General features: G+C 38.1%; 56 protein-coding genes (2 of these 56 cut by a window edge). 40 read left to right on the top strand and 16 right to left on the bottom strand.

Annotation, left to right across the window (positions count from 1 at the left end):
* Positions 1 to 337: the end of an exodeoxyribonuclease III gene (xthA, locus tag AAX15_RS08560; RefSeq protein WP_046940059.1), read on the top strand. Its footprint begins 467 nt before the window's first position; only the last 337 of its 804 coding nucleotides appear in the window; the start codon falls outside the window, past its left edge; the stop codon is at positions 335 to 337.
* A 9-nt stretch (positions 338 to 346) separates the two neighbouring features.
* Complete coding sequence (locus AAX15_RS08555; RefSeq protein ID WP_046940058.1) at positions 347 to 1,123, top strand: TIGR01619 family protein; 777 nt, start codon at positions 347 to 349, stop codon at positions 1,121 to 1,123.
* Between the two features lie 51 nt (positions 1,124 to 1,174).
* On the opposite strand, the gene mreD is transcribed toward AAX15_RS08555, so the two are convergent.
* The 4 genes from mreD to AAX15_RS08535 all read right to left on the bottom strand — a co-directional run bounded on the left by mreD (position 1,175) and on the right by AAX15_RS08535 (position 5,767).
* Positions 1,175 to 1,663: a rod shape-determining protein MreD gene (gene mreD, locus AAX15_RS08550; protein ID WP_046940057.1), complete on the bottom strand. Its 489-nt coding sequence runs from the start codon at positions 1,661 to 1,663 to the stop codon at positions 1,175 to 1,177.
* Positions 1,663 to 2,718, bottom strand: a complete 1,056-nt coding sequence (mreC, locus tag AAX15_RS08545; protein WP_005629099.1) for a rod shape-determining protein MreC — start codon at positions 2,716 to 2,718, stop codon at positions 1,663 to 1,665. Before mreC ends, mreD begins: the two co-directional genes overlap by 1 nt.
* Positions 2,719 to 2,798: 80 nt before the next feature.
* Entirely contained in the window at positions 2,799 to 3,854 is a 1,056-nt protein-coding gene (locus tag AAX15_RS08540) for a rod shape-determining protein (RefSeq protein ID WP_005635474.1), read from the bottom strand.
* Positions 3,855 to 3,988: 134 nt separating this feature from the next.
* A complete protein-coding gene (locus AAX15_RS08535) occupies positions 3,989 to 5,767 on the bottom strand; it encodes an ABC transporter ATP-binding protein/permease (protein WP_046940056.1) in 1,779 nt (592 codons plus the stop codon).
* A 205-nt stretch (positions 5,768 to 5,972) separates the two neighbouring features.
* Here AAX15_RS08535 and AAX15_RS08530 point away from each other — a divergent pair, with 205 nt between their 5' ends.
* The 11 genes from AAX15_RS08530 to miaB all read left to right on the top strand — a co-directional run bounded on the left by AAX15_RS08530 (position 5,973) and on the right by miaB (position 17,403).
* A complete protein-coding gene (locus AAX15_RS08530) occupies positions 5,973 to 7,628 on the top strand; it encodes a putative transporter (RefSeq protein ID WP_046940055.1) in 1,656 nt (551 codons plus the stop codon).
* Between the two features lie 125 nt (positions 7,629 to 7,753).
* A complete protein-coding gene (rsfS, locus tag AAX15_RS08525) occupies positions 7,754 to 8,062 on the top strand; it encodes a ribosome silencing factor (protein WP_005628770.1) in 309 nt (102 codons plus the stop codon).
* Positions 8,063 to 8,114: 52 nt separating this feature from the next.
* Positions 8,115 to 8,582, top strand: a complete 468-nt coding sequence (gene rlmH, locus AAX15_RS08520; protein WP_005649848.1) for a 23S rRNA (pseudouridine(1915)-N(3))-methyltransferase RlmH — start codon at positions 8,115 to 8,117, stop codon at positions 8,580 to 8,582.
* Positions 8,583 to 8,603: 21 nt separating this feature from the next.
* Positions 8,604 to 10,559 carry a penicillin-binding protein 2 gene (gene mrdA, locus AAX15_RS08515; protein ID WP_046940054.1) on the top strand — a complete coding sequence of 652 codons (1,956 nt, stop codon included), beginning with the start codon at positions 8,604 to 8,606 and terminating at the stop codon, positions 10,557 to 10,559.
* The gene (gene rodA / locus AAX15_RS08510; protein WP_046940053.1) at positions 10,549 to 11,664 is read left to right on the top strand and encodes a rod shape-determining protein RodA; all 1,116 of its coding nucleotides are present in this window, start codon (positions 10,549 to 10,551) and stop codon (positions 11,662 to 11,664) included. Before mrdA ends, rodA begins: the two co-directional genes overlap by 11 nt.
* A 52-nt stretch (positions 11,665 to 11,716) precedes the next feature.
* The gene (locus tag AAX15_RS08505) at positions 11,717 to 12,577 is read left to right on the top strand and encodes a septal ring lytic transglycosylase RlpA family protein (protein WP_046940052.1); all 861 of its coding nucleotides are present in this window, start codon (positions 11,717 to 11,719) and stop codon (positions 12,575 to 12,577) included.
* Positions 12,578 to 12,592: 15 nt separating this feature from the next.
* A complete protein-coding gene (locus AAX15_RS08500) occupies positions 12,593 to 13,774 on the top strand; it encodes a D-alanyl-D-alanine carboxypeptidase family protein (protein ID WP_046940051.1) in 1,182 nt (393 codons plus the stop codon).
* Between the two features lie 103 nt (positions 13,775 to 13,877).
* A complete protein-coding gene (ybeD, locus tag AAX15_RS08495; protein WP_046940050.1) occupies positions 13,878 to 14,156 on the top strand; it encodes a DUF493 family protein YbeD in 279 nt (92 codons plus the stop codon).
* A 1-nt stretch (position 14,157) separates the two neighbouring features.
* Positions 14,158 to 14,796: a lipoyl(octanoyl) transferase LipB gene (gene lipB / locus AAX15_RS08490; RefSeq protein WP_046940049.1), complete on the top strand. Its 639-nt coding sequence runs from the start codon at positions 14,158 to 14,160 to the stop codon at positions 14,794 to 14,796.
* A gap of 51 nt (positions 14,797 to 14,847) precedes the next feature.
* Positions 14,848 to 15,810, top strand: a complete 963-nt coding sequence (lipA, locus tag AAX15_RS08485; protein WP_046940048.1) for a lipoyl synthase — start codon at positions 14,848 to 14,850, stop codon at positions 15,808 to 15,810.
* 168 nt (positions 15,811 to 15,978) lie between these two features.
* Entirely contained in the window at positions 15,979 to 17,403 is a 1,425-nt protein-coding gene (miaB, locus tag AAX15_RS08480; RefSeq protein ID WP_046940047.1) for a tRNA (N6-isopentenyl adenosine(37)-C2)-methylthiotransferase MiaB, read from the top strand.
* 68 nt (positions 17,404 to 17,471) lie between these two features.
* Here the strand turns inward: miaB and ung are convergent, their stop codons facing one another.
* Complete coding sequence (gene ung, locus AAX15_RS08475; RefSeq protein WP_046940046.1) at positions 17,472 to 18,131, bottom strand: uracil-DNA glycosylase; 660 nt, start codon at positions 18,129 to 18,131, stop codon at positions 17,472 to 17,474.
* Between the two features lie 267 nt (positions 18,132 to 18,398).
* On the opposite strand from ung, the gene grcA reads away from it, so the two are divergent.
* The 5 genes from grcA to era all read left to right on the top strand — a co-directional run bounded on the left by grcA (position 18,399) and on the right by era (position 23,395).
* Complete coding sequence (gene grcA / locus AAX15_RS08470) at positions 18,399 to 18,782, top strand: autonomous glycyl radical cofactor GrcA (RefSeq protein ID WP_005628746.1); 384 nt, start codon at positions 18,399 to 18,401, stop codon at positions 18,780 to 18,782.
* A 168-nt stretch (positions 18,783 to 18,950) separates the two neighbouring features.
* The gene (lepA, locus tag AAX15_RS08465) at positions 18,951 to 20,747 is read left to right on the top strand and encodes a translation elongation factor 4 (RefSeq protein WP_046940045.1); all 1,797 of its coding nucleotides are present in this window, start codon (positions 18,951 to 18,953) and stop codon (positions 20,745 to 20,747) included.
* 8 nt (positions 20,748 to 20,755) lie between these two features.
* The gene (gene lepB, locus AAX15_RS08460) at positions 20,756 to 21,805 is read left to right on the top strand and encodes a signal peptidase I (RefSeq protein WP_005639603.1); all 1,050 of its coding nucleotides are present in this window, start codon (positions 20,756 to 20,758) and stop codon (positions 21,803 to 21,805) included.
* Position 21,806: 1 nt separating this feature from the next.
* Entirely contained in the window at positions 21,807 to 22,490 is a 684-nt protein-coding gene (rnc, locus tag AAX15_RS08455; protein ID WP_046940044.1) for a ribonuclease III, read from the top strand.
* Positions 22,487 to 23,395, top strand: coding sequence for a GTPase Era (era, locus tag AAX15_RS08450; RefSeq protein ID WP_046940043.1), 909 nt, complete (start codon positions 22,487 to 22,489; stop codon positions 23,393 to 23,395). The genes rnc and era overlap by 4 nt, the downstream gene beginning before the upstream one ends.
* A gap of 66 nt (positions 23,396 to 23,461) precedes the next feature.
* Here the strand turns inward: era and rsmC are convergent, their stop codons facing one another.
* Positions 23,462 to 24,454, bottom strand: a complete 993-nt coding sequence (rsmC, locus tag AAX15_RS08445; protein WP_046940042.1) for a 16S rRNA (guanine(1207)-N(2))-methyltransferase RsmC — start codon at positions 24,452 to 24,454, stop codon at positions 23,462 to 23,464.
* A gap of 95 nt (positions 24,455 to 24,549) precedes the next feature.
* On the opposite strand from rsmC, the gene AAX15_RS08440 reads away from it, so the two are divergent.
* Genes AAX15_RS08440 through rimI form a run of 3 tightly spaced genes read left to right on the top strand, consistent with a single transcriptional unit; the run spans position 24,550 to position 25,986 of the window.
* Positions 24,550 to 25,137 (top strand): YdgH/BhsA/McbA family protein, encoded by a 588-nt coding sequence (locus AAX15_RS08440; RefSeq protein ID WP_046940041.1) that lies wholly within the window; start codon positions 24,550 to 24,552, stop codon positions 25,135 to 25,137.
* Position 25,138: 1 nt separating this feature from the next.
* Entirely contained in the window at positions 25,139 to 25,543 is a 405-nt protein-coding gene (holD, locus tag AAX15_RS08435) for a DNA polymerase III subunit psi (RefSeq protein ID WP_046940040.1), read from the top strand.
* 2 nt (positions 25,544 to 25,545) lie between these two features.
* Positions 25,546 to 25,986, top strand: a complete 441-nt coding sequence (gene rimI, locus AAX15_RS08430; protein WP_046940039.1) for a ribosomal protein S18-alanine N-acetyltransferase — start codon at positions 25,546 to 25,548, stop codon at positions 25,984 to 25,986.
* Positions 25,987 to 26,031: 45 nt separating this feature from the next.
* Here rimI and fdhE read toward each other — a convergent pair whose 3' ends face one another.
* The 4 genes from fdhE to fdnG form a co-directional block, all read right to left on the bottom strand.
* Positions 26,032 to 26,940 (bottom strand): formate dehydrogenase accessory protein FdhE, encoded by a 909-nt coding sequence (gene fdhE / locus AAX15_RS08425; RefSeq protein ID WP_046940038.1) that lies wholly within the window; start codon positions 26,938 to 26,940, stop codon positions 26,032 to 26,034.
* Positions 26,941 to 27,013: 73 nt separating this feature from the next.
* Positions 27,014 to 27,730, bottom strand: a complete 717-nt coding sequence (locus tag AAX15_RS08420) for a formate dehydrogenase subunit gamma (RefSeq protein WP_046940037.1) — start codon at positions 27,728 to 27,730, stop codon at positions 27,014 to 27,016.
* Positions 27,723 to 28,655 (bottom strand): formate dehydrogenase subunit beta, encoded by a 933-nt coding sequence (gene fdxH, locus AAX15_RS08415; RefSeq protein ID WP_005635030.1) that lies wholly within the window; start codon positions 28,653 to 28,655, stop codon positions 27,723 to 27,725. Before fdxH ends, AAX15_RS08420 begins: the two co-directional genes overlap by 8 nt.
* 1 nt (position 28,656) lies before the next feature.
* The gene (fdnG, locus tag AAX15_RS08410) at positions 28,657 to 31,740 is read right to left on the bottom strand and encodes a formate dehydrogenase-N subunit alpha (RefSeq protein ID WP_153065051.1); all 3,084 of its coding nucleotides are present in this window, start codon (positions 31,738 to 31,740) and stop codon (positions 28,657 to 28,659) included.
* 275 nt (positions 31,741 to 32,015) lie between these two features.
* Between fdnG and fdhD the strand changes: the two genes are divergently transcribed.
* On the top strand, positions 32,016 to 32,828 hold the full coding sequence (gene fdhD, locus AAX15_RS08400; protein ID WP_046940034.1) for a formate dehydrogenase accessory sulfurtransferase FdhD: 813 nt from the start codon (positions 32,016 to 32,018) through the stop codon (positions 32,826 to 32,828).
* 36 nt (positions 32,829 to 32,864) lie between these two features.
* Here the strand turns inward: fdhD and AAX15_RS08395 are convergent, their stop codons facing one another.
* Complete coding sequence (locus AAX15_RS08395; RefSeq protein ID WP_046940033.1) at positions 32,865 to 33,098, bottom strand: zinc ribbon domain-containing protein; 234 nt, start codon at positions 33,096 to 33,098, stop codon at positions 32,865 to 32,867.
* A gap of 198 nt (positions 33,099 to 33,296) precedes the next feature.
* Between AAX15_RS08395 and AAX15_RS08390 the strand changes: the two genes are divergently transcribed.
* The 18 genes from AAX15_RS08390 (at position 33,297) to AAX15_RS08305 (ending at position 54,548) form a co-directional block, all read left to right on the top strand.
* The gene (locus tag AAX15_RS08390; protein WP_005637648.1) at positions 33,297 to 34,883 is read left to right on the top strand and encodes a carbon starvation CstA family protein; all 1,587 of its coding nucleotides are present in this window, start codon (positions 33,297 to 33,299) and stop codon (positions 34,881 to 34,883) included.
* Between the two features lie 205 nt (positions 34,884 to 35,088).
* On the top strand, positions 35,089 to 35,544 hold the full coding sequence (mraZ, locus tag AAX15_RS08385) for a division/cell wall cluster transcriptional repressor MraZ (RefSeq protein ID WP_005628276.1): 456 nt from the start codon (positions 35,089 to 35,091) through the stop codon (positions 35,542 to 35,544).
* Between the two features lie 37 nt (positions 35,545 to 35,581).
* Entirely contained in the window at positions 35,582 to 36,547 is a 966-nt protein-coding gene (gene rsmH / locus AAX15_RS08380) for a 16S rRNA (cytosine(1402)-N(4))-methyltransferase RsmH (RefSeq protein ID WP_005637650.1), read from the top strand.
* A gap of 2 nt (positions 36,548 to 36,549) precedes the next feature.
* Positions 36,550 to 36,873, top strand: a complete 324-nt coding sequence (gene ftsL / locus AAX15_RS08375; RefSeq protein WP_005637653.1) for a cell division protein FtsL — start codon at positions 36,550 to 36,552, stop codon at positions 36,871 to 36,873.
* Between the two features lie 12 nt (positions 36,874 to 36,885).
* Positions 36,886 to 38,718, top strand: coding sequence for a penicillin-binding transpeptidase domain-containing protein (locus AAX15_RS08370; protein ID WP_046940032.1), 1,833 nt, complete (start codon positions 36,886 to 36,888; stop codon positions 38,716 to 38,718).
* A gap of 9 nt (positions 38,719 to 38,727) precedes the next feature.
* Complete coding sequence (gene murE / locus AAX15_RS08365) at positions 38,728 to 40,194, top strand: UDP-N-acetylmuramoyl-L-alanyl-D-glutamate--2,6-diaminopimelate ligase (RefSeq protein WP_005637657.1); 1,467 nt, start codon at positions 38,728 to 38,730, stop codon at positions 40,192 to 40,194.
* An 18-nt stretch (positions 40,195 to 40,212) separates the two neighbouring features.
* The gene (gene murF, locus AAX15_RS08360) at positions 40,213 to 41,586 is read left to right on the top strand and encodes a UDP-N-acetylmuramoyl-tripeptide--D-alanyl-D-alanine ligase (protein WP_046940031.1); all 1,374 of its coding nucleotides are present in this window, start codon (positions 40,213 to 40,215) and stop codon (positions 41,584 to 41,586) included.
* Positions 41,580 to 42,662: a phospho-N-acetylmuramoyl-pentapeptide-transferase gene (gene mraY, locus AAX15_RS08355; protein WP_005630348.1), complete on the top strand. Its 1,083-nt coding sequence runs from the start codon at positions 41,580 to 41,582 to the stop codon at positions 42,660 to 42,662. Before murF ends, mraY begins: the two co-directional genes overlap by 7 nt.
* Positions 42,663 to 42,785: 123 nt before the next feature.
* Entirely contained in the window at positions 42,786 to 44,099 is a 1,314-nt protein-coding gene (murD, locus tag AAX15_RS08350; protein ID WP_046940030.1) for a UDP-N-acetylmuramoyl-L-alanine--D-glutamate ligase, read from the top strand.
* Between the two features lie 22 nt (positions 44,100 to 44,121).
* The gene (ftsW, locus tag AAX15_RS08345) at positions 44,122 to 45,306 is read left to right on the top strand and encodes a putative lipid II flippase FtsW (protein WP_005637663.1); all 1,185 of its coding nucleotides are present in this window, start codon (positions 44,122 to 44,124) and stop codon (positions 45,304 to 45,306) included.
* Positions 45,307 to 45,317: 11 nt separating this feature from the next.
* The gene (gene murG, locus AAX15_RS08340; RefSeq protein ID WP_046940029.1) at positions 45,318 to 46,373 is read left to right on the top strand and encodes an undecaprenyldiphospho-muramoylpentapeptide beta-N-acetylglucosaminyltransferase; all 1,056 of its coding nucleotides are present in this window, start codon (positions 45,318 to 45,320) and stop codon (positions 46,371 to 46,373) included.
* 96 nt (positions 46,374 to 46,469) lie between these two features.
* Entirely contained in the window at positions 46,470 to 47,897 is a 1,428-nt protein-coding gene (gene murC / locus AAX15_RS08335; protein ID WP_046940028.1) for a UDP-N-acetylmuramate--L-alanine ligase, read from the top strand.
* Positions 47,898 to 47,982: 85 nt separating this feature from the next.
* Entirely contained in the window at positions 47,983 to 48,903 is a 921-nt protein-coding gene (locus AAX15_RS08330; protein ID WP_005637670.1) for a D-alanine--D-alanine ligase, read from the top strand.
* On the top strand, positions 48,903 to 49,667 hold the full coding sequence (locus AAX15_RS08325; protein ID WP_005637672.1) for a cell division protein FtsQ/DivIB: 765 nt from the start codon (positions 48,903 to 48,905) through the stop codon (positions 49,665 to 49,667). Before AAX15_RS08330 ends, AAX15_RS08325 begins: the two co-directional genes overlap by 1 nt.
* A 15-nt stretch (positions 49,668 to 49,682) precedes the next feature.
* Positions 49,683 to 50,960, top strand: coding sequence for a cell division protein FtsA (gene ftsA / locus AAX15_RS08320; RefSeq protein ID WP_046940027.1), 1,278 nt, complete (start codon positions 49,683 to 49,685; stop codon positions 50,958 to 50,960).
* Positions 50,961 to 51,041: 81 nt separating this feature from the next.
* Positions 51,042 to 52,304 carry a cell division protein FtsZ gene (gene ftsZ / locus AAX15_RS08315; RefSeq protein WP_005637676.1) on the top strand — a complete coding sequence of 421 codons (1,263 nt, stop codon included), beginning with the start codon at positions 51,042 to 51,044 and terminating at the stop codon, positions 52,302 to 52,304.
* Positions 52,305 to 52,347: 43 nt separating this feature from the next.
* A complete protein-coding gene (gene lpxC, locus AAX15_RS08310) occupies positions 52,348 to 53,265 on the top strand; it encodes a UDP-3-O-acyl-N-acetylglucosamine deacetylase (protein ID WP_005637678.1) in 918 nt (305 codons plus the stop codon).
* A 125-nt stretch (positions 53,266 to 53,390) separates the two neighbouring features.
* Positions 53,391 to 54,548 carry a chorismate mutase gene (locus AAX15_RS08305; protein ID WP_005637680.1) on the top strand — a complete coding sequence of 386 codons (1,158 nt, stop codon included), beginning with the start codon at positions 53,391 to 53,393 and terminating at the stop codon, positions 54,546 to 54,548.
* 39 nt (positions 54,549 to 54,587) lie between these two features.
* On the opposite strand, the gene rapZ is transcribed toward AAX15_RS08305, so the two are convergent.
* The 5 genes in view from rapZ to lptC are tightly spaced (at most 15 nt apart) and all read right to left on the bottom strand, a layout consistent with a single transcriptional unit that may run on beyond the window.
* The gene (rapZ, locus tag AAX15_RS08300; protein ID WP_005637682.1) at positions 54,588 to 55,445 is read right to left on the bottom strand and encodes an RNase adapter RapZ; all 858 of its coding nucleotides are present in this window, start codon (positions 55,443 to 55,445) and stop codon (positions 54,588 to 54,590) included.
* 15 nt (positions 55,446 to 55,460) lie between these two features.
* Positions 55,461 to 55,955, bottom strand: a complete 495-nt coding sequence (ptsN, locus tag AAX15_RS08295; protein WP_046940026.1) for a PTS IIA-like nitrogen regulatory protein PtsN — start codon at positions 55,953 to 55,955, stop codon at positions 55,461 to 55,463.
* 2 nt (positions 55,956 to 55,957) lie between these two features.
* Positions 55,958 to 56,683, bottom strand: coding sequence for an LPS export ABC transporter ATP-binding protein (gene lptB / locus AAX15_RS08290; protein WP_005627189.1), 726 nt, complete (start codon positions 56,681 to 56,683; stop codon positions 55,958 to 55,960).
* A gap of 3 nt (positions 56,684 to 56,686) precedes the next feature.
* The gene (lptA, locus tag AAX15_RS08285; protein WP_046940025.1) at positions 56,687 to 57,205 is read right to left on the bottom strand and encodes a lipopolysaccharide transport periplasmic protein LptA; all 519 of its coding nucleotides are present in this window, start codon (positions 57,203 to 57,205) and stop codon (positions 56,687 to 56,689) included.
* On the bottom strand, positions 57,186 to 57,671 hold the 3' portion of the coding sequence (lptC, locus tag AAX15_RS08280; protein ID WP_046940024.1) for an LPS export ABC transporter periplasmic protein LptC. The gene runs 123 nt beyond the window's last position; 486 of the gene's 609 nt are visible here — the last part of the coding sequence; its start codon lies off the right edge, out of view; its stop codon occupies positions 57,186 to 57,188. The genes lptA and lptC overlap by 20 nt, the downstream gene beginning before the upstream one ends.

Raw genomic sequence — 57,671 nt, 5'->3', positions numbered from 1 at the left:
AAGTGATTTAGATATTGGTATCGGAGATGAAAATCGTAAACGTTGGTTACGCACAGGGAAATGTTCTTTCTTACCTGAAGAACGAGCGTGGTATCAACGTTTGTACGATTACGGATTAGAAGATAGTTTCCGTAAGCTGAACCCAACAGCAAATGATAAATTCTCGTGGTTTGATTACCGTTCTAAAGGTTTTGATGATAATCGAGGTTTACGAATTGATCATATTTTAGTAAGTCAAAAATTGGCTGAACGCTGTGTCGATGTGGGCATTGCACTAGATATTCGAGCAATGGAAAAACCGTCTGATCACGCACCGATTTGGGCTGAATTTAAATAGGAAAGCGAAATGGATATGGCAAATTGGCAGAATTATCGTTCTACCGTGAATGGTATGCCCGCAGTGTTTACCGCAAATATTGAAGATGTTGAAAAATATCACGGTAAAGATCTCGATAAAATAGTGCAATTCACTATCTCTTATAAAGCAGATGATGAAAGCGGTTTGCCTTCAGAAGTTGAATACGATAAGTTAATTAATCGTGTATTTAAAATTCTGGCGCAATTAACCGCACTTCCGAATGTATTTTTTGCCGGACATTTTATTTGTAATTCCCAAGCTAAAATGCATTTTTATTGTGAGCATGAAAATCTTATTGTAGAAACTTTACAACAAATTGATTTTGTTAAAGATATTAATGTACAAAAGGATTTAAGTTGGGATACTTATTTTGACTTTTTGCTTGCTTCTCCATTAGAGATTAAATTAAATGCAACGGAAGAGTTACTTGATTTGCTGAAAAATAAAGGTCGTGATTTAAGTGATACGTATCTGGTGGAGCATAGTTTTCATTTTGATGAAGAAGAGAAAATGTTTCCTTTTATGGATGAGCTTAGTTTAGGGGATTATTCTTTCACGACATTACAATATTCCGCACAAGCTATTCAGTTTAATGAAGATGATGAACCTTATTTTTGGGTTAAATTAGAGCAAGAAATTTCATTAGATAATGGTGAGATTTTTGAACAAGTAGAACGGTTTGAAAAACTGGCTGGACAATTTGCGGGAGAGTATATCGGCTGGGAATGTGATTCTTTGATGGATGCTAATAAACAGTTAAATTAGTTTTTTTAGATGCTCGTAAGTCATAAAAAGAGAGATATGTATCTCTCTTTTTTAATGTAATTGAACTTTTCGGCGCATTTTACGCATTAATAAAAATACCCATGGCCATAATATTCCAGAGGCCAATGCTCCAAAGATTTCTTGCCAGTTAAAAAATGCGGTATGCAGGGAGAATTCGACTAAGAAAATAGCTAATCTGACAATAAACACAAACGCAATCACTAAAAGACTTTGAAACCAAAGTGATAAATTTCTGAGTACGAGATAGTTTTTTGCCACAAAATAAATTGTCACAGAAAGGACTAAAGCATGAATGCCTAATGTGGAACCTAGGATTAAATCCCATACAAGCCCTAACAAAAATGTCCATCCAATACTGACTTTATTTGGAATAGCCAGAACCCAGTAAAGTAAAACGAGAACTAACCAAGCAGGCTTAAATGCCTGAAAACCAAGTGGCCAGGGTGCGAGTTCTAGCACTAATGCCACGACAAAGAAGCTTAAAATTGTGAGCCATTGTAAAATAAAGCGAGTTTGCATTAATCTTCTTCCCTATGTTCTTGTTGTTCTGACGGTACAGCTTCTTCATTTTGCGGTGCATCGGTTGGAATTTCAGGTTCAACAGTTGATTTATCCTTATTTTCTTGAAGATTATCGTCTGTTAATGGGGCTTTTTTTACTTTGTAATCAGCTTCATTCGCTTGGCTTTCTAAACGTTTTTGTACCAAATTACGCACTTCTTCTGGAGACATAGATTTTACTTTAGACATATCTAAATTGCTTGGCCAAAGTAGTAATACATAGCGTAAGCGTTCAAGGGCGGCGAGAGGTTTAGCTTTGACCGTCGCAAAGTAATTTGAACCATCGCGTGAAACGCTTTGTACAACCGCTACTGGATAGCCTTCAAGGAAACGGCCACCAAGACCAGACGTTACAAGTAAGTCGCCTTTTTCAATATCCACAGAACGAGGTACATTATCAAGAGTTAGCTCATCAGTATGCCCTGTTCCACTCGCAATGACGCGAACATCGTTACGTAGAACTTGTACTGGAATAGAATGAGTGACATCAGTTAAGAGTAGTACTCGGCTGGTGTTTTCGCCCACAGAAATAATTTGACCAATAACGCCTTTTTCATCAATTACAGGCTGGCCTACATACGCACCGTCTTTTTCGCCTTGGTTAATAACAATTTGTTGACGATAAATGTCAGTTTCTGCAGTTAAAATTTCCGCAATCTTTTTGTATTCATCGGTGCGTAAAGGGGAGTTTAACAATAAACGTAAACGCTGATTCTCGACTTTGAGTTGATCTAGTAAAAGTAAATCTGCATTTTTTTCACGTAATTGTTCGCGTAATACTTTATTTTCGATTTGTAATTTACTAGTATCCACTAAATTATCTGACACCCCATCTAATACTGTTCGAGGGCTATTGGCAAGATAATAGAGCCCACCTACTGCAGTTTCCATAGCACTGCGAGCTTTAGTCATTGAATTAGTTTGACCATCAGCTAAGATTAAAGAAAGGGAAGCTGCTACAGCTAATAATAATCGAATGCCAAGCGGGGGGGCTTTACCGAAAATAGGCTTCATTAAGCGTCCTACGTTGAGATAAAAAGATTAAAAGGAAAAGTGCGGTCATTTTTAACCGCACTTTTTATTTTTGGTCTAAATTAAATTTCGTCACTAAAAATGTCGCCACCGTGCATATCGATCATTTCTAATGCCTCACCACCACCGCGAGCAACACAGGTTAATGGATCTTCTGCGATAATTACTGGAACGCCAGACTCTTTAGAGAGAAGCGTATCAATATTACGCAATAGTGCACCACCACCGGTTAACACCATACCTCGTTCAAAAATATCAGCTGCGTGCTCTGGTTGACATTCCTCAAGAGCAGTACGAACAGCGGTTACGATACCATTTAATGGCTGTTGAATAGCTTCTAAAACATCACGTGAGGTTAAGGTGAATGAACGAGGTGCGCCTTCAGCAAGGTTATGACCATGCACTTCCATTTCTTTAATTTCATCACCTTCTTGAATATAGGCTGTACCGATTTCTTGTTTGATACGTTCTGCTGTTGGTTCACCGATAACAGAACCAAAAGTGCGGCGAACATAAGAAATAATCGCTTCATCAAAACGGTCACCACCGATACGAACTGAAGAAGAATATACGATACCGTTTAGGGAAATAACAGCGACTTCAGTCGTACCACCACCAATATCAATTACCATGGATCCAACCGCAGTAGAAACGGGTAATTTAGCGCCGATTGCGGCTGCCATTGGCTCTTCAATTAAATATACTTCACGCGCACCAGCACCGATTGCGGATTCTTTAATTGCACGACGTTCTACTTGTGTTGCACCAGCAGGCACACAGACAAGTACACGAGGACTTGGACGCATAAAATTACCGCTGTGAACTTGTTTGATAAAGTATTGCAACATTTTTTCTGTAACAAAGAAGTCTGCGATTACACCATCTTTCATTGGGCGAATGGCAGCGATGCTTTTTGGTGTACGTCCAAGCATTAATTTTGCTTCTTTACCTACAGCCGCGATGCTTTTTAGTGAACCAACGCGATCTTGTCGAATGGCAACAACCGAAGGCTCATCTAAGACAATACCTTGACCTTTCACATAAATTAATGTGTTTGCAGTACCTAAGTCGATAGAAAGATCATTTGAGAAAAGCCCACGAATTTTTTTAAATAACATAATTATCCTATTCTAAAATCAGAGTTAATTTTGCTTGGCTGAAAAAGTGAAATTATCTCATCGCCAAGCACGCAAAAAAATTGTGCTAAATGTACCAAAAAATGTGTTGAAATTACAGCTGTTTTTCGTGTTTTTTACGTTAGTTGCCACTGGCCTTTATCTTGTAGAGTCAGTTGTTGCTGATGTAAAGCTTTCAGCGTTGAACGGTGGCCAACACTGATTAGCGTGGTTTTTGGTAGCTCTTGTTTTAATAGTTGATACATCGTAAATTCTAAACCTTCATCCATACTTGCTGTGGCTTCATCTAAGAAGGCCACGGCAGGTTTGTGTAGAATCAAACGCGCAAACGCCAAACGCTGTTGTTCGCCAAGAGAAAGAATACGCGTCCAGTCTTGTTCTTTTTCTAATTGTTCAGTCAAATGTCCTAGTTGCACTTTATTTAATATTTCTACAGCTTGTGTATGTGAAATATTGTCAGCGTTATTTGGATAAGCTAATGCTGACATCAAATTTCCTTGTGGCACATAGGGTTTTTGCGATAAGAAAAGTTGACTGTTTATTGGGCAAATCACTTCACCTTCTGCGTAGCTCCAGAGTCCAGCGATTGTTCGTAAAAGTGTCGTTTTCCCTGCACCCGATTTTCCTTGAATGAGTAAACTCGTTCCTTGCGGTAGCGTAATGTTGAGATTTTCTACCAGAGTGTAACCTAATGGATTTTTAACACTTAAGTTGTTGAAAATAACATTTGTAGGGTGATTGTGGATTTGTATTTGTGATTCATGATTCACCGTTTCAATGGCATAGCTGAAACCGGTTAAACGATCGAGCGTCGCTTTATATCCTGCAAAACTATCATAAGTATTACGGAAAAATGAAAGATTGCTGTGCAATTTTCCAAATACTTGTAAAGTTTGCATTAAATCACCGAGTTTTATTTGTTTTTCAAAGTAGCGTCCGACTTGAATTAACAATGGAAAAACAACAGAAACTTGGCTTACGACTAAGTTAAATCCTGAAAATTTTAGCGTTCTAAATACTATTACCCACATGTTATGGATGACAGCATTGAATTGTTGATAAAGCTGATTTTTTTCTACTTTTTCACCTGCATAAAAAGCAATACTTTCGGCATATTCTTTTATGCGAATTAAAGAATAACGGTAGTTTGCGTTTAAGCGTTCATTAATAAAATTCAAAGAGATTAATGGACGACCGAGCCAAAATGCAATAAGGGTAGTGAAAATGACATAGCCAAATACTAAGAACACCATCATATGTGGAATTTCCACGCCAAGTACCATCATTGGGCCCGCTAATCCCCATAACAAAATCGTGTAAGAGATCATAGAGGTGACCGCATCAATGACCCCAGTGCTTAAAGAAAGCGTGGTTTTTACATAAGATTGGATATCTTGTTGAATACGTTGATCGGGGTTATCTAGGTTTTCGGATAAATACTGAGTTTTGTAATAGGCGCGATGTGCCATCCATTTATCAACAAGTTGTTCGTTAAGCCACTCAATCCAGTTGATGACGAAACGTTGCTCTAAATAATAGCTTACTAATGCTGCTGAAACAGAACTTGCGGCAATGACGCAGAACAAGCCCATTTGTTGCCAAAATACATGTTCATTAAATTCTTGCAATGATGTGTACATATTTTTGTACCACTCAGAATGTACAAGGCTGATACGTACGCTAAGTAGCGTCATTGCAACAATAAGCAGAAAGAATAAGATAGGTTTTATACTACGTTTAGGTGAAAGATAGCCGCCTGCAAACATCCAAAATTGTCTTCCCCATTGAGTAAAACGGACTAAAAGAAAAATGCCAAAACTAAAGACGACAGAGGTGATGGCTAACGTTTGTAAAATCCAAATAAGAGAAGTAATGGCTTCTTGGCCGTAATCCATAAATATTCCATCCGAGATAAAAGTGCGGTGAAAAATAACCGCACTTTTTGTAAAAGGGTCAAAAATTTTCGGTATTGTAGAGTCTATGCTCAATTTCGCAAGAAAAAATGTGACGAACGTAGCATTTTTTGAGTTTGGTTAAGGTTTTCAAAAAACAACTTGGATATAATCCGAAGGAGTTAGATTTCATTTTTAAGGGGTCAATATGAGTGATATTGCAATCACGATTAGTCTTCTTGCCCTCGTTGCCGTAATCGGTTTATGGATCGGGCATTGGAAGATCCGTGGGGTTGGGCTTGGCATCGGTGGTGTGCTGTTTGGTGGTATCATTGTGGCTCATTTCACCAATCAATATGGTTTGCAATTAGATGCACGTACGTTGCATTTTGTGCAGGAATTTGGCTTGATTCTGTTTGTTTATACGATTGGGATTCAAGTTGGGCCTGGCTTTTTTGCATCTTTAAGAAAATCAGGTTTAAAACTCAATGCTTTTGCCATTTTAATCGTTGTACTAGGTTCTGTTGCAGCGGTGATCGTGCATAAGGTTGCGGATGTCCCGTTAGATATCGCTCTTGGTATTTATGCAGGGGCAGTAACTAACACGCCAGCCCTTGGTGCTGGTCAGCAAATTTTGACTGAACTTGGCGTGCAACAAACTACAGTGACAATGGGGATGTCTTATGCGATGGCTTATCCATTCGGGATTTGTGGTATTTTGCTTGCAATGTGGTTAATCCGCTTATTTTTTAAAGTCAAAGTGGACGATGAAGCCGCTCGTTTTAATGCAGAGAGCGGTCAAGAAAAAGAAAGTTTGCATAGCATTTCAGTGAAAGTGACTAACCAAAATTTAGATGGTTTAACACTGATTGAAGTGCCTGGATTTAGTGATGAGGAAGTGGTTTGCTCTCGCTTAAAACGCGAGGACATGGAAATTGTTCCAAAGGCTAGCACAGAAATTCGTACCAATGATATTTTGCAATTAGTCGGCGATGATGCAGCTCTATCCAAAATGCGCTTGATTATTGGTCATGAGGTAGATGCGCCAACATCCTCTTATAGTGGAGAGATTCGTGCCGAACGAGTAGTGGTTACTAATGAAAAAGTCTTAGGTAAAAAGATCCGCACTTTGGGTATTCATCAAAAATATGGTGTGGTGATCTCTCGCTTGAATCGTGCCGGTATTGAATTAGTGCCAACAGCGAATACAACTTTACAATTTGGTGACGTACTTCATATGGTGGGGCATACTGATGTGCTAAACAAAGCGATTTCCGTAATTGGTAATGCACAACAAAAATTGCTTCAAGTGCAAATGTTACCTGTGTTTATCGGTATTGGTTTAGGGGTACTCGTTGGTTCGATCCCATTCTATATTCCAGGTTTCCCCGTTGCGTTAAAATTAGGGCTTGCTGGTGGACCATTGGTGGTTGCGTTGATCTTAGCGAGAATTGGCACGATTGGTAAACTTTACTGGTTTATGCCACCTAGTGCTAACTTGGCATTGCGCGAAATAGGGATTGTTCTTTTCTTGGCTGTGGTAGGTTTAAAATCAGGCGGAAGTTTCTTTGACACCTTATTGAATGGTTCAGGCCTTGAATGGATGGGATACGGTATTTTTATCACCTTTATTCCATTAATGATTACCGGTATTTTGGCTCGTCTATATGGCAAACTGAATTACCTTACAATCTGTGGTTTACTTGCAGGTTCCATGACAGATCCTCCAGCTTTAGCATTTGCTAATGAAATTAAAGAAGATAACGGTGCAGCAGCTCTTTCTTATGCCACTGTGTATCCATTGGTGATGTTCTTGCGGATAATGTCGCCGCAGTTATTAGCAGTGCTATTGTGGGTAGCATAGTCAAAATAAGTTCAATTTATACAAACAAAAGCGCGGTTAATTTCGCGCTTATTTTTTGCGTGGATTTTGCGCGAGAGGGTATTCAATGATAGAATCTCGCACTTTTATTGCGAAGCGAGAACAAAATGGCGTTAGTTGAATTTTTGATGAAAACCTTAGATGGCTTAAAGGGAACAGATATTGTACATTTTGATGTACGTGGAAAATCCTCGATTACGGATAATATGATTATTTGCACGGGTACATCGAGCCGCCAAGTTTCTGCAATGGCAGATAATTTAATTACAGAATGTAAAAAAGCAGGTTTTGAAACTTTTGGTGAAGAGGGTAAAAATACTGCAGATTGGATTGTGGTGGATCTTGGTCAAGCAATCGTACATATCATGCAACGTGATGCGCGTGAAATGTATCAATTAGAGAAACTTTGGGCGTAAACTTTAGTAAAGTGCGGTGTAAAATAACCGCACTTTTAGATAAGGATGACTTGTGAAAATCACGTTAATTGCTGTTGGAACAAAAATGCCTTCTTGGGTTACAACGGGTTTTGAGGAATATCAACGCCGTTTCCCAAAAGATATGCCTTTTGAACTGATTGAAATCCCCGCGGGCAAGCGTGGAAAGAATGCTGATATTAAACGTATTTTAGAACAAGAAGGTAAAGCGATGTTAGCGGCCTGTGGAAAAGGCAAAGTTGTGACGTTAGATATTCCAGGTAAACCTTGGACCACCCCGCAGTTAGCCGAGCAACTAGAAGCGTGGAAAAATGATGGTCGTGATGTATGTTTGTTGATTGGTGGTCCAGAGGGACTTTCACCTGAATGTAAAGCTGCTGCAGAGCAAAGCTGGTCGCTTTCACCCTTGACATTACCTCACCCACTTGTTCGTGTTGTGGTGGCTGAAAGTTTGTATCGTGCGTGGTCGCTCACGACTAATCATCCTTATCACCGAGAATAGTAAATCCTCATTTTTAGTCAGATGAATTTAAAAAGATTCTTCAATACGCCAACTCATGAGCCGTTCCGCGATAAAAAAGCGGAGCGTAACCTTTTTGCACGCCGAACCTTAGTGGCTTTTTTGGGGATTTTGCTACTAACAGGGGTGTTATTCACTAATATTTATCAGCTACAGATTGTTAATTTCGATACTTACCAAACGCGTTCTAATGGTAACCGAATTAAATTATTACCTTTACCTCCAACACGTGGCTTGATCTATGATCGTTACGGCAAATTATTAGCCGAAAATCTTACTTTTTTTGGTTTATACATTGTGCCAGAAAAAACTGAAAATTTAGACCGCACTTTAGATGAATTACGCTACATTGTGGGATTGACGGATAACGATATTGAAAATTTTAAAAAGGAACGTCGCCGCGGAACGCGTTACACGCCTATTTTATTGAAACCGAATTTAACAGAAGAACAAATCGCACGTTTTGCGGTGAGTGGCTATCAATATCCGAGTTTAGATGTACGTCCTTATTTCAAACGCTATTACTTATATGGCGAGATTATGACGCATATTTTAGGTTATGTGGGAAAAATTAATGATAAAGATGTAGAGCGCCTGAAAAAAGAGGAAAAATTTGCTAATTACTCGGGAACGAGTGATATGGGAAAATTAGGTATTGAGCGTTATTATGAAGATAGTTTACATGGTGTAACGGGATTTGAAGAGGTTGAAATTAATAACCGTGGAAAGGTAATTCGTAAATTACGAGAACAACCTGCTATAGCAGGAAAAAGTATTCATCTCACCATTGATTTAGAATTACAACGCTATATTACGGAGCTTTTATCTGGGCAAAAAGGTGCAATTATTGTTCTAGATCCAAAAGATAGTGGCGTGTTAGCAATGGTCTCGACACCGAGTTATGATAATAATCTTTTTGTGGATGGCATTTCATCTGAAGATTATAAACGTTTATTAAATGATCCAGCTCGTCCATTGTATAGCCGGGCTACACAGGGGGTATATCCTCCCGCTTCTACAGTGAAACCTTTTATTTCCGTAGCCGCACAAACTGAAAATGTGATTACGCAAAATACAACCATTTTTGACCCAGGCTATTGGATTTTACCGAATACCTCAAAACGTTTTCGCGATTGGAAAAAATCAGGTCATGGATATACGGATTTAAATAAGGCGATTACAGAATCATCCGATACTTATTTTTATCAAGTTGCTCATAATATGGGGATAGACCGTCTTTCGGAATGGATGAAACGCTTTGGTTTCGGCATGCCAACAGGAATTGAAATTCAGGAAGAAGCGGCTGCCAATATGCCAAGTCGTGAATGGAAACAAAAACGATATAAACGTCCTTGGGTATTGGGTGATACGATTTCAGTTGGTATTGGGCAAGGTTATTGGACTGCTACGCCGTTACAAGTAGCAAAAGCAACAGCAATATTAGTAAATAACGGTAAAGTAAATACACCACATTTAATGAAAGCTATTGAAGGTGCGGAATTATCACCTTATAAAGATCCATTGATTTATCCTGATATTAGTGAGCCAAAACAAAATTATTGGGATGCAGCAAAACGTGGAATGTATAATGTTGTTAATTCTGCTGCAGGCACTGGACGAAAGGCATTTGCCGGTGCTAATTATAGAGTTGCGGGTAAGTCTGGTACGGCACAAGTTTTTAGTCTCAAAGAAAATGAAAAATACAATGCGGCTGGATTGAAAAAAGAATTGCACGATCACGCATGGTTTACCGCATATGCACCTTATGAAAATCCTAGATTGGTTGTGACAGTTATTTTAGAGAATGCGGGTGGTGGTTCAAGTAATGCCGCACCATTAGCGCGTAAAGTGATGGATTACTATTTAAATCAGCGTTTACCACAAGTTGAAAAATATAATTCAACCATTCAGCAAAAAGAAGATTTACCACAAGAGAGCGAGCAAATAAATGGAAGATAAAATCCCTTTCTGGTTGCGCGCATGGCAACGTTTGCATATTGATTTTTGGCTTTTTATTGGCTTAGTTGCAATAACAGCCTATGGCATGCTTGTGCTTTATAGTGCCACTGGTGCGAGTGAAACTATGTTTAACAACCGGATTATTCAGGTTTTTCTTGGATTTACTGTTATGCTCGTCATGGCACAATTCCCACCTAAATTTTATCAACGTATTGCGCCTTATCTCTATCTGATAGGCTTTATCATGTTGATTTTAGTGGATGCTATTGGAACAACCAGTAAAGGTGCACAGCGTTGGCTTGATCTTGGATTTATTCGTTTTCAACCATCTGAAATTGTAAAGCTTGCAGTGCCATTAATGGTGGCTGTGTATTTAGGTAATCGTCCACTTCCACCTAAATTAAGTGAAACATTTATTGCGATTGCAATGATTATAATTCCGACTTTACTTGTGGCTATACAACCAGATTTAGGCACATCAATTTTGGTAAGTGCGTCAGGTTTATTTGTAGTATTTTTAGCTGGAATGAGTTGGTGGTTAATTTTAGCTGCAGTGATTGGCTTAGCTGGATTTATTCCGATCATGTGGCTATATCTAATGCACGATTATCAACGCACTCGCGTTCTCACATTATTGGACCCAGAAAAAGATCCTCTCGGTGCTGGCTATCATATTTTACAATCAAAGATTGCGATTGGTTCTGGAGGTCTTTGGGGAAAAGGCTGGATGCAGGGGACACAATCCCAGCTTGAATTCTTACCCGAACCTCATACAGATTTTATTTTTGCTGTAATGAGTGAAGAACATGGAATGGTTGGTTTTCTTATTTTGATCTCCATTTATATGTTCATTATTATACGTGGTTTGATAATTGCCGTGAACGCTCAAACATCTTTTGGGCGAATCCTTGCTGGTGCAACGACGTTAATTTTCTTTGTCTATGTATTTGTTAACATAGGCATGGTAAGTGGTATTTTGCCTGTAGTGGGGGTGCCATTACCTTTATTCAGCTATGGTGGGACTTCTTACGTTGCTATTATGGCTGCTTTTGGCTTGGTGATGTCAGTTTATACACATCAAGTAAAATTTATGAAAGGGAACTAATTTCATTTTTACTTTTCTTAAAAGGGTAAATAAATGAAAATAGTCAACGCTTATGAAATTAAAAACATTATTAAATCTGACCGCACTTGCTTTGTTTGCTATAATTACTAGCTTTTCAGCCCATGCGGACACTCACAAAATGTATGGTATCCAAGGGGATAAACTTTCGATTATAACCAAAGTACCTTCTCCTAGTACTTATTCTGTGAAAGGGCAAACTTATACGACAAAAACTGAAGATGATGCTAAGGCCTATACGAAAGAAGGGATGGCTAGTTACTATCATCTCAAATTTAATGGGCGTAGAACAGCAAGTGGTGATGTTTATAATTCAACACAATTTACTGCGGCGCATAAAACGCTTCCAATCAATTCTTATGCCTTGGTGACGAATTTACATAATAATCGAAAAGTGATTGTACGTATTAACGATCGAGGGCCTTTTAGTGATAAACGTTTAATTGATCTTTCTCATGCGGCGGCGAAAGAAATTGGATTAATTTCTCGCGGTATGGGGCATGTTAGAATTGAGGCGTTGCATGTTGCTAAAAATGGGAATTTATCGGGCGCAGCGACAAGAACGCTGGCTAAGCATGCAAAAACTCAAGAAGCAGCTGATCGTTTAGTAAAATCTAATGAATCTTCTAATAAGTCGTTTAAGATGGTAAATGCAAAAAAAGGAAATGAAGTTTATCGTTTGAAAATGCTTGAGGTTACTTCTCGTAGTCAAGCTGATAAGTTAATTACGCAACTTGCATTAGATAATATTCAAGCCGAAGTAAATCGCTCAGGCAATAAATACGAAATTCACATTGGGCCTTTTGATAACAAAACGCAAATGTCACAAGTGAGAACTAAATTACAAAAAATGGCAGTAAACAAGCCACTAATTGTTTACACATATAAAAATTAATTGTAGGAACACACTATGTTGAAAAGAACAACAAAAATCGCATTTTTATCAAGTTTTGTAGCACTTAGTGCTTTTTCGGTATCTGCAGAAGATATGCAGTTTGGCGTAACTCCACCACAAATTACTGCTCAAACTTATGTATTGATGGATTATAATTCAGGCGCAATTTTGGCTGCACTTAATCCTGATGAGCGTCAATATCCCGCATCTTTAACTAAAATGATGACGAGTTATGTGGTAGGGAGCGCTTTAAAACAGGGTAAAATTCACAATACCGATATGGTAACCATTGGTGAGAGTGCATGGGGGCGTAATTTCCCAGATTCATCAAAAATGTTTTTAGATTTAAATACGCAAGTATCTGTAGCAGATTTGAATCGTGGTGTGATTGTTGTATCCGGCAATGATGCGACTGTGGCATTAGCTGAACATATTTCTGGCAATGTACCGAACTTTGTAGAAACAATGAATAAATATGTTCAACAATTTGGTTTGAAAAATACAAATTTCACCACGCCGCATGGTTTAGACGATCCTAATCAATATTCTTCTGCTCGTGATATGGCGCTTATTGGTGCACATATTATTCGTGATTTACCTGAAGAATATAAAATTTACTCCGAAAAAGATTTTACATTTAATAAAATCAAACAACCTAACCGTAATGGACTATTATGGGATAAAACCATCAATGTTGATGGAATGAAAACTGGGCATACTAGCCAAGCAGGATATAACTTAGTTGCTTCAGCGACTACACCAAACAATATGCGTTTAATTTCTGTAGTAATGGGTGTGCCAACTTACAAAGGTCGTGAAGTAGAAAGTAAAAAACTTTTACAATGGGGCTTTGCTAATTTCGAAACATTTAAAACTTTAGAGGCAGGCAAAGAAGTTTCAGAACAACCTGTTTATTATGGTAATAAAGGTAGTGTGAAATTAGGAACCTTACAAGATAGCTTTATCACAGTTCCGAAAGGCAAACAAAATGAGTTGAAAGCTCGATATGAGTTAGAAAGTAAAAACTTACAAGCGCCTTTAGCAAAAGGCCAAGTCGTAGGTAAAGTCATTTATCAATTAGAAGGTAAAGATATTGCAGCGGTAAACTTACAAGTGATGGATGAAGTAGGTGAAGCTAGTATTTTCGGAAAAGCTTGGGATTGGCTCGTGCTCACTGTAAAAGGCTTATTTGCATAAAATATGCCAGAAATTTACCACACTTTTTTCATTTTTAACTGAGGCATTCGTAATGTGTGGGTGGTGTACCATTCACACATCATTTTTATTATTGGGAAATAATATGACAACAGAAAACGATTACGCAAAACTTAAAGAATTAATGGAATTTCCAGCAAAAATGACATTTAAAGTTACTGGAATTAATCGCGAGGGGTTAGCACAAGATCTAATTCAAGTCGTCCAAAAATATATTAAAGGTGATTATATTCCTAAGGAAAAACGGAGTAGTAAAGGTACCTATAATTCGGTTTCAATCGACATTATTGCTGAAAACTTTGAGCAGGTAGAAACACTTTATAAAGAACTTGCTAAAGTTGAAGGCGTAAAAATGGTTATCTAGCATGAATAATTCCCTTATCGTTCGTCAGTTAGGGTTACAAGATTATCAAGAAATTTGGCATAAAATGCAGAATTTCACAGATAGTCGCACCGCCGAAATGCAAGACGAAATTTGGTTAGTGCAACATCCTCCTGTATTTACCCAAGGGCAAGCAGGTAAACCTGAGCATCTTTTACAGCGTAGTGAAATACCCGTGGTGCAGTCGGATCGTGGTGGGCAAATAACCTATCATGCACCTGGTCAGCAAGTGATGTATGTGCTCATTGATATTAAGCGTCATGAGAATTTAAATGTGCGTCAATTAGTTACCGCACTTGAACAAACGGTGGTAAAAACTTTAGCTGAATATGGCATTGAAAGTTATCCAAAACCTGATGCACCAGGCGTGTATGTTGATGGAAAAAAGATTTGTTCTCTTGGGCTGCGTATTCGTCGTGGGTGCTCTTTTCACGGGTTAGCATTGAATATCAATATGGATCTGAATCCATTTCATTATATTAATCCATGCGGCTATGCTGGTCTTGAAATGTGTCAATTATCGGATTTTGTTAATCAAGATGAAGCTAATTGTGATAAGGTTTCACCAAAATTAATTAAACACTTTGCCGAGCTTTTAGGCTATAATGTAACAAATTTGTAATATTTAATGATCAAAAATGCCCTGTTTGGGCATTTTTATTTAGGAACGCTTATGTCAACGCCTTTCAAAATGGAACGCGGTGTAAAATATCGCGATGCAGCAAAAACGTCGATTATTCCAGTAAAAAATATTGATCCAAACCAAGAGCTATTGAAAAAGCCCGAATGGATGAAAATTAAACTTCCAGCAAATTCACTTAAAATTGAAAGCATCAAAAATGGAATGCGTCGTCATGGTTTGCATTCAGTGTGTGAAGAAGCATCTTGTCCAAATTTACACGAATGTTTTAATCATGGAACAGCAACTTTTATGATTTTAGGCGCAATTTGCACGCGCCGTTGCCCGTTCTGTGATGTTGCACATGGGAAACCATTACCGCCCGATCCTGAAGAACCACAAAAATTAGCTGAAACTATCCAAGATATGAAACTTAAATATGTGGTGATTACATCGGTGGATCGCGATGATTTGCCTGATCGTGGCGCAGGTCATTTTGCAGAATGTGTAAAAGCTGTGCGCGAACTTAATCCTAACATTAAGATTGAAATTTTAGTGCCTGATTTCCGTGGTCGCATTACACAGGCATTGGAAAAATTAAAAGATAATCCGCCAGATGTCTTTAACCATAATTTAGAAAACGTACCGCGCCTATATAAAGAGATTCGTCCAGGGGCAGATTATGAATGGTCACTTAAATTATTGCGTGAATTTAAAGAAATGTTCCCGAATATCCCAACTAAATCTGGTTTAATGGTGGGATTAGGTGAAACCAACGAGGAAATTTTGCAAGTTATGCAAGATTTACGTGATAACGGTGTGACAATGCTCACGTTGGGGCAATATCTTCAACCTAGCCGCCATCATTTGCCAGTTGCGCGTTATGTTCCGCCAGCTGAATTTGATGAATTCCGTGAAAAAGCCAATGCAATGGGTTTTGAACATGCGGCTTGTGGGCCATTTGTTCGTTCTTCTTATCACGCTGATTTACAAGCCAGTGGCGGATTGGTGAAGTAATTAAAAATTGCGCTGATAAACCGCACTTTTTGCTTGTCACAAAAGTGCGGTTTATTTTTGATGTTTTTTTTCACCGAATATTTACTAGCCAGAATTATTGCAAGCCTGTAAAATAGCCGACCGTTTTATTCGACTAATTATTTATAACACCTGACGATATTGTAGAAAATGACTCAAAAATTACATATTAAAACTTGGGGCTGCCAGATGAATGAATACGATTCATCTAAAATGGCCGATCTTTTATTAAGTACTCATGGATTAGAACTTACTGAAATTCCTGAAGAAGCAGATGTATTATTATTGAATACCTGTTCTATTCGTGAAAAAGCACAAGAAAAAGTGTTCCACCAACTTGGGCGTTGGAAAGAATTAAAGAAAAATAATCCAAATTTAGTGATTGGCGTGGGCGGCTGTGTAGCCTCTCAAGAAGGGGAACATATTCGCCATCGAGCACCTTATGTAGATATTATTTTTGGTCCGCAAACTTTGCACCGTCTGCCTGAAATGATTAACCAAATTCGTGGTGGTAAGAGTTCTGTTGTAGATGTAAGTTTCCCTGAAATTGAGAAATTTGACCGCTTACCTGAACCTCGCGCAGAAGGTCCAACAGCATTTGTTTCGATTATGGAAGGCTGTAATAAATACTGTACTTTCTGTGTTGTACCTTATACACGCGGTGAAGAAGTCAGCCGTCCTGTGGATGATGTCTTATTTGAAATTGCGCAACTTGCGGATCAAGGCGTGCGTGAGGTCAATCTACTTGGTCAAAACGTGAATGCTTATCGTGGTCCGACACATGATGGTCAAATTTGTAGCTTTGCTGAGTTGCTTCGTCTTGTGGCATCTATCGATGGTATTGACCGTTTACGTTTTACAACCAGTCATCCAATAGAATTTACAGATGATATTATTGATGTATATCGTGATACGCCTGAATTGGTGAGTTTCTTGCATCTTCCAGTCCAAGCAGGTTCTGACCGTGTATTAACGATGATGAAACGTGGTCATACATCATTAGAATATAAATCTATTATTCGTAAACTTCGTGCTGTGCGCCCAGATATTCAAATCAGCTCAGACTTTATTGTTGGTTTCCCTGGTGAAACGGCAGAAGATTTTGAGCAAACTATGAATTTGATTGCACAAGTGAACTTTGATATGAGCTTCAGTTTTGTGTACTCAGCCCGACCAGGTACGCCTGCTGCAGATATGCCAGATGATGTGACGGAAGATGAAAAGAAACAGCGTCTTTACGTGTTACAAGAGCGTATTAATCAACAAGCTGCACAGTTTAGCCGTCGCATGCTTGGCACAGAACAACGCGTATTAGTTGAAGGGCCATCGAAGAAAGACATTATGGAATTAACTGGACGTACTGAAACGAATCGTATTGTTAATTTCCAAGGTTCTCCAGAAATGATTGGTAAATTTGTGGATGTGAGAATCACTGATGTTTATACCAATTCTCTACGCGGTGAAGTGGTGCGTACAGAAGATGAAATGGGATTACGTATTGCGCAATCTCCACAAGAAGTGATGAATCGCACACGTAAAGAAGATGAATTAGGCGTAGGGCGTTATCACGGCTAATTGAAATCTTGAAATATTTAACCGCACTTTGAGAAATTAAAGTGCGGTTATTTTTTTAGGGTATATGGTTAGATTTGCCAATCTATCGGTTTTATTCCGTGGCTTTCCAAATATGAATTTGTTTTGGAAAAATGATGACAGCCAAAGAAACCTCGATGAGCTGAAAGTGGAGAAGGGTGTGGCGCCGTTAAAACAAGGTGACGAGTGCGGTCAATAATTTGCCCTTTTTTTTGTGCGTGACTGCCCCAAAGTAAAAATACGAGTTTTTCACGATGTTCATTAAGCGCGGTAATAACACGATCAGTAAACGTTTCCCAACCTAAATTGGCATGTGAATGTGCCATACCACGTTCTACGGTAAGCACTGTGTTGAGCAGCAATACTCCTTGTTCTGCCCATTTGACTAAATAACCATGAGATGGCATTTGGAATCCCGAAATATCTTGTGTTAGTTCTTTATACATATTCAATAGGGAAGGGGGAATGGCTACTTCAGGTTTTACCGAAAAAGCCAATCCATGAGCTTGGTTTGGACCATGGTAGGGATCCTGACCTAAAATCACCACTTTCACATCTTCAAAATCCGTATATTTGAATGCATTAAATACATCTTCTTGTGGGGGATAAATCGTTTTCCCGCTTGCTCTTGCAAGATGAACCTGTTGTAGTGCGTGTTGAAAGTAAGGTTGTTCTTTTTCTTTTCCGATAACATCTGTCCAGGTTTTCATTATTTTGATCCTATTAATAAGTTTGCTCTTATTATAAACAAAAAGATTAAGGCAATAAAAAATTTAAAAGGTTAAATTAATGTTAAATTATTTTGGTAAATCGCTATATAAATGGGTAAAGTTTAATTTAGATCAAGTTTGTGAAATTATCCTAAAAAGATAACCTGTTCTTTATCAAAAAAATCCAAAATAATTTGAAATCTTCAAATTATTTGATAAAATTTGTACAGTTTTTATGATTATTCCAATGCCAATTAGGAGGCTATTATGATTAAAGGTATTCAAATTACTCAAGCAGCAAATGACAATTTGCTTAATTCATTCTGGTTATTAGACAGCGAAAAAAATGAAGCGCGTTGCTTATGTGCAAAAGGCGAATTCGCTGAAGACCAAGTTGTTGCAGTTAGCGAATTAGGTCAAATCGAATACCGTGAATTACCAGTAAACGTAGCACCAACTGTTAAAGTTGAAGGTGGCCAACACTTAAACGTAAACGTATTACGTCGTGAAACTTTAGAAGATGCGGTAAACAACCCAGATAAATATCCACAATTAACTATCCGTGTTTCTGGTTACGCAGTACGTTTCAACTCTTTAACGCCAGAACAACAACGCGACGTTATCACTCGTACTTTCACTGAAAGCCTATAATTTCAGTTTGAATGAAAAAAGAAACCTCGAAGTTATTCGGGGTTTTGTTTTATCTAAAAGGTTAAAAAATTTGACCGCACTTTTCCCTTTCATCCCTAGCGATTTCCGCGCTTTTCAGGTACAATCCGCCAGTTAAATTTATTGATTTTTTGAGAAAAACTATCTTTTATGAAGAATATTCGCAACTTTTCTATTATTGCCCATATTGACCACGGTAAATCGACGCTTTCTGACCGTTTGATTCAAACTTGTGGTGGACTTTCGGATCGTGAAATGGAAGCGCAAGTGCTAGATTCAATGGATCTTGAGCGTGAGCGTGGAATTACCATCAAAGCACAAAGTGTTACTTTAAATTATAAAGCCAAAGATGGCGAAACTTATCAATTAAACTTTATCGATACACCGGGACACGTGGACTTTTCCTATGAGGTGTCTCGCTCTCTTGCTGCTTGTGAAGGGGCGTTGTTGGTGGTTGATGCTGGTCAAGGGGTTGAGGCCCAAACTCTGGCAAACTGTTATACCGCAATCGAAATGGATTTAGAAGTAGTACCGATTTTAAATAAAATCGACTTGCCGGCGGCAGATCCTGAACGCGTAGCTGAAGAAATTGAAGATATTGTTGGAATTGATGCGATGGAAGCGGTTCGATGCTCTGCTAAAACGGGTGTAGGTATCGAAGATGTATTAGAAGAAATCGTTGCAAAAATTCCAGCACCAGAAGGCGATCCTAATGCGCCATTACAAGCATTGATTATTGATTCTTGGTTCGATAACTATTTGGGTGTGGTATCTTTAGTTCGCATTAAAAACGGGGTATTACGTAAAGGCGATAAAATTAAAGTGATGTCTACCGGACAAGCTTACAATGTAGATCGTTTAGGGATTTTCACGCCAAAACAAGAAGATACTACCGTTTTAGAATGCGGTGAAGTTGGTTGGGTAGTTTGTGCGATTAAAGATATTTTAGGTGCTCCAGTGGGGGATACTTTAACGCTTCAACATAATCCAGCAACTGATGTTTTACCAGGCTTTAAAAAAGTAAAACCGCAAGTGTATGCAGGTCTTTTCCCAGTTAGCTCAGATGATTATGAAGCATTTCGTGATGCACTGAGTAAATTGAGCTTAAATGATGCTTCACTTTTCTATGAGCCGGAAACTTCAACTGCACTTGGCTTTGGTTTCCGCTGTGGTTTCCTTGGCCTTTTACACATGGAAATCATTCAAGAGCGTTTAGAACGTGAGTATGATTTAGATCTTATCACTACTGCACCAACGGTAATTTATGAAGTGCAATTAACGAATGGTGATGTTGTTTACGTCGATAGTCCATCGAAATTGCCTCCGCTTAATAATATTGCTGAAATCCGTGAACCGATTGCAGAATGTAATATGTTAGTGCCGCAAGAATATTTAGGTAACGTCATTACTCTTTGTGTGGAAAAACGTGGCGTGCAAACTAATATGGTATATCACGGTAATCAGATTGCGCTGACTTATGAAATTCCAATGGGCGAAGTTGTTCTAGACTTCTTTGACCGTTTAAAATCGACATCCCGTGGTTATGCCTCATTAGATTACGGTTTCAAACGTTTCCAAGCTGCAGATATGGTTCGCGTGGATATTATGATTAACAGTGAACGAGTAGATGCGTTGGCTTTAATCGTTCATAAAGATAATTCACAATATCGTGGGCGTGAATTGGTTGAAAAAATGCGTGAGTTAATTCCTCGTCAGCAATTTGATATAGCTATTCAAGCAGCGATTGGAAACCACATTATTGCCCGTTCTACGGTGAAACAATTACGTAAGAATGTATTGGCAAAATGTTATGGTGGTGACGTGAGCCGTAAGAAAAAACTCTTACAGAAACAGAAAGAAGGTAAAAAACGTATGAAATCTTTAGGTAATGTAGAAGTACCACAAGAAGCGTTTTTAGCAATTTTACATGTAGGAAAAGATAAATAGGGAAAATTATGTCAAATTTATTTTTTGTGATTTTACTAGCTGTTGGTTTTGGAGTATGGAAATTATTGGATTATTTCCAATTACCAAACACATTCAGTATTGTACTGCTAATTTTGACCGCACTTTCAGGGGTCTTATGGTGCTACCATTATTTTGTGGTAACGCCAAAACGGAATCGTAAAATCGCACGTGCTGAACAGCGTTCAGGTCAGGCATTAACAGATGAAGAAAAAGCAAAAATTGAACCGGTTTCTGAGGCTTCTGAATTTTTATCATCTCTTTTTCCAGTACTTTCTGTCGTATTCTTAGTGCGTTCTTTTTTATTCGAACCATTTCAAATTCCTTCTGGCTCAATGGAGTCAACCCTACGAGTGGGCGATTTTTTAATCGTAAACAAATATACTTATGGCATCAAAGATCCTATTTTCCAAAATACAATTATTGCTGGAAATAAACCTCAACGTGGGGATGTCATTGTATTCAAGGCACCTGAACAAGCTTTAATTCGTACGGGTCTAGGTGCAACTCGAGCTGCTTTTGCAGAAAATCTTGCGTTAAGTTCAAAAGATAATATGTCTGGTGTTGATTATATTAAACGTATTGTTGGAAAGGGCGGAGACCGCGTCATTTTTGATGCGGAACAAAAAACGTTAAAAGTGGTATATGGCAAAGAAGGTAAACCTTGTGAAATTGATTGCGAAACCAAGGTGTTTGAATATACCCAGAATCCAACAAATCCAGCCTTTCCTAATGAATTAGAATTGACTGAAAAAGGTGATGTGACACACAATGTATTAATTAGTGAATATCGTCGTTATTCAGGTCCTGAGTTTTTCCCACAAGAAGGTATGCAAACTGCAGAATGGCTTGTGCCAGAAGGGCAGTATTTTGTGATGGGGGATCACCGAGATCACAGCGATGATAGCCGTTTCTGGGGCTTTGTGCCTGAAAAAAATATTGTGGGTAAAGCCACTTATATTTGGATGAGCTTAGAAAAAGAAGCGAATGAATGGCCAACCGGTTTCCGCTTTGATCGTTTCTTTACAGCAATAAAATAAGATGAATCATTTAGATCGACTTGAGCGTAAAATCGGTTATCGTTTTAATGATATTGCGCTTTTAAAGCAGGCACTTACGCATCGAAGTGCGGCGGCTCAACATAATGAACGCCTAGAATTTCTAGGCGATTCTATTCTTAATTTCACTATCGCTGAGGCGCTTTATCATCAGTTTCCACGTTGTAATGAAGGTGAACTGAGCCGTATGCGTGCTACTTTGGTGAGAGAAACCACTTTAGCGATTTTAGCGCGTCAATTTGAATTGGGCGATTATATGTCTCTCGGTTCTGGTGAGCTAAAGAGCGGTGGTTTTCGCCGCGAATCTATTCTTGCCGATTGTGTAGAAGCGATTATTGGCGCAATGTCTTTGGATCAAGGATTGGCTGTGACGACCGACGTGATTCGAAATTGGTATCAACAATTATTGGCTGAAATTAAACCGGGTGATAACCAAAAAGATGCGAAAACTCGTTTACAAGAATATTTACAGGGTAAACATCTGCCATTGCCAACTTATGAAGTAGTAAATATTCAAGGGGAAGCCCATTGCCAAATTTTCACTGTTGAATGCAAAGTGAAAAGTGCGGATAAAATTGACCGCACTTTTGTGGCAAAAGGATCTAGCCGTCGTAAAGCTGAACAAGCGGCAGCAGAACAAATTTTAAAAGAACTGGACATCAAATGACCGAACAATTCGACAAAACCTATTGCGGCTTTATTGCTATCGTAGGTCGCCCAAATGTGGGTAAATCAACGCTCTTAAATAAAATTTTAGGACAAAAAATTTCAATTACATCACGTAAAGCACAAACCACGCGTCATCGTATTGTTGGGATTAAGACTGAAGGGGCGTATCAAGAAATCTATGTGGATACTCCGGGACTTCATATTGAAGAGAAACGTGCTATTAACCGCTTAATGAACCGCGCAGCAAGTAGTGCTATCGGCGATGTTGATTTAATTATTTTTGTCGTAGATGGAACACACTGGAATGCAGATGATGAGATGGTGCTAAACAAATTACGCAATGCAAAAGCACCAGTTGTGTTAGCTATTAACAAAGTAGATAACATTAAAAATAAAGATGATTTGTTGCCGTTTATTACAGATCTTAGCAGTAAATTTAACTTTACTCACATTGTGCCAATTTCTGCACAGCGTGGTAATAATGTTCATGAATTAGAGAAAATTGTACGACAATCTTTACGTGAAGGTGTGCATCATTTCCCAGAAGATTATGTCACAGACCGTTCGCAACGTTTTATGGCCTCGGAAATAATCCGTGAAAAATTAATGCGTTTTACGGGGGAAGAATTGCCTTATTCTGTTACTGTTGAAATCGAACAGTTCAAAGTGAATGAACGTGGCACTTATGAAATAAATGGATTAATTCTCGTTGAACGTGAAGGTCAGAAAAAAATGGTAATTGGTGCAGGCGGTCAAAAAATTAAAACTATTGGTATGGAAGCGCGCACTGATATGGAACGTTTATTTGATAACAAAGTCCATCTTGAACTTTGGGTGAAAGTGAAATCAGGTTGGGCTGATGATGAACGTGCACTGCGTAGTTTAGGATATATGGATGAATAAAGTGCGGTGAAATCCATAAGTAATAAATAGAAAAATCCCCATTATTGCGATGGGGATTTTTTGTTTCTAATTTTTCACTGAATACACTTTAAATTTTCCTGTTTGAGCAAGAACTTCGTAATCACCGAAATGTTGTCTAAGTAATTCGGGATAAGGCAAAAATGAATTGGCGACAATGCGTAATTCTCCACCTTGATTGAGGTGCCATTTTGCTTGCGTGATGAGTTCTGTCACAGCTCGATAGGCGGTATCAATGCCATCATGGAATGGAGGATTAGAAATGATCAAATCAAATTTTCCTTCTATATCAGAAAAGACATCACTGGCGTAAACCTCACCTTGTAATTGATTTTCATAAAGTGTTTTACGCGCTGATTCCAATGCCATCGCATGAATATCAGTCATGGTAATTTGTACGTTAGGAGAGCGTTTTTTTATCATAGAGCCAATTACTCCCGCTCCACAGCCAAGATCGAGTACTTTTCCTTTTATTTTATTATCAATAGTTGAAAGTAATAGCTCGGTGCCCGTATCTAATTCTGCTGCACTAAATACCCCGGGTAAACTATATATTGTTAACTCTTGTAGCGTAGGATGTTGATAAGTTTTCCAGAACTTGTTAAGTTCAAAGTGCGGTTTGTTTTGTAGTGAAAAATGATATAAACCGCAACGACGAGCAGAGTCAATTTTCGCTATTTCACCATAGGGTTCTAATGTTTTTTCTACTGAACGCACGCCACAACGGTTTTCTCCAATAATTAATATTTCTTGATCAATAGGCGCCTGAGCTAATAGTTGAAGCAGTTGGAAATTGACTTCTTGTTTGTTTTTAGTCCAATAATAAACGATTAAATCAGCTTGATCTTGAAATTCAACGGAAAAATTGACCGCACTTTGCGTTCTTGCATAGTCAAAATAGCAGCTCCAAATTTGGATTGATTGGCATTTAGAGACTAATGTTTGAGGAAAATTATCAGAGACACCTCCAGCAAATAATACTGATTTACCATCAAAAAATGAAAGATGTCGTTCTAAAACTTGGCTTTCTAGAGAAATCACGCTTTGAAATCCTGTAGGTTATTAGTTAAAATTACGCGCTATTTTAGCAAAATTATTAATAAAAATTGATTAAAACTATTTTAGGAAAATCCTTTATGAAAAAAATTCTCTCTGCAGCCTTAATGGCAACATTACTATCTGGATGTCAAGTTCTCGACCTTGTTCAAGGTACGCCTCAAAAGGCATCTAAAGTATCAAAGCCTGTATTAACGCCTGCTCAAACTGAAGTATTACAAAAGTTAGATGCGCAGTTTCAGCGTATTTCAGCTAAAGGTATCGAAATTGAATTCAATGGTGAGAAATATGTGAAACAAACACAAGCGGTAAAAGGTGACGATCCTCGTTTTGTGAGTTTGGCATTAAGTAAAAACAGTGAGGCTCGTAAAGCTGTACTAAGTGATACATTCTATTTAACTGATGTTTCTCATGAGAAAGCTATTACGGAACGTTATTTTGCAAAAAATAAAGAGACCTGCCAGTTACAGTCTGTAAAATCAGATATTCATGATTATTATGCTTGTGCCAGTGATAAATTTAAGCGTTACGTTGCTTTAGTGCATAAAGATAAAAATATTATTGCTTATCGTAGTTATACCTCATATCAAGTGGAACCTACACAGGCTGAAGAACGTGCGATTATTAAGGCATTAGTCGATTATCCATTTGATAGTATTGCTCGTTAATATGAATAGACGCGATCTTCTTTTACAAGAAATGGGCATTTCCCAGTGGACGTTATATCGCCCAGAGGTGCTACAAGGTTCAGTAGGAATTAGTGTTGCGGAGAATATCCGCTTTATCACTGTTTCTGATGAAAATATAAGTGGCTCGCCTTTGTTGGCTGATGTGTTACTTAGCCTTGATCTTAAAAAAGAAGATTGCTTATGTTTGAATTACGATCAAATCCAGCATATCGAATGTAAGCAGCCTATTCGTTATTGGTTATTATCAGAAAATAGCGACAAAATTGACCGCACTTTATCATTTTGTATGCAGGCTGAGCGTGTTTATCGCTCGCCAAGTTGGCAACAATTTCAATCTAATCACCAAGCCAAACGAGAGTTGTGGCAACAAATTCAGCAGCCTTAATTATGTCTATTATTTCTCAAATTGAAGCCAGTGATTTCGACCGATTGTATGAAATCGAGCAGCAAACACATCTTGTGCCTTGGTCGCGGGGGACGTTAAAAAATAATCAAGGGGAGCGTTATCTCAATTTAAAATTAATAGAGAATAATCAGATTATTGGTTTTGCTATTTGCCAAACAGTATTGGATGAAGCGACTTTGTTTAATATTGCTATTTTACCGTCCCATCAAGGTAATGGATTGGGGAAATTATTGTTGAATGAGTTAATCGCTCGGTTGAAAGAAAAAGGTGTACAGACCTTATGGCTAGAAGTCAGAGAGTCTAATCCAGCTCGTTTCTTGTATGAAAAAATTGGTTTTAATGAAGTCGATATTCGAAAAAATTATTATCCGAAACCCAGTGGTGGACGAGAAAATGCCGTGGTAATGGCCTGTTATTTATAGATACAAATGATATAGCCTAGGATGTTTACCCTAGGCTATATTTTTTTATGCTTCTTCTGCTGGAAAAACAAATGGATTTAATCCGCTGCGTGCGAAACCTTTTTCTTCCATTTCAATATCTAAGAAAATAGAAGCCAAATCGTCGGCTACTGGCTCTACATGAGGATCTTTTTCTTGGAACATAATTTTCAAGTAACTTTCACAGCTACCACAGGTTTCGGCTCGAACAAGTGCAAGTTCTTCATCTAACGACCACATTTCGAGTTTGTCGTGACTATTACAGTTGGTACATTGTGCGCGTACTAAATTCCATTCACTTTCACATAAATTGCAATGTAAGTAGCGTAAACCTTGTGATGTACCAATTTGTACAATACTTGCAACAGGTAATGAGCCACAAACAGGGCAGTGATGTAAATTTTCGGCGTTTTCAACTTGGCTATTATGAGGAATTTGTTGAGCTGTTTGTAACCAATAAAGGGAAAGTGCGGCCCAAATAAAAACGGCTTTATCACTGCTAACTAAATTAAATTCTTGTGCTAAGAGCTTATTTGCCATTTCTTCTAATTCGGTAGAGGATGCTTTCTCAAGAAATTCAATCGTAGCAGAGACTTGCTCATTAGCCTTTGGTTTAATCTCATCAAGAATTTCAGTTAAGTATTCTCGCCAGATGCAGTTTCTTTTAAAGGTTTTTGCATTTAGTGGCTCGATATCATTTAGCTGTTCAAACTGTTGTGGCGGTAAAGGGTTTCTTTCTAACGTGGAAAGTTGGCTTTCAACTATGTCTGCAGCAAATAATAAATAATCTGATAGTGGGTGATTTTGTGCTAAGTCTCTTAAACGTTTTGCTCTGCGTTGATAAAGATTTTTAGGATTGGCAAATAACACAGCAGGTGTTTGGAAGGAATTTGCTGCTTGTTTGATTTCTGATTCTGATAAGATTTTGATACTCATGTTCTTTTCTCACTTTCATAATAAAAAGTGCGGTCAATTTTAACCGCACTTTTTTCTTTTTCAAGATTTCAGCTTATTTGCCAAATCCTTTAAATAATACTTTGGTTTTGCCTTTTTTACCTGATTGCTCGTTGAGTAAATCTTTTTCAAGCTCAGGTAAAACTTCTTCGCGATACCATTTCGGGTGGTGTTTCTTCGCCCAACGAACGGTTACCCAACCTTCAATGATTCCTCGAATCGAGCCTTTAATCCAGAATGCCATATACATATGCACTAAGATACCAGTGAATAACATAAATGCACTCAAAGAATGGAGCAGAATCGAGAAACGCAATACTGGGATTGAGAAGTAGTGCGAAAAATATTGACGCCACATAATGATGCCAGTGACTAATAACGTTACCATTGCCAAGTTTAATGTCCAGAAGAGCATTTTTTGACCAAGGTTATATTTGCCATTATCAGCAACCGCGTGTTCGTTCCCTTTAAGAACTTCAACGACACCTTTTGCCCAGCGAATATCGTTTTTCTCTGGAATATTGTGATCCCAGTACAATAATGCCAAGTAGATGAAGGCGAAGAACATTAAAATCCCAGTAAATGGGTGAATTGCACGCGCAATTTGTGGTGTACCTAAAATTTCTGTTAACCATGCGAAATCAGGGAAGAAAAATGCAACACCAGTGAACATTGTCATAAAGAAACAGATTACCAACATCCAGTGACTAATACGTGCTGGCGTTCTATGGCGGACGATTCGAGTATCGTTGTTGATCTCAATTTTACTCATTGTTTTCCCCCTTAGATGGTTTTTCTTCTTCAAATTCGTGGTGATGATCTTCCACATCTTCTTCAATATTAGGACCTACAGTTAAGTAGTGAGCGATTTCAGCTAATGCCAAGCCACCCATTGCAACTGCCGCTACTGGTTTCAATACATCTTTCCATAAGGTCACACTTAAATCGATTTGTGGATCTTTTGGAAGACCATTGTAAAGCTCTGGTTTATCAGCGTGATGTAACACATACATTACGTGTGTCCCGCCTACGCCTGGAGGATCGTAAAGTCCTGCATTTTCATAACCACGAGATTTTAAATCAGCTATGCGTTTTTCTGCGTAGAGCTTCATTTCTTCTTTAGAACCAAAACGAATCGCACCAGTTGGACAAGTTTTCACACATGCAGGCTCTTGACCTACAGAAACACGGTCCACACAAAGGGTACATTTGTACACACGGTTGTCATCTGGATTCATACGTGGAATGTTAAACGGACAGCCAGCAATACAATAACCACATCCAATACATTTATCTGATTGGAAATCCACGATACCGTTTTTGTATTGAATGATAGCACCTGGTGATGGACAAGCTTTTAAACAGCCTGGTTCAGCACAGTGCATACATCCATCTTTACGGATTAGCCATTCTAAACGATCGTTTTCTTCCACTTCGTTAAAACGCATCACAGTCCATGCTTTAGCATTTAGATCTACAGGGTTATCGTAAATACCATGACACTGCGCATTTACATCAGAGCGGATGTCATTCCACTCTGAGCAGCCAACCTGGCAAGCTTTACAACCAATACATGTGCTGACATCGATTAATTTTGCCACTTCAACTTTATGATCACGCGCTTGTGGTGCTGGCGTTAAACCTGAAGTTGCGGAGATTTTAATAATATCTTGAGATTGTACATCCATTGCTCGCATATTATGCCTCCGCCTTTTCTACGTTCACCAAGAAAGTTTTATATTCCGGTGTTTGTGTAATTGATTCACCCCAAGATGGTGTTAAGGTATTTGCTGAGAAACCGCGGTTACCCTTACCATTTAAGGATTTCATATTCCAGTGAATTGGAATACCAATATGGTGAACTGTGCGTCCATCGATTTCTAAATCTTTCAAACGTTTAGTCACAACGGCAACCGCTTTGATGTAACCACGTCTTGAAGTGACTTTTACCATATCACCTTTTTGGATGCCTTTTTCTGCAGCTAATTTCTCACCAATTTCCACAAACTGTTGTGGTTGAGCGATGATGTTTAGAGCAGATTGAGCTGTCCAACTGTGGAAGTGTTCAGTTAAACGATAAGTTGTAGCCACAAATGGATACTCTTTATTTGAACCAATAAATTCACGGTCTTCCTTATAGATACGGATAGTTGGATCCGTTACTACACTTGGATGAAGTGGGTTTGTATCAATTGGGCTTTCAATCGGTTCAAAGTGTTCTGGTACTGGACCATTATTGATTTTATCAACCGCAAATAGACGACCAACACCTTCCGCAGACATAATAAATGGACCTGCATCTGAACCTGGTGGTAGCGTGCCATAGTCAGCAATGTCATACCAGTTCCAGTTTTTACCATTCCATTTGATTAATTGGCGGTGTTTGTCCCATGGATTACCGTTGATATCTAATGATGCTCGATTGTAAAGAACACGACGGTTTGCAGGCCATGCAAAGCCCCAACCTACGGTACAACCTAATCCTGAAGGGTCAGAATTATCACGATTTGCCATTTGGTTACCTTTTTCTGTCCATTGACCAACATAGAGCCAGTTTCCAGATGTGGTAGTACCGTCATCTCTTAAGTGAGCAAATCCATTTAATAATTGACCTTTCTTATAGATGAGATTGTTATTCGCATCATAAAGATCTTCAAGTGCATAACCATTAAGCTCTTTGGCTAGTTCAACTGAGCTTGGTGAATGTGGTTGAGCATAATTCCAGGTCATCGCTTCAAATGATTCAATACCACGACCACCTTCTTTTTTATAAAGGTCGTGCATTTCTTCACGAATCATGGAAAGAATTTCAACATCAGGCATCGCTTCGCCAGGTTGATCACAACCTTTCCAGTGCCATTGTGCCCAACGACCTGAGTTAGCAATAGAACCATCTTCTTCTGCGAAACAGGTTGTTGGTAAACGGAATACCTCAGTTTGAATTTCTGCAGAATTTACATTGTTAGATTCACCAAAGTTTTTCCAGAACTCAGAACTTTCAGTTTGTAATGGATCAAGCACAACTAAGTATTTTAATTTACTCATACCCGCAACAGTTTTGTTTTTGTTCGGTAAAGAGTTTAATACGTTGAAACCTTGTAAAATCCAGCCGTTTAATTCACCATCATGCATCATTTTTACATGCGTGATTGGGTCATAAACACGGTCAACTTTAGGGATAAAGTCAAAGCCCCAGCCATTTTCTTTTGTTGCTTTATCTCCGTAGAAGGTTTTCATCATACTTACGAAGAATTTTGAGGTATTACGATAATAGTTGACTTGATTAGGCACGATATCTTTCGGCGTAATCGCATTCATATATTGTTCGTAAGAGGTTTCTTTTTCGTTTGGTAAACGCATATAGCCTGGCAACATTGTTGGTAGTAGGCCCATATCAGTTGTACCTTGAACGTTTGAGTGTCCACGAAGTGCATTAATACCGCCACCAGGCATACCAATATTACCTAAAAGTAATTGGATCATCGCCATAGAACGAATATTTTGTGTACCGATTGTGTGCTCTGTAAAACCTAATGCATATAAGTGCGTCATTGTTTTATTTGGCGCAGAAGTTTTACCGATTTCTTCACAAATTTGTAAGAACACTTTTTGTTTTACGCCAGTAACGCGTTCAACCATTTCTGGAGTATAACGAGAAACGTGATCTTTTAAGATATTAATGACACAACGAGGGTGTTGTAATGTCATATCACGTTTTGCATTGCCGTTTTCATCAAATTGGTAATTCCAAGTTGATTTGTCGTAATTGCGTTTTTCTTCGTTAAAGCCAGAGAATAAACCGTCTTCAAACTTATAGCCTTCATTAATTAAGAAGGAAGCATTGGTATAGTGTTTAACGTATTCGTGTTGGATCTGATTAGTTTCCAATAGGTAACGGATTACGCCCATTAAGAACGCAATATCAGAACCTGAACGAATTGGTGCGTGAAGATCAGCAACAGATGCAGTACGGTTAAAGCGAGGATCAACTACGATGATTTTCGCACCATTTTTCTTCGCTTCAATTGCCCAACGGAAGCCAACAGGATGAGCTTCAGCAGGGTTACCACCTTGAACAAGAATAAGGTTTGCGTTTTTGATATCAACCCAGTTATTTGTCATGGCACCGCGACCAAATGATGGAGCAAGACTTGCTACCGTTGGTCCGTGTCAAGTATTAGCTTGGTTACATACCGGCAACATCCCTAACATTCGGATCCATTTATGGGTGAGCAACGCAGCTTCATTACTAATAGCGGATGCGGTCATAATCCCAGTAGTGGTCCAACGGTTTACGGTATTACCTGCAGCATTTTTTTCAACGAAGTTGGCATCACGGTCATCTTTCATTAAACGGGCAATACGCTTAATAGCATCATGCCAAGAAATGCGTTCCCATTTATCAGAGCCTGGTGCGCGATATTCTGGATATAAACAGCGGCTTTCGCTATTTACGTAATCAAGGGCGCCAGCACCTTTAGGACAGAGTGCACCACGGCTAACCGGATGATCAGGATCGCCCTCGAGATGGAATAATTTTGAACGAGTATTGGTGCCAGTGTGGCCGCTTAACGTATCGTAAGGTTTGCCTGTGCTATAAAGCAACATACCACAGCTTACGGAACAATATGTACAAGTGTTACGAGATTCAAATGCGCGTAATAATTTGTATTCACGCGGTGCAGCTAACGCACTTGCTGGAGCAAAACCCAACATCGCAGCTGATGTCCCCGCCATACCACCTGCACAGACCTTAAAGAATTTTCTTCTTGAGATCTGCATAATCACTCCTTTCAACAACAAGTTGTTGAGATGTTTAGATAGTAATAAATTCGTCTAGTGTAACTAGATAATTTGGTTGATTTCGTTAAAATAACGTTACTCAACATCGCAAATTGGTTCAAAAGTAGGCCAATTTATGGGCGACTAGAATAACGATTTTTTAACGATAAATCCATAATCAAATGGCATTATAACTCAGAAAAATTATGATCTAGATCATAAATTTATAAAAATATTAACATTTTTTTTACATTTTAGTAATGGGTAGGTAAAGAATGGATTGGGTGATTAAACAAACGATTAACTTTTTTAAAAGAAATAAAAGTACAGAAAATTCAACCGCACTTTTACAATCAAAAGAAGATTTTTTAGCTGTCGAAATGCCAGTTTCATTAGTTTATAACGGTATTTCTCATGCGGTGATGATGTGTTCACCGAAAGATTTAGAGGTATTTGCTCTGGGGTTTTCTCTCACAGAAGGCATTATTGAAAAACCTTTGGATATTTACGGTATCGATGTTGTGGAAGTTTGCAATGGTATTGAAGTGCAAATTGAACTGTCTAGCCGAAAATTTATGGCATTAAAAGAGCATCGTCGTAATCTTACAGGACGTACGGGGTGTGGCATTTGTGGCACGGAGCAGCTTAATCAAGTATATAAAAACTTTCCAAAATTAGACCGCACTTTTAAGTTTGATTTGAATTTACTAGATGGCTGTTTGTCAGATCTTCATAAAAATCAACTACTAGGTCAGCAAACAGGTTCGACTCATGCTTGTGGTTTTTTTGATTTAGAAGGTAATATGCTTGCTATTTTTGAAGATGTAGGTCGTCATGTGGCGCTTGATAAATTACTTGGCTGGCATGCAAAATCAGGCAAGCCTAATGGAATTATTGTTGCTTCGAGTCGAGCAAGTTATGAAATGGTTCAAAAAACTATTTCTTGTGGGGTTGAAATGTTAGTGACGATTTCTGGGGCAACTGATCTTGCTGTGAAAATGGCTGAAGCACATAATTTGACTTTGATTGGTTTTGCAAGAGAAGGTAAAGGGAATATCTATAGTGGAGATGAACGAATTAATAGTTGATATCTGAAGTAACTTCATACATACGAGACATTTTTTCTATTTATTTGTAATCCAACTCGCTAGTGCGATAAAAATAGCAAAGATACAAAACCAAATTAAGTGGAGTTTTGTACTTTTACGATTGATTTCAGCATTATGCAGTCGACGCGTTTCTAATTGTTGTTTATAAATTTCTAAATCTGCTTTTTTGAAAGAAAAACCACAATTAGGGCAGTTTTCTGCATTTTCACTAATCTTTTTTCTGCATTCAGGGCATCGAGTTAAGGCCATCTGTTTCTCTATAATTATAAAATTACTTATTTATTAGTATTCTAATAGAATTCTTCAGTTTTACAAATGTGATGCAAGTCACAAATCCATAAAAATTCTTAAATTCAATTTTTGATTTTAAACAATTTGAAATAGAATACCGCGGCTTGTTTAGGGCATCTACTAAATACTTTCTTTTATCTTTTGAGGAGCCTTTCTATGTTATGGTTTTTCTTTTGTGTAGCCATCTTGATTCTTGGTTACTTTGTTTATGGAAAAATTATCGAAAAAATCTTTGTGATTAATCCACAACGTCAGACCCCTGCTTATCAGGTAAATGATGGCGTGGATTATATGCCAATGTCAAAAACCAAAATTTGGTTAATTCAATTATTAAACATTGCTGGAACTGGTCCTATTTTTGGTCCAATTCTTGGTGCGTTATACGGACCAGTGGCAATGCTTTGGATTGTAATCGGTTGTATTTTTGCCGGTGCAGTACATGACTATTTCTGTGGTATGTTGAGTATCCGTCATGGCGGTGCAACTATGCCACATTTAGCTGGTAAATTCTTAGGTCGTCCTGTAAAAGTATTTATTAACACATTAGCACTTGTACTTTTATTATTAGTTGGTGTTGTGTTTGTATCAAGCCCAGCTCAATTAATGGGTACGATTACCATGGATTTATTGGGCGCATCTCAAGGCGCGTTACAATTAGGTGATGCTGAGGCTGTTCATCATGCAGTTGAAGCGGGCGGTATCAAAGTATGGGGAATGGATAAAGCAACGGTTGTTGCAATTTGGACGATTATTATCTTTGCTTACTATATTCTTGCGACTTTATTACCGATCGACAAAATTATCGGTCGAATCTATCCGCTCTTTGGCGCATTATTGCTATTTATGTCTGTGGGTATGGTGTATGGCTTAGTTTCTGCACACTTTAGTGCTGTTGATCCTATTGAGTTCTTCCGTACTATCAATGCAGATGGTCAAGGTTTAACTTTAGAGAAATTCACGCAAAACTTCCAAGTGAAGGGTGATGTTCCAATTTGGCCATTATTGTTCTTAACTATTTCTTGTGGTGCATTATCGGGTTTCCATGCAACTCAAACTCCTTTAATGGCGCGTTGTGCTGAAAATGAAAAAGAAGGTCGTTTTATCTTTTACGGTGCAATGATTGCTGAAGGTGTAATTGCGTTAATCTGGTGTATGGTTGGTCTTGCATTCTATGAAAACCCACAAGCATTACAAGATGCAATTACAGCGGGTTCACCATCTAAAGTTGTATATGACAGTTCATTACACTTCTTAGGCTTTATCGGTGGTATTTTTGCTGTGTTAGGTGTAGTGGTTTTACCTATTACTTCTGGCGATACCGCATTCCGTGCAGCTCGTTTACAATTAGCGGAAATTTTCCATATCGACCAACGTTCATTACCTAAACGTTTATTAATTGCTGTACCACTATTCGTATTAGGCTATTTCGTTTCAACCATTGACTTTAGCGTATTATGGCGTTATTTCACTTGGGCAAACCAAATGACAGCAATGGTAATGTTATGGACTGCAGCAGCATACTTATATCGCTACCATAAATTCCACTGGGTTGCGTCTATTCCGGCTTGGTTTATTACAACAGTATGTGCAACTTACTTGTTCTACAACAAAATCGGTTTCGGTTTAGATTATCAACTTTCAGTTTATCTTGGTTTTGCAACAACAATTGTTTGTATCGTATTATTCTTCGCTATGCTTAAGCCATTAGGCGAGCGTGATGAAGAAGCGTATGTGAATAATTAATCAAGATAATTTGGTTTAAAAAAAGCTGTTTGAGATATTGTCTCAAACGGCTTTTTATTTTGATAAAAAATAGGGTTATTTCAGGGATAATCGCTTGCAACTTAAGCAAACAAATTATAAACTTACGCAGATGTGGAGAAAAGTGGTGTTTTGTGGAGATTTTTAGAAAAATTTCTCAAAATAAGTTTAATTTTGAAGGCGTAATATGTTTCGTGGTGCAACAGCGGTTAATTTAGATTCTAAGGGACGCGTAGCGATCCCAACCCGCTATCGCTCTGAAATTCTTGAAAAGAACCAAGGGCAAATGGTTTGTACTGTAGATATTCGCCAACCATGTCTTTTACTTTATCCCCTTGATGAATGGGAAAAAATCGAACAAAAACTTCTCGCACTTTCTAACTTTGATCCTACCCAGCGCCGTTTGCAACGAGTAATGCTTGGCCATGCCACTGAGTGTGAGATGGATGCTCAGGGCCGTATTTTGCTTAGTGGACCATTACGTCAACATGCAAAATTAGAAAAAGGTTTAATGTTGGTAGGGCAACTTAATAAATTTGAAATTTGGAGTGCTGTAGAATGGCATGCCCAAATTGAAGAAGATATGGAAATTGGTTCAAGTGCAGACTTTGCATCTGAGGCTTTGAAAGATTTCTCATTATAGAAAATGATTCACCGTTTTTTACTTTTATATTGTATTTATGGATACCGAAAATTCCTTTTCTTCACCTGAACATGTCACAGTTTTACTTCACGAAGCCGTGAATGGCTTGGCATTGAAGGAAAATGGAATTTATATTGACGGAACTTTTGGCCGTGGTGGTCATTCTCGCTTAATCCTTTCTAAATTATCCTCAAATGGTCGTCTCATTGGAATTGACCGTGATCCCAGAGCCATTGCTGAAGCTCAAAAAATTCAAGATTCACGTTTTCAGATTGAACACAACAGCTTTTCCCATATTCCTGAAATTTGTGAAAAATTAAATTTGGTTGGCAAAATTGACGGCATTTTACTTGATCTTGGCGTGTCATCCCCACAGCTTGATGAAGCTGAACGTGGATTTAGTTTTATGAAAGATGGCCCGCTTGATATGCGTATGGACACGACTCAAGGTTTATCAGCGGAAGAATGGTTAAAACAAGTATCGGTTGAGGATTTAACTTGGGTTTTGAAAACTTTTGGCGAAGAGCGTTTCGCTAAACGTATTGCCACCGCTATTGTTGATTACAACAAAAGTGCGGCTAAAAATGGCACTGAATTTTTATCGCGTACTAGTCAATTAGCTGAGCTTATTTCACAAGCGGTACCTTTCAAAGATAAACATAAACATCCTGCGACTCGCAGTTTCCAAGCTATTCGTATTTTCATCAATGCAGAATTAGATGAATTAGAAAGTGTACTCAATTCTGCTTTAGACATGTTAGCGCCAGAAGGGCGTTTATCAATTATTAGTTTCCATTCATTAGAAGATAGAATGGTAAAGCATTTTATGAAAAAACAAAGTAAAGGTGAGGATATCCCTAAAGGTTTACCACTACGAGAAGACCAAATTCAACGTAATCAAAAATTAAAAACTATTGGTAAAGCAATTCAACCAAGTGATGCAGAAATTCAAGCAAATCCTCGTTCAAGAAGTGCGGTATTGCGTGTAGCGGAGAGAATTTAGTGATGTCTGAAAATAATAAACCTCGTTATCCGTTACAGCAGATTTTGGTCGAAGATCTATTTTCTTCAAATAAATTAATTGTGTTGTTATTGGTTGCGATTTTGATTTCATCAATGAGCGTGATTTGGGTTACTCATCAGACTCGTCGATTAATTTCTGAAAATGGTCAATTGGTTTTACAGCGCCAAGCACTGGAAAGTGAATATCGAAATTTGCAAGTACAAGAAGCAACAGAAGGAGACAGTACTAGAGTAGAGTCTATTGCTGTTGGCACCTTAAAAATGAAAGCATTATCCCCAGAACAAGAAGTTGAAATTAGAGAATAATAGGTAGCAAAGATGGTTAAGTTCAATTCTTCTCGTAAATCAGGTAAAGCAAAAAAAACAATTAGAAAATTGACCGCACCTGAAGCCGTGAAACATAACAAACCGAAAATTGTATTTGAGAAATGTTTTATGCGTGTTCGTTATTGGGTTTCTGCTTTTTTTATTTTGGCCGGTTTATGTGCTTTAGTCGCTCGTGCTGCTTATGTACAGTCTGTTGATTCAAGCACTTTATCTGGAGAGGCTGATAAACGTTCTTTGCGTAAAGATGAAGTGTTATCTGTACGTGGTTCAATTTTAGATCGTAATGGTCAGCTTTTATCTGTTAGTGTACCGATGAATGCGGTGGTTGCAGATCCGAAAACCATGTTAAAAGAAAATGCACTTTCTGATAAAGAACGGGTTACTGCGTTGGCACAAGAATTGGGTATGAGCGAAAATGATTTGGTGAAAAAAATCGAGAAGAATTCCAAATCAGGTTATTTGTATTTGGCCCGTCAAGTAGAATCTAACAAAGCAGATTATATTCGTAAACTTAAGATTAAAGGTATTAATTTAGAAACTGAGCATCGTCGTTTTTATCCTCGCGTAGAAGAAGCTGCGCATGTGGTGGGTTATACCGATATTGATGGAAACGGTATTGAGGGCATTGAGAAAAGCTTTAACTCCATGCTTGTGGGTAAGGATGGTTCACGTACTGTCCGTAAAGATAAACGGGGAAACATCGTTGAACATATTGCGGATGAGAAAAAATATGATGCGCAAGATGTTACCTTGAGTATCGATGAAAAATTACAATCCATGGTATATCGTGAGATTAAAAAGGCGGTGTCTGATAATAATGCCGAGTCTGGTACTGCGGTGTTAGTTGATGTTAGAACTGGTGAAGTGTTGGCTATGGCTACTGCACCATCTTACAATCCAAACAACCGTGTCGGTGTGAAATCAGAATTAATGCGTAACCGTGCAATCACCGATACGTTTGAGCCAGGTTCTACTGTAAAACCTTTCGTAGTTTTAACCGCACTTCAACGTGGAGTAGTGCGCCGTGATGAAATCATCAACACGGGATCATTCACTGTGAGTGGCAAAGAAATTGTGGACGTTGCACCTCGTGCACAACAAACTTTAGATGAGATTTTAATCAATTCGAGTAACCGTGGTGTGAGTCGCCTTGCATTACGTATGCCACCTAGTGCATTGATGGAAACTTATCAAAATGCAGGTTTAAGTAAACCAACAGATTTAGGCTTGATCGGTGAACAAGTTGGGATTTTGAACGCAAACCGTAAACGCTGGGCTGATATTGAACGTGCAACAGTCGCTTATGGTTATGGTATTACTGCGACACCTTTACAAATTGCTCGAGCCTATGCAACCCTTGGTAGTTTTGGTGTTTATCGCCCACTTTCTATCACTAAAGTCGATCCGCCAGTCATTGGAAAACGCGTTTTCTCTGAAAAAATAACTAAAGATATAGTAGGGATTTTAGAGAAAGTAGCAATTAAAAATAAACGCGCAATGGTGGAAGGCTATCGTGTTGGCGTGAAAACGGGGACAGCGCGTAAGATTGAAAATGGACATTATGTAAATAAATATGTGGCATTTACTGCGGGTATTGCACCGATTAGTGACCCTCGTTATGCATTAGTGATTTTGATTAATGATCCAAAAGCCGGTGAATATTATGGTGGTGCAGTTTCTGCGCCAGTATTCTCTAGCATTATGGGTTATGCTTTGCGTGTAAATGCCATTCCACAAGATGCTGAACCTGTTGAAAAAATAGCAACGAAAAGCGCAAAACGTATCGTATATGTTGGTGATCACAAGAATCAAAAAGTGAATTAAGGAAAAATTATGAAAAAACTCACCGCACTTTTTAATTTGCCTGAATTAAAGAATGATATAGAACTCCATAATATGGTGTTGGATAGCCGTAAGGTTAAAGCGGGAGATCTTTTTGTGGCGATAAAAGGTCATCAGGTCGATGGAAATCAATTTATTGATCCTGCTATTGATTCTGGTGCGAGTGCGGTGGTTTCTGAGACAGAATTATCTAGCGAGCATTTAACAGTAACGTTTATTCGGAATGTACCAGTAGTAAAGTTTTATCAACTTGCACGCCATCTTTCGTCTTTGGCGGATATTTTCTATGATTCACCTTCTAAAAAATTAACGCTTGTTGGCGTAACAGGGACAAATGGCAAAACCACTATTTCTCAATTATTAGCGCAATGGGCTGAATTATTAGGTCATCGTGCGGCAGTGATGGGAACCATTGGTAATGGCCTTTTAGGTCAAGTTGTAGAAGCTAAAAATACAACTGGCTCAGCTGTGGAAATTCAATCATCACTTTTCAGTTTTAAGCAAGCTGGCGCTGATTTTGCCTCTATTGAAGTTTCGTCGCATGGTTTGGCACAACATCGCGTGGAGTCATTGCATTTTAAAGCAGCAATTTTTACGAACTTAACGCGTGATCATCTAGATTATCACCAGACCATGGAAAATTATGCTTCCGCAAAAAAACGCTTATTTACCGAATTAGATACGCAAATTAAAGTGATTAATGCTGATGATAAGATTGGAAGCCAATGGTTAAGTGAATTACCTGATGCTATTGCGGTAAGTACGAGCACTGACTTCCAATCAAACTCACATCAATGGATGAAGGCAACAAATATCCACTATCACGCTAAAGGTGCTGATATTACTTTTGAATCTAGCTGGGGTAATGGCGTATTGCATAGTCCGTTAATCGGCGCTTTCAATGTAAGCAATTTGTTATTAGTGATGACTACGTTATTATCATTTGGTTACCCATTGGAAAATTTACTCGCTACGGCGAAATCTTTGAAAGGAGTATGTGGAAGAATGGAAATGATTCAATATCCAAATAAACCAACAGTTATTGTAGATTATGCGCATACACCTGATGCACTAGAAAAAGCCTTGATGGCAGCGCGTGAACATTGCCAAGGTGAGTTATGGTGTATTTTTGGCTGTGGTGGAGACCGCGATAGAGGCAAACGTCCATTAATGGCACAAGTCGCAGAGCAGTTTGCTGAAAAGGTTATTGTGACGAAAGATAATCCTCGAACAGAATCACAAAGCCAAATTGAATCAGATATTGTCGCCGGCTTTAAAAATATGGATAAAGTAGGCATTATTCCTGATAGAGAACAAGCTATCCAATTTGCAATTGAAAGTACTATTGAAAATGATGTGATTTTAATTGCGGGTAAAGGTCATGAGCATTATCAAATTATTGGTAATGAAGTGATTTCATTTTCTGATCAAGATGTAGCACATGATTTTTTAAAGTAAAATAATAACAATTAAATTATGATTAAACTCTCTACTGAACAGCTAGCACAGATTCTTCAAGCTAAATTAATTGGCGATAAAAATGTGCAAGTTGAAGAAATTAATACGGATACCCGAAAAAGTGTATCAAATAGTTTATTTTTTGCTTTGAAGGGCGAAAAGTTTGATGCTCACCAATATCTTGAACAAGCGGTAGCACAAGGTGCGGTAGCTGTTGTTGTTCAGCAAGAAAATTTTTCCATTTCTGTTCCACAATTGTTGGTTAAGGATACCCGTATTGCCTTGGGTGAACTTGCAAAATGGTTACGCGAGAAAATCAATCCGCGTACTGTCGCGATGACAGGGTCTTCTGGTAAAACCACGGTAAAAGAAATGACGGCGAGTATTTTGCAACATACTGCTGGTGATTCAGACGCGGTACTTTTTACCAATGGCAATTTTAATAACGATATTGGTGTTCCTTTAACCCTTCTTCGCTTAACAGAAAAACATCGTTTCGCAGTGATCGAACTTGGTGCCAATCATCAAGGTGAAATTGATTACACCACAAAATTAGCTCAACCTGATGCAGCATTGATTAATAATATTGCGCCCGCGCATTTAGAAGGCTTTGGTTCTTTAGAGGGCGTAGCACAAGCTAAAGGTGAAATTTATCGTGGTTTAACATCGAATGGTGTGGCGATTATTAACGCAGAACATAATCATTTAAATGTTTGGCAAAAAGAAATCGGTGAACATGAAATTCAATATTTCAACGGTAAAGATTATTCTGCAAAAAATATTCATCATACTGATCAAGGTTCTACTTTTACACTTATTTCCCCACAAGGTGAAATTGAGATTAGCTTGCCTTACCTTGGTGCGCATAATATAAAAAATGCCTTGGCAGCTACCGCACTTGCGATGAATGTTGGCGCCACTCTTACAGATGTAAAAGCTGGATTAGAACAACGTTCTCAAGTGAAAGGGCGTTTATTCCCCATTCAAGTAATGCCTAATTTAGTGTTATTAGATGATACTTATAATGCGAATAAAGATTCTCTCTGTGCTGCCATTGATGTTTTAAAAAGTTATGATGCTTTCCGTATTTTGTGTGTTGGTGATATGAAAGAGTTAGGCGAAAACTCTCTCGCTATTCACCATGAAGTAGGACAACATGCCAACTCGGCAAATTTAGATTTAGTTTGTTCTTATGGCAACGAAAGCGCGGTTATTTCTGAGGCTGTTTCGGGTAAGCATTTTACTGATAAGGTGGAGATGGTTGATTTTCTTGTGCCATTGATTGAAACCCAATTACAACAAAATAAAAAAGTCGTGGTGCTAGGAAAAGGCTCGCGCTCAATGAAAATGGAAGATGTGATCTATTCATTAAAGGATAAAATTAAATGTTAGTCTGGCTTGCTGAATATCTTGTTCGTTATGAAACCGCGTTTAATGCGATTTCTTATATTACCGTCCGTGCAATTCTTGCATTATTAACCGCACTTTTTATCTCACTTTGGATTGGACCAAAAGTGATCAAACGTTTACAGATCTTAAAATTTGGCCAAGAAGTGCGAAATGATGGTCCTGAAAGTCACTTTGCAAAAAAAGGCACACCTACTATGGGTGGTGTGATGATTTTATTCTCTATTGGCGTAAGTACGTTATTATGGGCAAATCTCGCGAATCCTTATATCTGGGTTTGCTTATTTGTATTATTTGGGTACGGTGCAATTGGTTTTGTGGATGATTTCCGCAAAATTACTCGTAAAAACACGGATGGTTTGATTGCTCGTTGGAAATATTTCTGGATGTCTGTTGTGGCATTAGTGGCAATCCTTTGGCTTTATTGGCTTGGCCACGACACTGATGCAACCCGTTTAGTGATTCCATTCTTTAAAGACATTATGCCTCAATTAGGTTTGTTTTATATTGTGTTGTCTTACTTTGTGATTGTTGGAACGGGTAATGCGGTGAATTTAACAGATGGTTTGGATGGATTGGCAATTATGCCAACAGCGCTTGTCGCAGGTGCATTTGCGTTAATTGCATGGGCAACGGGTAATGTGAATTTTGCAGAATACTTGCACATCCCATACATTAAATATAGTTCTGAAGTGGTTGTATTTTGTACAGCTATTGTTGGTGCAGGGTTAGGATTCTTATGGTTCAATACTTATCCAGCACAAGTCTTTATGGGCGATGTAGGTTCCCTTGCATTAGGCGGAGCGCTAGGTGTAGTGGCGATCCTAGTTCGTCAGGAATTTTTGCTTGTGATAATGGGCGGGGTATTTGTTGTTGAAGCGCTCTCTGTTATTTTGCAAGTGGGATCTTATAAGTTACGCAAACAACGCATTTTTAGAATGGCACCGATTCACCACCATTTTGAATTAAAGGGATGGCCAGAGCCAAGAGTGATTATTCGGTTTTGGATTATTTCCTTAATGTTAGTGTTGATGGGATTGGTCACCTTGAAGTTGCGTTAATAAATATAGTTAGGCTCGCTCTTTCAGTTTTTGAAAGGGCGACCTTTTTTACGTTAGTAAAAGAATTTTATATTTCCATCAATAATATAATTTTAAAATTTACAGCAATTAAGAAGAAAGAAAATGAACGCCTATCAAAACAAAAATATTACTATCATAGGGCTTGGTAAAACAGGTCTTTCTTGCGTGGATTATCTCTTATCCCAACAGGCTAATATTCGTGTGATTGACACCCGAAAAAATCCTACTGGTGTTGATAAACTTCCTCAAAATATCCCTCTTCATACTGGTAGTTTAAATCAGGAATGGTTACTTGAAAGCGATATGATTGTTATCAGCCCAGGGCTTGCGGTAAAAACACCTGAAATTCAAACCGCACTTAAAGCCGGCGTAGAAGTAATCGGTGATATTGAATTATTCTGCCGAGCGGCGACGAAGCCAATTGTCGGGATTACCGGTTCAAATGGAAAGAGTACCGTGACTACTTTAGTTTATGAAATGGCGAAAGCTGCTGGCGTGAAAGTTGGTATGGGTGGAAATATTGGGATTCCTGCTTTGTCATTGTTGAATGAAGATTGTGAACTTTATGTATTAGAGCTGTCTAGTTTTCAACTTGAAACAACTTACAGCTTAAAAGCTGCGGCTGCAACTGTCTTGAACGTGACTGAAGATCATATGGATCGCTATGTGGATTTAGAAGATTATCGTCAAGCAAAATTACGCATTTATCATAATGCTGAGGTCGGCGTTTTAAATAATGAGGATAAGCTGACTTTTGGTGACGGTGAAAATCAAGCGAAACAAACCGTTTCTTTTGCGGAAAATACAGCAGATTATTGGCTAAAAACGGAAAACGGCAAGCAATACTTAATGGCAAAAGATGAAGTAATTTTGCCTTGTGAAGAAGCAACATTAGTCGGTCGTCATAATTATATGAACATTTTGGCGGCAACGGCATTGGCACAAGCTGTCGGTATTAATTTAGATTCAATTCGTACCGCACTTCGTCATTTCAAAGGGTTAGATCATCGTTTTCAATTAGCGCATCAAGCTAATGGCATTCGTTGGATTAATGACTCTAAAGCAACAAATGTAGGGAGTACAGTTGCCGCATTAGCAGGCCTTTATGTTGAAGGCAAATTGCATTTGTTGTTAGGTGGTGATGGAAAAGGAGCTGATTTTTCAGAATTAGCTGAATTAATTAATCAACCAAACATTATTTGTTATTGTTTTGGTCGAGATGGTACACAACTCGCTAAGCTTTCATCGCAAAGTTATTTGTTCGGTACAATGGAGCAAGCGATAGAATTTTTACGCCCAACATTGCAAAGCGGAGATATGGTATTATTGTCGCCAGCTTGTGCAAGCCTCGATCAGTTTGCCTCTTTTGAAAAGCGCGGTGAAGAATTTACCCGTTTAGCTCAATATTCAGCCTAATTTAGTCATTAATAAAAATAAGATGGAATTTTTACAGAACATCAAAAAAAATTACGATGAATGGACACGCATCACACCGCAAGGTTTGTTGTATGATCGTGCGCTATTTTGGTTATTTGTTATTTTGCTTTTAATTGGTTTAGTGGCAGTAACATCTGCATCTATTCCTTATAGCTCTCGTTTATTTAATGATCCTTTTTACTTTGCAAAACGTGATGCTTTTTATGTATTTCTTTCTTTAGCGACTTGCTATGTCATGTTGTATATTCCAACTGAAAAGTTGGAAAAATGGAATGTAAATATTTTCTGGGCAGCAGTGGCTTTATTGATAGCCGTATTATTTATCGGTACATCAGTAAATGGTGCTAAGCGTTGGATTTCATTGGGTATTTTGAATTTTCAGCCAGCTGAATTTGCGAAGCTGGCACTGACTTGTTTCTTGGCTAGCTATTTTACTCGTCGTTATGATGAGGTAAGAGGTAGAAAATTTAGTGCGATAAAACCCTTTATTGTGATGGGCGTAATGGGGATGTTCCTATTAGTTCAGCCTGATATGGGAAGTACAGTTGTACTGTTTGTTATTACTTTCGGTATGCTATTTATCGTTGGTGCGCACTTTTTCCAATTTATTTTGCTTGGTGCAACAGGTGTAATTCTTGGTGCCTGGTTAATCATCTCTGCTTCTTATCGTTTAAAACGTTTCACCGGTTTTTTAGATCCATTTAAAGACCCTTATGGTACAGGCTTCCAATTAACGAATTCTCTTATGGCATTTGGTCGTGGTGAAATAACGGGTGAAGGGTTAGGTAATTCAATTCAAAAACTAGATTATTTACCTGAAGCGCATACTGACTTTATTATGGCGATTATTGGTGAAGAGTTTGGTTTTATAGGCATTTTAATTGTTGTTATTTTGCTCGGTTTGCTTGTGTTTAGAGCGTTGAAGATCGGAAAAGAATCTTTAATGTTAGAACAACGTTTTAGAGGATTTTTAGCGTTAGGTATTGGCTTTTGGATTTTCTTCCAAGGCTTTGTTAATTTAGGCATGGCACTTGGAATGTTACCGACTAAAGGTTTAACCTTTCCACTCGTGAGTTATGGTGGCTCGAGTATTATCATTATGTCAGCGACTATTGGCATTTTATTACGTATTGATCACGAAAACCGTTTACTTCGCGCAGGCCAAGCACGCCTACGCGATGATTAGAGATAAAGAAGATGAAAAATAAAAAATTATTAGTGATGGCTGGTGGAACCGGCGGTCATGTTTTTCCAGCGATAGCTGTTGCCCAATTTTTACAAAAACAAGGATGGGATATTTGCTGGTTAGGTACCAAAGATCGAATGGAGGCTCACCTTGTACCAAAACATGGAATCCCAATTAGATTTATCCAAATTTCGGGTTTGCGTGGTAAAGGTATAAAAGCTTTATTAAGTGCTCCTTTTGCGATTTTCCGTGCTGTGTTGCAGGCAAAAAAAATTATTCAAGAAGAAAAGCCTGACGCTGTACTTGGAATGGGTGGGTATGTTTCAGGTCCAGGCGGTATTGCTGCAAAACTTTGTAGTGTACCGATAATTTTGCATGAACAAAATGCGATAGCGGGTTTAACGAATAAATGGTTAGCTAAAATTGCTACTCGCATATTGCAAGCATTTCCAACTGCTTTTCCTAATGCGGAAGTTGTTGGTAATCCAGTTCGAGAAGATTTATTTAAGATGCCATATCCAACGCTTCGTTTTGCTGAACGTGAGGAAAAATTACGTGTTTTAGTGGTCGGTGGTAGCCAAGGCGCGAGAGTGCTTAATCATACTTTACCTAAAGTAGTAGTCCAGCTTGCAGATAAATTAGATGTTCGTCATCAAGTAGGTAAAGGTGCGGTAGAAGAAGTTACCCAACTTTATGGTGAGAATTCAGAACAAGTTAAAATAACAGAATTTATTGATGATATGGCTGAGGCTTATGCCTGGGCCGATGTGATAATTTGCCGCTCTGGCGCATTAACTGTATGTGAAATTGCGGCAGTTGGCGCTGCAGCTATTTTTGTACCTTTCCAACATAAAGATCGTCAACAATATTTGAATGCGAAATATTTATCGGATGTTGGCGCGGCGAAAATTATAGAACAGGCAGATTTAACGCCTGAAATTCTGGTGAATTATTTAAAAAACTTTACTCGTGAAAATTTATTACAAATGGCTGAGAAAGCGAAAGCGATGTCGACGCCTCTCTCTGCACAGCGAGTTGCTGAAGTTATTATAGAAAACTCAAACTAATTGATATTCCAAAGAATAAGAAAAATATTGCGATTTTCAACCGCACTTTTAGAATAGGCACCAATATTTTGCCAATGTGTCAAAAAGGAAAAATAAATGAAACATTCCCACGAAGAAATTAGAAAAATTATCCCTGAAATGCGTCGAGTACAACAAATTCATTTTATTGGAATTGGTGGCGCGGGAATGAGTGGTATTGCTGAGATTTTATTGAATGAAGGCTATCAAATCTCTGGATCAGATATTGCTGATGGCTTAGTAACTCAACGTTTAACTCAAGCTGGAGCAAAAATCTACATCGACCATGCAGAAGAACATATTGAAGGTGCCAGTGTTGTTGTCGTATCCAGTGCGATAAAAGATGATAACCCTGAATTAGTTGCAGCGAAACAAAAACGTATCCCCGTGATTCAACGAGCACAAATGTTGGCTGAAATCATGCGTTTCCGTCATGGTATTGCTGTTGCAGGAACTCACGGGAAGACGACGACAACTGCTATGATTTCCATGATTTACACCCAAGCAAAACTCGATCCAACGTTCGTTAATGGTGGTTTGGTGAAATCTGCAGGTAAAAATGCACATTTAGGTGCTAGTCGTTATTTAATTGCAGAGGCAGATGAAAGTGACGCCTCGTTTTTACATTTGCAGCCAATGGTATCTGTTGTGACTAACATGGAACCAGACCATATGGATACCTACGAAGGTGATTTCGAAAAAATGAAAGCCACCTATGTGAAATTCCTGCATAATTTGCCATTCTATGGTTTAGCAGTGATGTGTGCAGATGATCCAGTATTAATGGAACTTGTGCCAAAAGTTGGTCGCCAAGTGATTACATATGGTTTTAGTGAACATGCAGATTATCGCATTGAGGATTATGAACAAACAGGTTTTCAAGGTCATTACACAGTGATTTGCCCAAATAATGAACGTATAAATGTGTTGTTAAATGTGCCAGGAAAACATAATGCGTTAAATGCAACGGCTGCACTTGCTGTAGCAAAAGAAGAGGGTATTGGCAATGAGGCTATTTTAGAAGCCCTTGCTGATTTCCAAGGTGCAGGTCGTCGTTTTGATCAGTTAGGTGAGTTTATTCGTCCAAATGGTAAAGTTCGTTTAGTTGATGATTATGGTCATCACCCAACAGAAGTGGGCGTAACGATTAAAGCTGCACGGGAAGGATGGGGAGATAAACGTATTGTGATGATTTTCCAACCTCATCGTTATTCTCGTACTCGTGATTTATTTGATGATTTTGTACAAGTGCTTTCGCAAGTGGACGCATTAATTATGCTTGATGTATACGCAGCGGGAGAAACGCCGATTGTTGGAGCTGATAGTAAATCTCTTTGTCGCTCCATTAGAAATTTAGGAAAAATCGATCCAATCTTGGTTTCTGACACATCACAATTAGGCGACGTTCTTGATCAAATTATTCAAGATGGCGATTTGATTTTGGCACAAGGTGCGGGTAGCGTAAGTAAAATCTCTCGTGGCTTAGCTCAATCTTGGAAAAATTAAGACTTTTATAAACAGATTTTAGAAATTTGAGATGGCCTTATCTATTAACTAAGGCCATCAGAATAAGATATATAAGTAGGATAAAATGAATTTAAAACAAGAAAAAATTGCAGTGTTATTAGGCGGAACATCCGCTGAGCGTGAAGTTTCTCTCAATTCAGGTAAAGCCGTATTAGAGGCTTTATTAAACCAAGGTTATGATGCTCATCCTATTGATCCTAAAGAATATAATGTTGCTAATCTTAAAAAGGATGGTTTTCATCGAGTGTTTAATATTTTGCATGGCCGAGGTGGTGAAGATGGCACAATGCAAGGTTTATTAGAGCAAATTGGTTTACCTTACACTGGTTGTGGAGTGATGGCTTCAGCATTAACTATGGATAAAATGCGTACAAAAATGTTGTGGAAAGCATTTGGATTACCTGTAGCAGATATGGAAGTAGTAACCCGAGAAACCTTTGCTGAATTAGATGCTCAGGCTGTAGTGGAAAAACTAGGTTTACCATTAATGGTGAAACCTTCTTTAGAAGGCTCTAGTGTTGGATTAACTAAAGTTAAAGCTGTGGATGAGCTAAAAAGTGCAGTGGAATATGCCCTTAAATTTGATAATACGATTCTGATTGAAGAATGGTTAGCTGGCGATGAATTAACTGTGCCTGTATTGGATAGCCAGGTGCTTCCAGCTATTCGTATTGTTCCTGAAGGTGAGTTCTATGATTACAATGCGAAATATATTTCTGATAATACTCAATATTTCTGTCCTGCTGGCTTAACGTCTGAGCGCGAGCAAGAGTTAGCTATATTAGTAAAACGTGCTTATGATGCAGTAGGATGTCGCGGTTGGAGCCGTATTGATGTCATGTGCGATGCGAAAGGTGATTTTCGTTTAGTTGAAGTGAATACGAATCCAGGAATGACGAGCCACAGTTTATTCCCAAAATCGGCTGCAAGCGTGGGTATTTCTTTTGAACAGCTTGTTGTGAAAATTTTGGAGCTAAGTGTGTAATGAACATTCTGAAAAGGAAAACTCCACAGAATATTCGTTTTGGTGAACAAAAGCCTAAATATTATTTTCATATTCGGGCTTTCTTGGCTTTGCTTGGTATACTTTTGGCTCTTGGTATCTATTTTAATTGGAAAACTCTGCTAGAGAAAATGGATGATAAGCCTATTAGTGGTTTTGCATTGGCTGGACAAAAGGTTTTTACAACGGATGCCGATATTAAGGAAAGCTTATTGAAAATGGGCGCTCTTAAAGGCTTTTGGGGGCAAGATGTTGAGCCAATTCAAGCGCAAATAGAAGCTTTACCTTGGGTTAAAAGCTCAATTGTGCGAAAAATATGGCCAAATCGTTTAAGTATTTGGATTACTGAATATCAACCAGTGGCATTTTGGAATCAGAATCAATTTGTTACTCAGGATGGCGTTGTATTCCAACTTCCAATTGAACGATTAAAAGAAAATACTTTGCCTTATTTAGGTGGGCCTGATTATCAAAGTTTAAAAGTATTGGATGCATGGAATCAGATTTATGCGGATTTTAAATCAAAAAATTTAATTGCAAAAGGTATGAATATTGATGAACGCGGTGCATGGCAAGTAACACTTGATAATGACATTGTGTTAAAGTTAGGTCGTGGAGAATGGAGATCTAAGCTTGAACGATTTGTTACGATTTATCCCCAAATTGATGTTCCAGAAAATAAAAAAATAGATTATGTAGATTTACGATATGCGGCAGGCGCTGCAGTGGGTATGGCTGATAAATAAAAATTAGGTGCGAAAATGGTTAAAGGTGTGGAAGCTAAAACAATTGTAGGATTAGAAGTCGGTACGTCAAAAGTTGTTGCCGTAGTGGGTGAGGTATTTCCTGATGGCGTAGTGAATGTGTTAGGTGTTGGTAGTTGCCCATCTAAAGGGATTGATCGTGGCAGTATCACCGATCTTGAAGCTGTCGTAAATTCTATTCAAAGAGCCATTGAAGCAGCGGAATCTATGGCTGATTGTCAGATTATGAGTGTCACTTTGGCAATTACTGGTGAACATATTCAAAGTTTAAATGAAAGTGGTTTTGTGCCAATTTCAGATGGTGAAGTAACACAAGATGAAATTGATTCCGCACTGCATACAGCGAGCTCCATCAAGTTGCCTGAAGGCTTATCCTTATTGCATGTGATTCCACAAGAATATGCAGTGGATCGCCAGTTGAATATTAAAAATCCATTGGGTTTGCAAGGTGTCCGTTTAAAAGCACAAGTACATTTAATCGCCTGTCATCAAGATTGGCAAAACAACCTGAAAAAAGCGGTTGAGCGCTGTGGTTTACAAGTGGATAAAGTGGTTTTCTCCGGTTTTGCAGCAACGCATTCAGTATTAACCGAAGATGAAAAAGATCTTGGTGTTTGCTTGATTGATTTCGGTGCAGGCACAATGAATGTGATGGTTTATACAAACGGTGCATTACGTTTTAGCAAGGTGATTCCTTATGCAGGAAATATTGTGACTAACGATATTGCCCACGCTTGTACTATTTCGCGTGCAGAAGCTGAAAGAATTAAAGTTAATTATGCAAGTGCATTTTATCCAGCTCGTTTGCATGGTGATAAAAAAATTGAAGTTGCAAGTATTGGTGGGCGAGCACCTAGTTCATTAACAAAGAGTGATTTATCCTTAATTACATCTGCTCGCTACACGGAACTTCTAGGTGTTGTGAAAGACGAATTAGATAAATTAAAGGCTGAATTGGAAACAAAACATGTGAAGTTTGAGCTTATTGCTGGCGTAGTTATTACTGGCGGTGGGGCGCAAATAGAAGATTTGAAAGAATGTGCATCTGACGTATTTAATTGCCAAGTACGTATTGGTAGCCCGCTTAATATTACTGGATTGACTGATTACGTGAATCGTCCTCAATATTCAACAGTGGTCGGCTTATTGCAGTATAACCATAGTAACAGTGATGATGATTTGATTTCAGGAAATGATGAAACTGATGAAGGAATACTAAAACCAATTTTGAATGGAATTAAAAAAATTGTGAATAAAGTGCGGTCAGAATTTTGATTATTTTGATTTTTCATCTACAATAGAGAGAATTTAGGTTTTATATTGAGCCAGCTTATCTGGCCTTAACGGAGAACATCGATGTTATACCCAGAGTACCCTGAGTACGATAATTTTAATGAGTCCGGCGCACTGATCAAAGTCGTAGGTGTTGGTGGCGGTGGCGGTAATGCTGTAAATCATATGGTTATGAGTATGGTTAAGCAAGAAATGGGTGGGACTTATTTAGGTGAAAGCTCATTAACTTCAGAAGAGCATGGTCGTATTATTTTTTACGCTGTAAATACAGACGCTCAAGCATTACGTAAAAGCCAAGTTCAACAAACCGTACAAATTGGTGGAGAAACTACCAAAGGTTTAGGTGCTGGGGCAAACCCAAATGTTGGTCGTAAGGCTGCGGAAGATGATCAGGAAGAAATTCGCAAAATGCTTGAAGGTGCGGATATGGTCTTTATTGCAGCAGGTATGGGCGGTGGTACTGGTACTGGTGCTGCGCCTGTTGTCGCAAAAATTGCTAAAGAATTGGGCATTTTAACTGTTGCTGTTGTGACCAAACCATTTGCTTTTGAAGGCAAAAAGCGTATGCAATTTGCAGAGCTTGGTATCAAAGATTTAGCTCAGTATGTTGATTCGATGATTATTATTCCTAATCAACAAATTCAAAAAGTTCTCCCTAAAAATGCTAAATTAATTGATGCTTTTGCTGCAGCAAATGATGTGTTACGTAATTCAGTTATGGGCATTTCGGATATGATTACATCGCCAGGTCTAATCAATGTGGACTTTGCCGATGTAAGAACGGTTATGTCTGAAATGGGACAAGCGATGATTGGTTTCGGTTCTGCTATTGGTGCTGCAGGTGAGGGGCGAGCAGAAGAAGCCGCTCGTATTGCAGTACGTAATGATTTATTGGAAAAAATCGATCTTTCTAATGCTAAAGGTATTTTGGTAAATATCACAGCTGGTATGGATCTTTCTTTTGAAGAGTTTAATATCGTTGGTGAAACTGTCGGTAGCTTTGCTTCAGAAGATGCAACAGTGGTTATTGGTACGAGTTTAGTGCCTGAGATGAGTGATGAAATTCGAGTGACTATTGTGGCAACAGGATTAGGGGAAATCGCCCCAACTGAGTCTGTTCAAGTATTGCGTCCTTCTCGTCCAGTTGAGCCAGAAGGTACAGGCCGCGTAAATATTGTGCCTGATATACATACTCGTGAGCCAGTAGAAACTCAAAAAACTCCAGCAGAAGAATATCATCGTCCGTTGGATAAACCTATTACAGATCGTTTAGAAGCATTTAAGAAAAATAGTTTCTTTAATCCTGCGCAACGTGAAGAAAATTAATTTAATTGGTTTTGAGAAATACCTGGAATATTAAGGTAGTAGAATGATTAAACAAAGAACATTAAAACAAAGTATTAAAGTAACAGGTGTTGGTTTGCATAGCGGTAAGAAAGTGACTTTAACGTTACGTCCAGCTATGCCAAACACTGGTGTTGTTTACTATCGTACAGATTTAAATCCTGCAGTGGCATTCCCTGCTGATCCTAATTCCGTACGTGATACAATGCTTTGCACTGCACTAATTAATGAGCAAGGTGTACGCATTTCTACCGTTGAACATTTGAATGCAGCATTATCTGGCCTTGGTATTGATAATATCATTATTGAGGTTGATGCCCCTGAGATTCCTATTATGGATGGTAGCGCGAGTCCATTTATCTATTTGTTGTTAGATGCAGGAATTGAAGAACAAAATGCACCTAAGAAATTTATTCGTATTAAAGAATATATTCGAGTTGAAGATGGTGATAAATGGGCTGAATTTAAACCTTACAATGGCTTCCGTTTAGATTTCACTATTGATTTTGATCATCCTGCCATTGGCAAAAATGTTCGTAATTATGTTATGGATTTCTCTGCTCAAGCATTTGTTCATCAAATTAGTCGAGCAAGAACATTTGGTTTCATGAAAGATATAGAATATCTTCAATCTCAAGGTTTAGCATTAGGTGGTAGCCTTGATAATGCTATTGTTCTTGATGATTATAGAATTTTAAATGAAGATGGCTTACGCTTTAAAGATGAACTTGTTCGTCATAAAATGTTAGATGCAATTGGCGATCTTTATATGGCTGGTTATAATATTATTGGTGATTTTAAAGCTTATAAGTCTGGTCATGGTTTAAATAACAAGTTACTACGTGCTGTATTAGCAAATCAAGAAGCATGGGAGTTTGTAACTTTCGAAGATAAAGAACAAGTACCACAAGGGTATGTTGCGCCTGTTCAAGTATTTATCTAATCATTTTATTTTTGAAAAAGCTATATTTCTGCTAAGAAGTATAGCTTTTTTATTTTCATCGCACTTTAAAATGACTAATGCCTAAAAGTGCGGTTTATTTTTCTCTTTTTTTATAAGGGGATGCTATGAAGCTAGAATTATCTGAAATTCGCCAACAAATTACGCAAATAGATCGTAGTTTATTAAAATTGCTTTCTGAGCGTCATCGTTTAGCTTTTGATGTAGTGAGAAGTAAAGAGATCTCGCAAAAAGCTTTACGTGATGTAGAGCGAGAACAGCAACTTTTACAAGAATTAGTTCAATTTTCAGAAAATGAGAATTATCAACTTGAACCACAATATATCACTTCAATTTTCCAAAAAATTATTGAAGATTCAGTATTGACCCAGCAAGTCTATTTGCAGAATAAACTTAATGAACAACGTAATCAAAATTTACATATTGCTTTTTTAGGTAAGAGAGGTTCTTATTCAAATTTAGCTGCACGTAATTATGCCGCTCGTTATCAAAAACAATTTGTAGAACTAGGATGTCAGTCTTTTGAGCAAGTATTTGAAAAAGTGCAAAATGGTGAAGCGGATTTTGGTGTATTGCCTTTAGAAAATACAACATCAGGCGCTATTAATGAAGTTTATGATTTGCTCCAGCATACTGACTTATCATTGGTAGGCGAGCTAGCTTATCCAATTCAGCATTGTGTTTTGGTAAATGGCACGACTAAATTAAGTGAAATCGATACTTTATATAGTCATCCGCAAGTAATTCAACAATGTAGTCAATTTATACATAGTCTTGACCGAGTACATATTGAGTATTGTGAAAGTAGCTCTCATGCAATGCAACTTATTGCAAGTTTAAATAAGCCGAATATTGCGGCATTAGGGAATGAAGATGGTGGTAAATTGTATGGGCTTAGTGTATTAAAAACTAATATTGCTAATCAAGAGAACAATATTACGCGTTTTATTGTCGTAGCTAAAGAACAGCGAGAGGTTTCACCGCAGATACCGGCAAAAACATTATTGTTAATGACAACCTCACAGCAAATTGGCTCATTAGTTGATGCACTTTTAGTTTTCAAAAAACATCAAATTAATATGACGAAATTAGAGTCTCGTCCAATTTATGGGAAGCCTTGGGAAGAAATGTTTTATCTCGAAATAGAAGCGAATATCCATCATCCTGATATTCAGCAAGCTTTGGAAGAGTTAAAGAATTGTAGTAACTATCTAAAGATTTTAGGTTGTTATCCTAGCGAGATTGTTAAACCAGTTAATTTATAAGCAAGAGCGGTCAATAAAATTATTTTTGACCGCACTTTTTTATGCTTTTTTATTTCGTTCTAAAGATTTGTGCTGAATTTGGACGATTTTCCCTTTAGCCTGAAAATATTCGCCTAACTGCTGTGCTATATAAACGGATCGGTGTTTTCCCCCAGTACATCCAATGGCAATGGTTAAATAGCTACGATTGTTTTTTTCTAACATTGGCAACCAAGTATCAATATAGTTACGAGTCAGGTAGATAAATTCATTCACTTGCGTGTGACTATTTAGAAATTCTGCTACTGGCGCATCTAATCCTGTCATTGGGCGTAATGTTGGATCCCAATGTGGGTTAGGTAAGAAACGTACATCGAAAACATAATCGGCGTCTAAAGGAATTCCATATTTAAAGCCAAAAGATTCAACAACGATTTTTAGTTCTTTATCACTATTTCCTCGTAAAAATTCGCGTAGGCGTTCCGCAAGGGTATGAGTAGAAAGATGGGTGGTATCAATAATAAAGTTTGCGTGTTGAATTAATGGCTCAAGGTAGCGATATTCTTCATCTATTGCTGCTTCAAGAGATAGATCTTTCAAGGAAAGTGGGTGAAGACGGCGTGAATCGCTATAACGACGAATCAATGTGCCACGATCTGCTTCAAGGAAAATAATCTTTAATTGATGATATTTTTGTAAGGTATTTAGAGTTTGTTCAAGGGTATTGGCTGAATTAGGAATATTACGAATATCAAGACTGATTGCGACAGAAGATTGGGATTGAGATAGAATATCAGTCAATTGAGGAAGTAAATCTAGAGGAATATTATCAACGCAATAATATCCGGCGTCTTCTAATGCTCGTAAGGCTACGGATTTTCCTGCGCCAGAACGTCCGCTAATAATGATAATTTCCATAATTCCCCCTTTAAATTATTCTTGCGTTTCTTCCGGCGAACTTTCAGCTCTATCTGAAATCTCAAAAACTTGCCAAACTTCATCCGAACTTTTGGCTGAGCGTAATTGTTTTAACATATTTTTATCGGTAAGTTTTTCGATTAATGATGCCAATATAGGGATGTATGTTTCGCATTGATTCTCTGGAATAAGTATAGCAAAAATTAAATCTACAGGTTTACCATCAAGCGAATCATAATTAATTGGGTTATCCAATTGCATAAACATGGCAATTGCTTTGTCACATACCTCAAGAGGAATTTTCGCCTTAGGCATTGCTATGCCATTGCCTAGCCCTGAGTTACCCAGCTTTTCGCGCTCAAAAAGGGATTCAAAGCACGCTTGCTCACCTTTATCACAGTGAAGTTTTTCTTCTACAAAATGTGCGATAGATTCAAATAATCGTTTTTTGCTAGAAAAACTAACGCCCTGACGAATGTTCTCAGGGCTTAATAGTTCAGTTATTTTCATTTTTATAATTTGAATTGTTCGCCCAAATAAACGCGTTTAACGTGTTCATCGTTCATAACTTGTTCTGGTGTGCCTGTTGCGATAATTTTGCCTTCACCTACAATATAAGCGCGTTCACATACATCAAGTGTTTCACGTACATTATGATCGGTAATCAAAACACCTAATCCTCGGTTACGTAAGTCGGTGATAATTTTCTTAATATCGCTCACAGAAATTGGATCTACACCAGCAAATGGCTCATCTAATAGAATAAACTTGGGATTTGCAGCTAATGCTCGTGCGATTTCAACTCGACGACGTTCACCACCAGATAATGACTGACCTAAACTATCCCGAATATGGCCAATATTAAATTCCTCAATCAACTCATCAGCTTTTTCTCGACGTTGTTGAGAGGTTAGATCTTTGCGTATTTCTAATACAGCCATTAGATTTTCATATACAGTCAAACGGCGAAAAATAGAGGCTTCTTGTGGCAAATAACCGATTCCACGTTGCGCACGATTATGCATTGGGAGCAAACTAATGTCTTCTCCGTCAATAATAATTTTACCTTGATCTTGGCGAACTAATCCGACAACCATGTAGAAGGTTGTTGTTTTCCCCGCGCCGTTTGGTCCGAGCAAACCAACAATTTCATTAGAGTTTACAGTTAAACTTACATCTGAAACAACTTTACGGCTTTTATAGCTCTTAGCTAAATTTTCAGCAGTCAGAATTGACATAAATTACTTCCCTTTAGCTTGTTGTAATTGCGATGGAATAAGGACTGTTGTTACACGTGATTTTCCATTGCCATTAGCTTTAAGTTGCTGTTTTTTCACATCATAGGTAATTAGTTGTCCATTAATCTTACTATCAAGTTGCTTTAATTCAGCATTATCAGTTAATGTCAAAAATTCAGTACCAAGATCATAGTGAACTTTGTTTGCTTTTCCATCCACTGGCTTACCATTATCTAGCTTTTGATGGAATGTTACTGGAGTACCAAATGCTTCTACGGTTTCTTTTTTACCTGAATTTTCAGGTGGGCGTGTAATGACAACTTTATTTGCCTTGATTAAAATTGAACCCTGAGTAATTGAAACGTTATCCGTAAAAGTGACAACACTTTTTTCCATATCTAATGATTGATTATCGGAAACAATGTTAATTGGTTGATTTGTATCATCTTTCAACGCGAAAGCAGAGAAAGATGTCATGATTAATGCTGCGAGTAAAATAATTTTATTGTTTGTTAATTTCATAATATGTTTTTACCTGTTCTTTTAATGTTGCAATTTGTTGGCGTAGATTACCAATCATTTTTAAGCCTGTTGAGTTAAAATTTTGTCCGTTTATTTTCACCATTGTATCTGATGAAATATCTTGAGTTTTTAAGTTAACCTCTGCAACTTGTGTTTCGATTCGCTGTAACCGAGAAGTTGGTTCTAAACTTTCAGCAACGACATCACCCTCTAAATAAAGCATTTCATTTTTCGTCAATTTGGCTTTTTTGGCGCTAAGTTTCCAACTTTGTGATTCTAATAATTTTGCTGAATTATTTGATTTTTCAGCATTATTAGATGTAGAGACATCAAATAAGTACACCAAAGGCATTTCAAACTCAGTGTGGCCATCAACTGTATAATGTTTCACTTTGTCTGCGGTCGAAAGATATTGTTTCTTACCTTCAGGAGAAAACACCGTAGTTTCCATTTTATTTCCAATATA

Source organism: Haemophilus haemolyticus (assembly GCF_001008275.1).
GTDB classification, from domain to species: Bacteria; Pseudomonadota; Gammaproteobacteria; order Enterobacterales; family Pasteurellaceae; genus Haemophilus; species Haemophilus haemolyticus_P.
The sequence above is the reverse complement of the archived record's forward strand: the minus strand, read 5'-3'. Positions and strand labels throughout refer to the sequence as shown.

What these genes read in the sequence shown, in the direction of transcription:
- lepA (WP_046940045.1), top strand. Translation starts at nt 18,951, where the DNA reads ATGAAGAATATTCGCAACTTTTCTATTATTGCCCATATTGACCACGGT.
- rimI (WP_046940039.1), top strand. Translation starts at nt 25,546, where the DNA reads ATGTCTATTATTTCTCAAATTGAAGCCAGTGATTTCGACCGATTGTAT.
- ung (WP_046940046.1), bottom strand. Translation starts at nt 18,131, where the DNA reads ATGAAAACCTGGACAGATGTTATCGGAAAAGAAAAAGAACAACCTTAC.
- lipB (WP_046940049.1), top strand. Translation starts at nt 14,158, where the DNA reads ATGAATAATTCCCTTATCGTTCGTCAGTTAGGGTTACAAGATTATCAA.
- ftsA (WP_046940027.1), top strand. Translation starts at nt 49,683, where the DNA reads ATGGTTAAAGGTGTGGAAGCTAAAACAATTGTAGGATTAGAAGTCGGT.
- AAX15_RS08440 (WP_046940041.1), top strand. Translation starts at nt 24,550, where the DNA reads ATGAAAAAAATTCTCTCTGCAGCCTTAATGGCAACATTACTATCTGGA.
- ybeD (WP_046940050.1), top strand. Translation starts at nt 13,878, where the DNA reads ATGACAACAGAAAACGATTACGCAAAACTTAAAGAATTAATGGAATTT.
- mraY (WP_005630348.1), top strand. Translation starts at nt 41,580, where the DNA reads ATGTTAGTCTGGCTTGCTGAATATCTTGTTCGTTATGAAACCGCGTTT.
- rodA (WP_046940053.1), top strand. Translation starts at nt 10,549, where the DNA reads ATGGAAGATAAAATCCCTTTCTGGTTGCGCGCATGGCAACGTTTGCAT.
- ptsN (WP_046940026.1), bottom strand. Translation starts at nt 55,955, where the DNA reads ATGAAAATAACTGAACTATTAAGCCCTGAGAACATTCGTCAGGGCGTT.
- AAX15_RS08325 (WP_005637672.1), top strand. Translation starts at nt 48,903, where the DNA reads ATGAACATTCTGAAAAGGAAAACTCCACAGAATATTCGTTTTGGTGAA.
- AAX15_RS08540 (WP_005635474.1), bottom strand. Translation starts at nt 3,854, where the DNA reads ATGTTATTTAAAAAAATTCGTGGGCTTTTCTCAAATGATCTTTCTATC.
- AAX15_RS08505 (WP_046940052.1), top strand. Translation starts at nt 11,717, where the DNA reads ATGAAATTAAAAACATTATTAAATCTGACCGCACTTGCTTTGTTTGCT.
- AAX15_RS08305 (WP_005637680.1), top strand. Translation starts at nt 53,391, where the DNA reads ATGAAGCTAGAATTATCTGAAATTCGCCAACAAATTACGCAAATAGAT.
- mreD (WP_046940057.1), bottom strand. Translation starts at nt 1,663, where the DNA reads ATGCAAACTCGCTTTATTTTACAATGGCTCACAATTTTAAGCTTCTTT.
- murE (WP_005637657.1), top strand. Translation starts at nt 38,728, where the DNA reads ATGAAAAAACTCACCGCACTTTTTAATTTGCCTGAATTAAAGAATGAT.
- AAX15_RS08500 (WP_046940051.1), top strand. Translation starts at nt 12,593, where the DNA reads ATGTTGAAAAGAACAACAAAAATCGCATTTTTATCAAGTTTTGTAGCA.
- murD (WP_046940030.1), top strand. Translation starts at nt 42,786, where the DNA reads ATGAACGCCTATCAAAACAAAAATATTACTATCATAGGGCTTGGTAAA.
- rapZ (WP_005637682.1), bottom strand. Translation starts at nt 55,445, where the DNA reads ATGGAAATTATCATTATTAGCGGACGTTCTGGCGCAGGAAAATCCGTA.
- holD (WP_046940040.1), top strand. Translation starts at nt 25,139, where the DNA reads ATGAATAGACGCGATCTTCTTTTACAAGAAATGGGCATTTCCCAGTGG.
- AAX15_RS08420 (WP_046940037.1), bottom strand. Translation starts at nt 27,730, where the DNA reads ATGAGTAAAATTGAGATCAACAACGATACTCGAATCGTCCGCCATAGA.
- rsmH (WP_005637650.1), top strand. Translation starts at nt 35,582, where the DNA reads ATGGATACCGAAAATTCCTTTTCTTCACCTGAACATGTCACAGTTTTA.
- murF (WP_046940031.1), top strand. Translation starts at nt 40,213, where the DNA reads ATGATTAAACTCTCTACTGAACAGCTAGCACAGATTCTTCAAGCTAAA.
- AAX15_RS08535 (WP_046940056.1), bottom strand. Translation starts at nt 5,767, where the DNA reads ATGGATTACGGCCAAGAAGCCATTACTTCTCTTATTTGGATTTTACAA.
- ftsZ (WP_005637676.1), top strand. Translation starts at nt 51,042, where the DNA reads ATGTTATACCCAGAGTACCCTGAGTACGATAATTTTAATGAGTCCGGC.
- AAX15_RS08390 (WP_005637648.1), top strand. Translation starts at nt 33,297, where the DNA reads ATGTTATGGTTTTTCTTTTGTGTAGCCATCTTGATTCTTGGTTACTTT.
- lipA (WP_046940048.1), top strand. Translation starts at nt 14,848, where the DNA reads ATGTCAACGCCTTTCAAAATGGAACGCGGTGTAAAATATCGCGATGCA.
- murG (WP_046940029.1), top strand. Translation starts at nt 45,318, where the DNA reads ATGAAAAATAAAAAATTATTAGTGATGGCTGGTGGAACCGGCGGTCAT.
- lptA (WP_046940025.1), bottom strand. Translation starts at nt 57,205, where the DNA reads ATGAAATTAACAAACAATAAAATTATTTTACTCGCAGCATTAATCATG.
- AAX15_RS08395 (WP_046940033.1), bottom strand. Translation starts at nt 33,098, where the DNA reads ATGGCCTTAACTCGATGCCCTGAATGCAGAAAAAAGATTAGTGAAAAT.
- mreC (WP_005629099.1), bottom strand. Translation starts at nt 2,718, where the DNA reads ATGAAGCCTATTTTCGGTAAAGCCCCCCCGCTTGGCATTCGATTATTA.
- grcA (WP_005628746.1), top strand. Translation starts at nt 18,399, where the DNA reads ATGATTAAAGGTATTCAAATTACTCAAGCAGCAAATGACAATTTGCTT.
- AAX15_RS08530 (WP_046940055.1), top strand. Translation starts at nt 5,973, where the DNA reads ATGAGTGATATTGCAATCACGATTAGTCTTCTTGCCCTCGTTGCCGTA.
- fdhD (WP_046940034.1), top strand. Translation starts at nt 32,016, where the DNA reads ATGGATTGGGTGATTAAACAAACGATTAACTTTTTTAAAAGAAATAAA.
- ftsW (WP_005637663.1), top strand. Translation starts at nt 44,122, where the DNA reads ATGGAATTTTTACAGAACATCAAAAAAAATTACGATGAATGGACACGC.
- miaB (WP_046940047.1), top strand. Translation starts at nt 15,979, where the DNA reads ATGACTCAAAAATTACATATTAAAACTTGGGGCTGCCAGATGAATGAA.
- rnc (WP_046940044.1), top strand. Translation starts at nt 21,807, where the DNA reads ATGAATCATTTAGATCGACTTGAGCGTAAAATCGGTTATCGTTTTAAT.
- lepB (WP_005639603.1), top strand. Translation starts at nt 20,756, where the DNA reads ATGTCAAATTTATTTTTTGTGATTTTACTAGCTGTTGGTTTTGGAGTA.
- fdhE (WP_046940038.1), bottom strand. Translation starts at nt 26,940, where the DNA reads ATGAGTATCAAAATCTTATCAGAATCAGAAATCAAACAAGCAGCAAAT.
- ftsL (WP_005637653.1), top strand. Translation starts at nt 36,550, where the DNA reads ATGTCTGAAAATAATAAACCTCGTTATCCGTTACAGCAGATTTTGGTC.
- AAX15_RS08330 (WP_005637670.1), top strand. Translation starts at nt 47,983, where the DNA reads ATGAATTTAAAACAAGAAAAAATTGCAGTGTTATTAGGCGGAACATCC.
- lpxC (WP_005637678.1), top strand. Translation starts at nt 52,348, where the DNA reads ATGATTAAACAAAGAACATTAAAACAAAGTATTAAAGTAACAGGTGTT.
- murC (WP_046940028.1), top strand. Translation starts at nt 46,470, where the DNA reads ATGAAACATTCCCACGAAGAAATTAGAAAAATTATCCCTGAAATGCGT.
- era (WP_046940043.1), top strand. Translation starts at nt 22,487, where the DNA reads ATGACCGAACAATTCGACAAAACCTATTGCGGCTTTATTGCTATCGTA.
- AAX15_RS08555 (WP_046940058.1), top strand. Translation starts at nt 347, where the DNA reads ATGGATATGGCAAATTGGCAGAATTATCGTTCTACCGTGAATGGTATG.
- rsfS (WP_005628770.1), top strand. Translation starts at nt 7,754, where the DNA reads ATGGCGTTAGTTGAATTTTTGATGAAAACCTTAGATGGCTTAAAGGGA.
- lptB (WP_005627189.1), bottom strand. Translation starts at nt 56,683, where the DNA reads ATGTCAATTCTGACTGCTGAAAATTTAGCTAAGAGCTATAAAAGCCGT.
- AAX15_RS08370 (WP_046940032.1), top strand. Translation starts at nt 36,886, where the DNA reads ATGGTTAAGTTCAATTCTTCTCGTAAATCAGGTAAAGCAAAAAAAACA.
- mrdA (WP_046940054.1), top strand. Translation starts at nt 8,604, where the DNA reads ATGAATTTAAAAAGATTCTTCAATACGCCAACTCATGAGCCGTTCCGC.
- mraZ (WP_005628276.1), top strand. Translation starts at nt 35,089, where the DNA reads ATGTTTCGTGGTGCAACAGCGGTTAATTTAGATTCTAAGGGACGCGTA.
- fdxH (WP_005635030.1), bottom strand. Translation starts at nt 28,655, where the DNA reads ATGCGAGCAATGGATGTACAATCTCAAGATATTATTAAAATCTCCGCA.